55 protein-coding genes are annotated in these 56955 nt (G+C 65.4%); 2 read left to right on the forward strand and 53 right to left on the reverse strand.

Translation table 11 applies throughout. The features are described from left to right. Positions 1–139: 139 nt before the first annotated feature. On the forward strand, positions 140–547 hold the full coding sequence (locus C7T96_RS21565; protein ID WP_106573327.1) for a hypothetical protein: 408 nt from the start codon (positions 140–142) through the stop codon (positions 545–547). Between the two features lie 36 nt (positions 548–583). Here C7T96_RS21565 and C7T96_RS21570 read toward each other — a convergent pair whose 3' ends face one another. From C7T96_RS21570 to C7T96_RS21795, 45 genes are all read right to left on the reverse strand, one after another. Then, positions 584–1342, reverse strand: coding sequence for an FRG domain-containing protein (locus tag C7T96_RS21570; protein ID WP_158264445.1), 759 nt, complete (start codon positions 1340–1342; stop codon positions 584–586). A 60-nt stretch (positions 1343–1402) separates the two neighbouring features. Continuing rightward, positions 1403–5053, reverse strand: a complete 3651-nt coding sequence (locus tag C7T96_RS21575; protein WP_106573329.1) for a tape measure protein — start codon at positions 5051–5053, stop codon at positions 1403–1405. A gap of 11 nt (positions 5054–5064) precedes the next feature. Then, positions 5065–6720, reverse strand: a complete 1656-nt coding sequence (locus C7T96_RS21580) for a terminase TerL endonuclease subunit (protein WP_106573330.1) — start codon at positions 6718–6720, stop codon at positions 5065–5067. A gap of 3 nt (positions 6721–6723) precedes the next feature. Continuing rightward, positions 6724–7044, reverse strand: coding sequence for a phage head closure protein (locus C7T96_RS21585; protein ID WP_106573331.1), 321 nt, complete (start codon positions 7042–7044; stop codon positions 6724–6726). Next, the gene (locus C7T96_RS21590) at positions 7041–7454 is read right to left on the reverse strand and encodes a DUF3168 domain-containing protein (protein ID WP_106573332.1); all 414 of its coding nucleotides are present in this window, start codon (positions 7452–7454) and stop codon (positions 7041–7043) included. The genes C7T96_RS21585 and C7T96_RS21590 overlap by 4 nt, the downstream gene beginning before the upstream one ends. After that, positions 7451–7855, reverse strand: a complete 405-nt coding sequence (locus tag C7T96_RS21595; RefSeq protein WP_106573333.1) for an HK97-gp10 family putative phage morphogenesis protein — start codon at positions 7853–7855, stop codon at positions 7451–7453. Before C7T96_RS21595 ends, C7T96_RS21590 begins: the two co-directional genes overlap by 4 nt. A gap of 1 nt (position 7856) precedes the next feature. Further along, positions 7857–8153, reverse strand: a complete 297-nt coding sequence (locus C7T96_RS21600; protein ID WP_106573334.1) for a head-tail connector protein — start codon at positions 8151–8153, stop codon at positions 7857–7859. Then, positions 8150–8797, reverse strand: coding sequence for a hypothetical protein (locus C7T96_RS21605; protein ID WP_106573335.1), 648 nt, complete (start codon positions 8795–8797; stop codon positions 8150–8152). Before C7T96_RS21605 ends, C7T96_RS21600 begins: the two co-directional genes overlap by 4 nt. 341 nt (positions 8798–9138) lie before the next feature. Beyond that, on the reverse strand, positions 9139–9363 hold the full coding sequence (locus C7T96_RS21615) for a helix-turn-helix transcriptional regulator (RefSeq protein ID WP_106573337.1): 225 nt from the start codon (positions 9361–9363) through the stop codon (positions 9139–9141). A gap of 2 nt (positions 9364–9365) precedes the next feature. Then, positions 9366–9941: a hypothetical protein gene (locus C7T96_RS21620; RefSeq protein WP_106573338.1), complete on the reverse strand. Its 576-nt coding sequence runs from the start codon at positions 9939–9941 to the stop codon at positions 9366–9368. 3 nt (positions 9942–9944) lie between these two features. Beyond that, positions 9945–10682 (reverse strand): Ig domain-containing protein, encoded by a 738-nt coding sequence (locus C7T96_RS21625; protein WP_106573339.1) that lies wholly within the window; start codon positions 10680–10682, stop codon positions 9945–9947. A gap of 32 nt (positions 10683–10714) precedes the next feature. After that, positions 10715–11887 (reverse strand): phage major capsid protein, encoded by a 1173-nt coding sequence (locus C7T96_RS21630; protein WP_106573340.1) that lies wholly within the window; start codon positions 11885–11887, stop codon positions 10715–10717. A 3-nt stretch (positions 11888–11890) separates the two neighbouring features. Continuing rightward, complete coding sequence (locus C7T96_RS21635) at positions 11891–12448, reverse strand: HK97 family phage prohead protease (protein ID WP_158264446.1); 558 nt, start codon at positions 12446–12448, stop codon at positions 11891–11893. Beyond that, positions 12438–12764, reverse strand: a complete 327-nt coding sequence (locus C7T96_RS21640; RefSeq protein ID WP_106573342.1) for a gene transfer agent family protein — start codon at positions 12762–12764, stop codon at positions 12438–12440. The genes C7T96_RS21635 and C7T96_RS21640 overlap by 11 nt, the downstream gene beginning before the upstream one ends. Further along, the gene (locus C7T96_RS21645; protein ID WP_106573343.1) at positions 12757–13980 is read right to left on the reverse strand and encodes a phage portal protein; all 1224 of its coding nucleotides are present in this window, start codon (positions 13978–13980) and stop codon (positions 12757–12759) included. The genes C7T96_RS21640 and C7T96_RS21645 overlap by 8 nt, the downstream gene beginning before the upstream one ends. A 365-nt stretch (positions 13981–14345) precedes the next feature. After that, a complete protein-coding gene (locus tag C7T96_RS21650; RefSeq protein ID WP_106573344.1) occupies positions 14346–14909 on the reverse strand; it encodes a hypothetical protein in 564 nt (187 codons plus the stop codon). A 173-nt stretch (positions 14910–15082) separates the two neighbouring features. Beyond that, complete coding sequence (locus C7T96_RS21655) at positions 15083–15337, reverse strand: hypothetical protein (RefSeq protein WP_106573345.1); 255 nt, start codon at positions 15335–15337, stop codon at positions 15083–15085. 479 nt (positions 15338–15816) lie between these two features. Then, complete coding sequence (locus C7T96_RS21660) at positions 15817–16371, reverse strand: GNAT family N-acetyltransferase (protein ID WP_106573346.1); 555 nt, start codon at positions 16369–16371, stop codon at positions 15817–15819. After that, positions 16368–16676, reverse strand: coding sequence for a DUF1778 domain-containing protein (locus C7T96_RS21665; protein WP_106573347.1), 309 nt, complete (start codon positions 16674–16676; stop codon positions 16368–16370). Before C7T96_RS21665 ends, C7T96_RS21660 begins: the two co-directional genes overlap by 4 nt. Positions 16677–17195: 519 nt before the next feature. Beyond that, positions 17196–18926 carry a hydantoinase B/oxoprolinase family protein gene (locus C7T96_RS21670; protein WP_106573348.1) on the reverse strand — a complete coding sequence of 577 codons (1731 nt, stop codon included), beginning with the start codon at positions 18924–18926 and terminating at the stop codon, positions 17196–17198. A gap of 10 nt (positions 18927–18936) precedes the next feature. Continuing rightward, positions 18937–20976 (reverse strand): hydantoinase/oxoprolinase family protein, encoded by a 2040-nt coding sequence (locus C7T96_RS21675; protein WP_106573349.1) that lies wholly within the window; start codon positions 20974–20976, stop codon positions 18937–18939. Between the two features lie 160 nt (positions 20977–21136). After that, positions 21137–22147 carry a membrane dipeptidase gene (locus C7T96_RS21680; protein ID WP_106573350.1) on the reverse strand — a complete coding sequence of 337 codons (1011 nt, stop codon included), beginning with the start codon at positions 22145–22147 and terminating at the stop codon, positions 21137–21139. Continuing rightward, entirely contained in the window at positions 22148–23254 is a 1107-nt protein-coding gene (locus C7T96_RS21685) for a dipeptide ABC transporter ATP-binding protein (protein ID WP_245414210.1), read from the reverse strand. It lies immediately after the preceding gene. Then, positions 23251–24276: an ABC transporter ATP-binding protein gene (locus C7T96_RS21690; protein ID WP_238719723.1), complete on the reverse strand. Its 1026-nt coding sequence runs from the start codon at positions 24274–24276 to the stop codon at positions 23251–23253. Before C7T96_RS21690 ends, C7T96_RS21685 begins: the two co-directional genes overlap by 4 nt. After that, positions 24273–25115, reverse strand: coding sequence for an ABC transporter permease (locus C7T96_RS21695; protein WP_199190541.1), 843 nt, complete (start codon positions 25113–25115; stop codon positions 24273–24275). The genes C7T96_RS21690 and C7T96_RS21695 overlap by 4 nt, the downstream gene beginning before the upstream one ends. Positions 25116–25168: 53 nt before the next feature. Beyond that, the gene (locus C7T96_RS21700; RefSeq protein WP_106573353.1) at positions 25169–26086 is read right to left on the reverse strand and encodes an ABC transporter permease; all 918 of its coding nucleotides are present in this window, start codon (positions 26084–26086) and stop codon (positions 25169–25171) included. A 75-nt stretch (positions 26087–26161) separates the two neighbouring features. Then, positions 26162–27700: an ABC transporter substrate-binding protein gene (locus C7T96_RS21705; protein WP_106573354.1), complete on the reverse strand. Its 1539-nt coding sequence runs from the start codon at positions 27698–27700 to the stop codon at positions 26162–26164. A gap of 124 nt (positions 27701–27824) precedes the next feature. After that, positions 27825–28589 (reverse strand): IclR family transcriptional regulator, encoded by a 765-nt coding sequence (locus tag C7T96_RS21710; RefSeq protein WP_106573355.1) that lies wholly within the window; start codon positions 28587–28589, stop codon positions 27825–27827. Between the two features lie 397 nt (positions 28590–28986). Then, positions 28987–30417 (reverse strand): FAD-dependent oxidoreductase, encoded by a 1431-nt coding sequence (locus C7T96_RS21715; protein WP_245414211.1) that lies wholly within the window; start codon positions 30415–30417, stop codon positions 28987–28989. Between the two features lie 2 nt (positions 30418–30419). Beyond that, positions 30420–31034: a cysteine hydrolase gene (locus tag C7T96_RS21720; protein ID WP_106573356.1), complete on the reverse strand. Its 615-nt coding sequence runs from the start codon at positions 31032–31034 to the stop codon at positions 30420–30422. Further along, positions 31031–33091: a hydantoinase/oxoprolinase family protein gene (locus C7T96_RS21725; RefSeq protein WP_106573357.1), complete on the reverse strand. Its 2061-nt coding sequence runs from the start codon at positions 33089–33091 to the stop codon at positions 31031–31033. Before C7T96_RS21725 ends, C7T96_RS21720 begins: the two co-directional genes overlap by 4 nt. After that, positions 33088–34836: a hydantoinase B/oxoprolinase family protein gene (locus C7T96_RS21730; RefSeq protein WP_106573358.1), complete on the reverse strand. Its 1749-nt coding sequence runs from the start codon at positions 34834–34836 to the stop codon at positions 33088–33090. The genes C7T96_RS21725 and C7T96_RS21730 overlap by 4 nt, the downstream gene beginning before the upstream one ends. Next, entirely contained in the window at positions 34833–35702 is an 870-nt protein-coding gene (locus C7T96_RS21735; protein WP_106573359.1) for an isocitrate lyase/PEP mutase family protein, read from the reverse strand. The genes C7T96_RS21730 and C7T96_RS21735 overlap by 4 nt, the downstream gene beginning before the upstream one ends. Beyond that, positions 35699–36205 (reverse strand): 3-isopropylmalate dehydratase, encoded by a 507-nt coding sequence (locus tag C7T96_RS21740; RefSeq protein ID WP_106573360.1) that lies wholly within the window; start codon positions 36203–36205, stop codon positions 35699–35701. Before C7T96_RS21740 ends, C7T96_RS21735 begins: the two co-directional genes overlap by 4 nt. Continuing rightward, on the reverse strand, positions 36202–37479 hold the full coding sequence (locus C7T96_RS21745; RefSeq protein ID WP_106573361.1) for an aconitase/3-isopropylmalate dehydratase large subunit family protein: 1278 nt from the start codon (positions 37477–37479) through the stop codon (positions 36202–36204). The genes C7T96_RS21740 and C7T96_RS21745 overlap by 4 nt, the downstream gene beginning before the upstream one ends. Further along, on the reverse strand, positions 37479–38183 hold the full coding sequence (locus C7T96_RS21750; protein ID WP_106573362.1) for an ABC transporter ATP-binding protein: 705 nt from the start codon (positions 38181–38183) through the stop codon (positions 37479–37481). The genes C7T96_RS21745 and C7T96_RS21750 overlap by 1 nt, the downstream gene beginning before the upstream one ends. Further along, positions 38176–38922: an ABC transporter ATP-binding protein gene (locus C7T96_RS21755; protein ID WP_106573363.1), complete on the reverse strand. Its 747-nt coding sequence runs from the start codon at positions 38920–38922 to the stop codon at positions 38176–38178. The genes C7T96_RS21750 and C7T96_RS21755 overlap by 8 nt, the downstream gene beginning before the upstream one ends. Then, on the reverse strand, positions 38915–39895 hold the full coding sequence (locus tag C7T96_RS21760) for a branched-chain amino acid ABC transporter permease (protein WP_106573364.1): 981 nt from the start codon (positions 39893–39895) through the stop codon (positions 38915–38917). The genes C7T96_RS21755 and C7T96_RS21760 overlap by 8 nt, the downstream gene beginning before the upstream one ends. A 2-nt stretch (positions 39896–39897) precedes the next feature. Beyond that, positions 39898–40770 carry a branched-chain amino acid ABC transporter permease gene (locus C7T96_RS21765; protein ID WP_106573365.1) on the reverse strand — a complete coding sequence of 291 codons (873 nt, stop codon included), beginning with the start codon at positions 40768–40770 and terminating at the stop codon, positions 39898–39900. A gap of 64 nt (positions 40771–40834) precedes the next feature. Beyond that, the gene (locus C7T96_RS21770; protein ID WP_106573366.1) at positions 40835–42079 is read right to left on the reverse strand and encodes an ABC transporter substrate-binding protein; all 1245 of its coding nucleotides are present in this window, start codon (positions 42077–42079) and stop codon (positions 40835–40837) included. A 2-nt stretch (positions 42080–42081) separates the two neighbouring features. Continuing rightward, positions 42082–42981, reverse strand: a complete 900-nt coding sequence (locus tag C7T96_RS21775; protein ID WP_106573367.1) for a GntR family transcriptional regulator — start codon at positions 42979–42981, stop codon at positions 42082–42084. Positions 42982–43256: 275 nt separating this feature from the next. Further along, positions 43257–44105 (reverse strand): MaoC family dehydratase N-terminal domain-containing protein, encoded by an 849-nt coding sequence (locus tag C7T96_RS21780; RefSeq protein ID WP_106573368.1) that lies wholly within the window; start codon positions 44103–44105, stop codon positions 43257–43259. After that, the gene (locus C7T96_RS21785; protein ID WP_106573369.1) at positions 44102–45220 is read right to left on the reverse strand and encodes a CaiB/BaiF CoA-transferase family protein; all 1119 of its coding nucleotides are present in this window, start codon (positions 45218–45220) and stop codon (positions 44102–44104) included. The genes C7T96_RS21780 and C7T96_RS21785 overlap by 4 nt, the downstream gene beginning before the upstream one ends. 8 nt (positions 45221–45228) lie before the next feature. After that, entirely contained in the window at positions 45229–46401 is a 1173-nt protein-coding gene (locus C7T96_RS21790; protein WP_106573370.1) for an acyl-CoA dehydrogenase family protein, read from the reverse strand. A gap of 48 nt (positions 46402–46449) precedes the next feature. Further along, on the reverse strand, positions 46450–47838 hold the full coding sequence (locus C7T96_RS21795; protein WP_199190542.1) for an MmgE/PrpD family protein: 1389 nt from the start codon (positions 47836–47838) through the stop codon (positions 46450–46452). Positions 47839–47967: 129 nt separating this feature from the next. Here C7T96_RS21795 and C7T96_RS21800 point away from each other — a divergent pair, with 129 nt between their 5' ends. Next, complete coding sequence (locus C7T96_RS21800) at positions 47968–48873, forward strand: LysR family transcriptional regulator (RefSeq protein ID WP_106573371.1); 906 nt, start codon at positions 47968–47970, stop codon at positions 48871–48873. A gap of 16 nt (positions 48874–48889) precedes the next feature. On the opposite strand, the gene C7T96_RS21805 is transcribed toward C7T96_RS21800, so the two are convergent. The 8 genes from C7T96_RS21805 to C7T96_RS21840 form a co-directional block, all read right to left on the reverse strand. Next, on the reverse strand, positions 48890–49861 hold the full coding sequence (locus C7T96_RS21805; protein WP_106573372.1) for a CobW family GTP-binding protein: 972 nt from the start codon (positions 49859–49861) through the stop codon (positions 48890–48892). Next, the gene (locus C7T96_RS21810; RefSeq protein WP_106573373.1) at positions 49858–50178 is read right to left on the reverse strand and encodes a hypothetical protein; all 321 of its coding nucleotides are present in this window, start codon (positions 50176–50178) and stop codon (positions 49858–49860) included. The genes C7T96_RS21805 and C7T96_RS21810 overlap by 4 nt, the downstream gene beginning before the upstream one ends. A gap of 60 nt (positions 50179–50238) precedes the next feature. Next, positions 50239–51144: a polysaccharide deacetylase gene (locus C7T96_RS21815; RefSeq protein ID WP_127596822.1), complete on the reverse strand. Its 906-nt coding sequence runs from the start codon at positions 51142–51144 to the stop codon at positions 50239–50241. 283 nt (positions 51145–51427) lie between these two features. Further along, on the reverse strand, positions 51428–52885 hold the full coding sequence (gene hydA / locus C7T96_RS21820; protein ID WP_106573375.1) for a dihydropyrimidinase: 1458 nt from the start codon (positions 52883–52885) through the stop codon (positions 51428–51430). 65 nt (positions 52886–52950) lie between these two features. Further along, positions 52951–53889 carry an N-carbamoyl-D-amino-acid hydrolase gene (locus C7T96_RS21825; protein ID WP_106573376.1) on the reverse strand — a complete coding sequence of 313 codons (939 nt, stop codon included), beginning with the start codon at positions 53887–53889 and terminating at the stop codon, positions 52951–52953. A gap of 32 nt (positions 53890–53921) precedes the next feature. Continuing rightward, positions 53922–54836 carry an NAD(P)-dependent oxidoreductase gene (locus C7T96_RS21830; RefSeq protein WP_238719710.1) on the reverse strand — a complete coding sequence of 305 codons (915 nt, stop codon included), beginning with the start codon at positions 54834–54836 and terminating at the stop codon, positions 53922–53924. Then, entirely contained in the window at positions 54833–55225 is a 393-nt protein-coding gene (locus C7T96_RS21835) for a carboxymuconolactone decarboxylase family protein (protein ID WP_106573377.1), read from the reverse strand. Before C7T96_RS21835 ends, C7T96_RS21830 begins: the two co-directional genes overlap by 4 nt. A 28-nt stretch (positions 55226–55253) precedes the next feature. Then, positions 55254–56648: an amidase family protein gene (locus tag C7T96_RS21840; RefSeq protein ID WP_199190544.1), complete on the reverse strand. Its 1395-nt coding sequence runs from the start codon at positions 56646–56648 to the stop codon at positions 55254–55256. Positions 56649–56955 lie beyond the last annotated feature (307 nt).

Genomic DNA, 56955 nt, shown 5'->3' on the forward strand with positions numbered 1-56955 from the left:
CTGATGCTCCTTCAAAACCCCGATGATCTGTTCTTCCGAGAACCGTGATCGCTTCATTGCCTGTCTCCTTTGTCGAGGAACAGGCTAACCCAAAATCGGGAACATCTCAGGGGAGCAGGTCAGTTCCAATGCAGATGGCATGATCGGGTTCAGGCCGAAGAACGTCCGCGTGCGGGAAAGCCTGCCGGATGATATGCGTGACTATCTGATAAAATGTGATCCATGGTTTGAGTATCTGGAGAACTACAGGCACGCGGTGTCGCACCGCATCCCCGTCTATATTCCACCGGCCACGCTGAATGAAAAAGACGCTGAAGAGTATCGGCGCATAGAGGATGAAATCGGCAAAGCCATTCGGGAACGCGACTTTGAACTTTGGGGCGCGTTGATGGCGAAGCAACGGGCGCTCGGGACTTTCAAGCCGGTGATGATGCACTCATATGGTGAGAGTGCCCGCCCGGTGACGGTCCACGGCCAGATGATCTGCGACATGGCGACGGTTGTGGAAATCGGAGAGAATTTGCTGAAGGTTCTCCCCGATCCATAAAATTTTATCGGTGCAATTAATTGCAATTCTGGCAAATTAGTGCGGCATTGAACCGCTTCTTGCTCGTGCCCCAATGTCGGCCCCAACGCCGTCCAGACCCGGAAACAGGTTTCTGCGGTCATAGCCCATACTCAAAAGCGTTCCGTGCAAATGACGCTTGATCCTCATAGGAATAACAATCTTGGCGAAGCCACGTGCAATTCCTGTTGTGGTGGTGATCCGGTTCCCCATATCAGGCCTTTGATCTAACGGAACAAAGGGTGCGGTAGGCTCGCCGTACGGATGGAATGTGAACATGGACTTCTGGGCCGGTATGCGCCGGTCAATGGCGGGCGGCGTTACTGAAATTGCCTTGTGAGGTCCGAGCGTTTTCACCTGTTCGGGAAGATAGTGCGCGTCGGGTAAAATCATGAAGATTGCAGCATCAGCGTCAGATTGATCTTCGGTAGCAAAAAATGCAGCCACCAAGGGGTCACGGCTCCAATCCATGAACCTAGTCGGCACTCCAAAATGCTGCGCCAGTATCCGGTCATTAGAATAGCTTCGGGGTAGCGTAGGCAGATAGGGAAGCCCCTCATCGAAAAAGCGTTGCACCCACGCGGTTTCAAAATAATCGTAGTTTTGCTCCAAGGTTCCGCCGCCAATGGCCGGGTTCTGAACGCGATAGAGTGAAGGAACAAGTCCCCATTCGGCGTTGCACTGCCCCCTAAAAATATGACGATAGTCTCCCGGCTGGCTCTCGATTAGCGAGAAGAGCGCCGACAAAGACCTATCCTTCATTTCCACAATTTGCATGAATGCCCCGTTCTTTATTCGCCCACCATGTTGATGTCGGGGCATCAGGATAGTGTCAAGTCAGCTATTCCGGCCCCCGGCCCCGCGTAGGTCTCCGGCAAGCTGGGCGAGATTCTGGCCTTCGGTGCGCCTGAAGCCGTCCGGCTTCTGAAGGGCGGCGTCCACGGCAGTTGCGACTTGCTGGGCGAACCGGGCGTCCTGTTTCGGGTTGCCGCTGCTGCCCTGCATGTTGATCGCCAGAGACGGCGCATAGGTGCTGGAACTGCTGAAGGCGTTCCGGCTGGCGAAGCCGCCCGCCGCGAAGGCCGGAGCTTTCCCCGCGTTGATTGCTTCGAGCACGGCGCGGTGCTTCCGGGTGGAACGGGCGTTCACGACGAACTCACCATCTGACAGCATGGCGGGGATGCTGTCACTTGTGCTTGTCCCCGGCCCGGAGACGGCCCCGCCATCCGCAAAGCCCAGAAGCCCGCCAAGCAGGCCAGCGCCGCCGCCCATGGACGAAGACAAAAGCTGCGAAAGCAACTGCTGGATTGCCCCTCCGAACTGCCCCAGCCCCGGCACGGCCTGCGATAGCGGACCTATCAGGCCGGTGACGCCCTGCGCCATGCCGCCAATCTGGGGGACGGCCTGCGTTGCCGCCATGCCGATGCCCTGAAGCGGCTGCTGCATCGCGGTCGTGCTGGTGGCGGTCGCCCGCATTTGCTGCTGAAGGCAGCGCTGGGCCTCAATCTGCTGCTGAACAATCTGTTCCTGCTGGGCGGCAAGCTGCTGCTGGGCGATGCTGCCGGTGGTCATGGGGTCAGGTGTCCCGGCAAGCATGGACTGCCCCGGAAGGTTGATCCCGTATTCGCCGGGGCGGAACCGCTGAAGGTCTGCCGTGGTGCCGTGGCGATGCGCCCCCAGCTTCGGCCCGTCCAGCTTGTCAATCCAGCCGAAGTTGTTCGGGGTCGATGCCGCCCGGTTCGCATAGTTCAGATGATCGCCCACGATGGACGGGGTGCCCGCCGCACGCTGGGGCAGGTATTCGTCCACAAGGCGAGATGCACGGGCATAACGCGGATCGTTGACGGACAGGTCATCAACGGACCTGCGGCCATGCTTCCAAGCCGGGGGACCGTTCACGTCGGAGAACTGCTTGCGGGCGTTCACCACGTCCGTCACGCTGTCGCCCCACTTCCCGGAAGCGCGGCGGTTCAAGATGGTGTCAATGATCCCCTTGCCCTGTGCATCGCCCTGCGAAGTCACCCATTCTGTCATGAGGGTCTTCTTGAGGTCGGTGATTTCCTGCGGTGTCAGGGTGATCTGTTTGGCGAAGGTGTTGGCCGCGCTTTCGGTGGCCGTGGCGAACGGATCGTGGGAGCCGCGAAGATCGCCGCCGATGGCGGGAACGGCCTTCGTGCCCAGCCCCAACGTGCCACGAAGCGGGGTATCTGCCACTGTCTTCAACTCGGCGGGCTGGGTGGTGGCAAGCGGCTGGGTGTCGTTTTGTGCAATTAATTGCACGGGCGATGCTGCCGGTGCCGGGGTCGCCAAACCCTTCCCCCAGGACGAAAAGATGTTGTCGCCACGGGACGGCCCGAAAATACGTTCCCAGATGGCATCAAGGGCCATGTCCAAGAGCTTGGAGGACAGCTTGTTCAACGCGCCTAGCAGGGCTTCGGCTGGGGATTTCGCGTTCACAAGATCGGTGATGAAGCCCTTGAAGGCGTCCTTGCTGGCGTTCTCCAGCTCTTCGGCCTTCTGGGCGGCTTCTTGCTGCGATTTGGCAAGATTGCGGGCTTCTTCCGCCGCTGCGCTGTAGGCGTCCGCGATGCTGGCAATCTTGCTGCGCACGTCGTCGGTGATTTCGACGCCCGCTTCCTGCGCACTGTTCAGAAGCTCTTGCACCATGCGGGCGCGTTCGATTGCCGCCCGCTGTTCCTCAAGGGTGCCGGTGACAGTGCGGCGCACGTCGGTTTCAGCCTTCAGCGTAGCGATACGCTTCTGAATGCCCGCGATTTCCTTTTCAAAGGCATTGGCCTTCGTCGCGTCGGCGGACGTGGTTTTGTCGCTGCCGGGGATGGCGGCGTTCTTCCGCTCTTCGGCCTGCCGGTCTTTTTCCGCCTGTTCGGCCTCACGCTGGGCGGCACGTTCGTTCGCCCGGTCGCGCATCGATCCAAGGGCTTCGCCCACGCGGTCCCGCGTCACCTTGCGGAGCGCGTCCAGATAGGCACGGCCTGCCTCTTCGCCAGCCCCGGCATAACCGTTGGCAATCCTGCCAAGGGTGACTTCCCCCACGGCCCCCAGCGTCACGCCGACGCTTTCGCCTACGCTGTTGATGGCGTTGACGGCGGCATTCACGCCCGCCACGACGGTATTCAGGCCGCTTTCCACAAGGCCAATCATGCCGTTGATGGCGTTCAGGACGGCTTCCGCGACGGCCTGCGGGAGCTTCGTAAAGGTCACGACAAGGGTGTCATAGACCAGCACAAAGGCGTTGATGATGTTGTTCGCGGCCTGCTTGGCGAAGTCGGCAAGATCAGCCACGCTGATTTCAGCGCCGCCCAGCGCATCCGCGATGAAGTTCACGGCGGACATGAAGGCATCGCCCGCAATGCTGGCGGCTTCCGATGCCCCGGCCTTGATGTCTTCCCATGCGATGGCGGCATAATCCTGAAGCGTGGCAAGCTCGCCCTGAATAGGGTGGATTTTATCCCCGAAGGCGGACAGGGCAACCGCCGCCCCGCCGATCACGGTGGCGAGCAAAAGCCAAGGGTTCGTTGTGACCACGGCGGCTTGCGCAAGGGCGACACGGGCAAGGCTGGGTACGAACCGGCCAAGCAAAACCGCCGCCGCTGCCGCCGCGCCATCGGTCACGGAACCGATGTTGTCGGCAAGGAAGTTCATGCCGCTGCCCAGCGTGGCCGTGATGCCATGGGCATCGTTCAAGCTGCCGATGTAGGCCGTGAACTCGTTGCGGAGCCGGGTGAAGCTGTCGCCAATCGTGGCATTGGTGGCCGCGAACTGCTTTTCCACATTGGCTTGCGCGTTGAGGATGGCCTGAAACACGCGGTCAGAAGTCAGCTTCCCCTCTTCGCCCAGCTTCTTCAACTGTGCGATGGTCACGCCGAACTCATCCGCGATGGCCTGCGCAAGCACGGGGGCGTTCTCGCGAAGGGAGCGCAATTCATCGCCCTGAAGGACGCCCGAACCTAGCGCCTGTCCAAGCTGAAGGATGCCGGATGCTTGTTCGGCGGCGGATGCGCCCCCGGCCTTGAAGGACTTCGCCACGATGTTGGTGGCGCTGGCAATGTCTTCCTCGGTCTTCGCCACGCCAGCCGCCGAACGGGTCAGGCGGGCGTAAAGATCGGCATAATCTTCAAGAGAGGTCCGGGCATCGTTCGCGCCCCGCTTCAATTCCTGAAGGGACCGGACCTGAACGCCCGTCGATGCCGCTGCGGCCCGGACCTTGTTTCCGGCTTCGGTCCACGCATCCGCAAAGCGGCGGATTTCGTTGAAGCTCACGCCGACGCCTACGGCCCCCAGCATCCTGTTGATGTTGGCGGTGGAAGAGCGAAGGGAGCTTTCAAGCTCACGGGAAGCGCGTTGCGCCCGCCGTTCAATGCCGCTGAACTGACGATCCGCCGTGCGGCTGGCACGTTGGAAATTGCGCTCGAAATCCCGGATACGGGCTTCAAGAGCGACGACAAGCTGTTCTGTTTCACCGGCCATGTCTGGGCCTCCTAGCAATTGATGACGGCGTAATCCGCCCAGTCGTCGTTTTCATAGAATGAGCGTCCGCCGCCTTCGCCGGTCGAAGCACGCGCAACCGCCATCGCGGCGGCAACGGCCCCGTCTATGCGATCGCGGGACTTGCCCTTGTGGAATGCCTTGTTCCCGGCCTTGTCGGTTTCGACGGCGATGTTGTCGAAGTTCCAGCGCAACACGGGATGCCCGCCATGGGTGAACCGGCCCGCCACGATGGCGCGTTCCAGTTCCTTGATGGCCGGTGCCATCGTCACCCAACCTTGCCGCATCTCGATTGCGGGATAGCCATCCTCCCGAAGGGTGTTCATCATGTTGCGGGCAAGATGCGGGTCGAAGGCGATTTCCCGCACGTCGAAGCGTTCGCAAAGATCGCGGATGGTGTCTTCCACGGCGCGGAAGTCCACGACATTGCCGGGGGTCGGTTCGATGTAACCTTCTTCCGCCCAGAGCGGATAAGGCACGCCGTCCCGGTCAGCTTTCCGGTGCAGGTTGTCGCGGGGGCAGAAGAACCACGGGTGAACGATATAGCCGTCTTCGCCGTCCTGCCACGCGGCGATGATCACGGTCAGGTCGCTGTTGCTGGAAAGGTCAACGGCAAGCCAGCACGGTTCGCGTTCAAGGTCGGACAGGTCGAAGGACTTTGCCCCCTGATCGTACACGGCCATGTCAACGAACGGGTCGGACGAATGGTCCTGCCAGATGTTGAGATGATACCGCTGGAAAATGGACCGTTCGGAAGGCTTATGCTCGGCTTCCCGTGCCATCTGGCGTAGTCCTTCAAGATCGGGATAGCCGTGTTTCAGCCCCGGATTGACGGCGTGCCATACGGTCTCATCCTTCCAATCGGCATCGCGGGGAGCCTCAAACAGAATTGGCAATGTCGCCGGGTCGTGGATTTCGCCACGGGCAACCTTGCGGGCATAATCGATCACGTCGAAGGCAAGATTTTCCTGCCCCGCTCCCGCCGTGGTGGTGATGACGGTCAGGGAATTTGCGACCTTCGCCGCACCGGCACGCATCGCGCCCCATAGCTCGCGGGGGTCACGCTTCAGCCAGGCATGGATTTCGTCGGCAATAATCAGGCTGGGCGTGCGGCCCTGCGCCGTCCCCGCATCGCTGGCAAGGGCTTCGTATTCGATCCCGCCCGGAAACATGATCTTGGACACATAGTCCCTGATCTTCGCGCCACGGGCTTCGTCCACGGTCTTGGCGCTGTTGCCGATGTTCGGGGCGAACGCATAATCGCCATCGATCATGCCCGCGACTTCTTTGAAGACGCCCTTGGCCTGTTTCTTGTCCACGGCGACGGACACAAGCTGCGCACCGGGGCGGCGTTCCGGTCCCTTCGCGTGCAAGAGCGTGATGGCCCCCGTGAGCGTGGTTTTCCGATTGCCACGCGGGACCAGAAGCACGGCGGTCTTGACGACGCGGGAACCGTCCGGGTGCCGGGGACCGTAAATCTGCCGGATGATCTTTTCCGCCCACGGGTCGAGCGGGAAGGCATTATCCGGGCGCGTGGAAAGCGGATGCTTCAGGCTGCGGATGAAATCGACGGCCCGTTGCCCGTACCCCAGCGGGTCAGGGATTTCCGGGAAAGGGTTCTTCGGCTTCTTGCGGATGACTATGGGCATGGATCAATCGCCCCCCGTCGCCACGCATCGAAGGTCCAGCCCTTCACGGCGTCCAAGTTCCTTGATCTCCTTCAGGTCGAAGGCGCGGCCCAGATAGGTCACGCGGTCGGCGGGCGTGATGCCGTCCATGTGACGAACGCGGAAGATCGTGGCGGCTTCGGTGGACGCGCCCCAGCCCTTCATGAACTCTTCCGTGGTGGCCTGAATGATCTGGGCGCGGACGGTGGCAAGGTCCGTCCACGTTTCAACGGGCGTCCCGTATTCGTCCACGGTCGTGGTGAACCGCTGAATGGTGATAGTCTTGTCGAGCTTCCCGGCCCTCATGGTGCCACCTCCGAAACCGACGCCTGAAGCGTGACAATGCCGTGACTGCGCAATCCGCCCGGATCACGGATGAACCGGGAAGACGCAATGTGAAGGTCCGCAACGTGCAGGCCAGTGACGTTCCAGAAGGTATCGGCAAGGGCATCGCGGACGGCTCCGGCGATCTGCTTCGAGACGACAAGGCCGGGTTCTGTCGCCCAGATATGCAGGTCCGAGAAGACATGATGACGGCGACGGGCAAGCCCTTCGTCGGGAACCGTCTGCCCTTCGCCTATCAGGATGCACGGAAAGACTTCCGGGGTCTTGTTCCGGTCCATGATGTTCGTTGCCGGGACAAGGGAGGTCACGGCGGACGTTGCCACAAGGCGGGCGCGGATGGCGGCTTGCATGGAAAGGCTGGGTTCGGTCATTTCGCCCCCCTCACGGCCTTGCGGACGGCCCGTTTGATGCGGTTCGCGGCACGCTTTTTCGTGAGCCTGTAGGCAGGCCAGAAATACGGCTGGGCGGCGGCTTCCTCGGTGCCGTATTCGACAAGGTGCGGATAACGCACGTCATCGTTGCCAGCGGTCACCAGCACTTGCGTTTCGCCTGCCGTTCGGGAGCCTCCCGGCTGGGAATACGGTGGCGTGGTGCCGCCCGGTGGCGTCACGGTGATGCTGTCCTTCAGAGCCCCGGTGTCTTCCGGTGCAAGGGTGCGCATGCGGTCGGCAAGCTCATTGCCCGATGTCATGAGGGCAGGCACGACGGCCTGTTTCACGGCGCGGGGGATAGCCTTCAAGCGCTTCTGCAATCTGCGGGTCTGGGCGCTCATGTCAGAAGCTCCATTCCCGGTACTGCGAAACCACGTCCCAAAAGCCCAGCGGAAGCTCTTCGGCGCTGATCCCGACAAGGGACGCCTCCCGGTTTTCATAGAGGTGCCCGACAAGCTGCCGGATGGCTTCCTTCAGGTCGCCGGGAACCGTCGTCATGTCCGCCAGCTTCCCGTCTTCCGGCAACCATCCGTCAATGAAGGCTTCGGCGGCTTCGATCTTCCCTTCAAGCAAGGTGTCGTCGGCGTCGGTGGTGATGTTCAGATGCGCCTTGGCGTCGGCAACGGTGATGATGCTCATGCCGATGTCCCTTCAAATTGAGTTTCGTGCCTCCCCACGCCGGTCCCCGTGGCATCGGTGAAATTCTCGACATACCCCCCGGTGGTCTTGGCGATGGTGGCGGTGCCTGTCCGGGCTGGGGCGTGGATGCCTGCCAGCATCCGGGCGATGATCTCGGCATTGCGCTGGTAGCGTTTGCGGGCATTGGGAGGCATGACGGGTTCAGACAGGGCACGCTTGACGGACCAGCCATAGGTCAACCGCCATTGCAGGGTTGCCACGGGGATGCCCAGCTTCCTTGCCCATGCGCTGATGCTCATGGTCTCGCCGCGATGGAACACGGGCACGCTGTTCGTTGCGAAGTCATAGAGGGGGCGAGCGTCATCATGCTCAAGGAAGGTGTCCCCGCACATGCGTCCATAGACCGTAGGCACGGCAAGGCCGGTGATTGCTGCGATCTCCTTCACCGTCCGCATCTCGCCCCGGAACTGGTATCGCTTGGCCGTGCCGTCGCGTCGGTGGTTCCTCGGCACAAACGGGCGATCTTCGATCACTTCGCCATTGATGCGAAGCGTGATGGCGCTGGGCGACAATCCCGTAAGCATGGCCACGTCCGCACGGGTCATGCGCTTGCCTCTGAAGTAGTAGAGCCTTGCGTTGCTCATCGGCGCTTCTCCATGGATTGCAACGGCCCGTCGTGACAGGGTTTGCAGACGGGGGACCAATTGGACCGCTGCCAGAAGAGCTTGCGGTCGCCACGGTGCGGGGTCTTGTGGTGAACGATGGTCGCGGGAGCGCCGCACATGACGCAACGGGGGTGCGCCTTCAGGTAGGCCGCACGTTCCTTGTCCCACTTGCTGTCATAGCCGCGTTCGCGTGCGGTCGGTCGCTGGGCGTCATGGCGTGCTTTGCGCTCACGATCCCGCTGGGTCATGTGCGGGCAACGGTCGCCGGATGCAACGATGCAACCACATGCGCGGATGGACGGTGCGGCGTAGGGCATGGTTCATGCCCCCTTGTCCCGGCCAACGATCATCATCGCGTCCAGTTCATAGCCAAGCACGCCAAGCAGGCGCTCAAGCTGTGCGATTGTAAGGCGGGCGGAACCGCGCCTGAAACGGCGATAGGTGCCGCGCCAGATGTTCGCCCCCTCGCAGAGAGCGCGTTGGGAAATCCCATGCTCTTGCCGGAGGTCTTCAAGCAACTTGGCCCAATCGGTGGAACCGGCCATGCCTATGCCCTCCTTTGCACGATTTTGGTGCCAAAGCCGCCGAAAACGCCCCTGAATTTTTCGTCCAGGCTGATGTCGGATTGCGGTTTGTCGGTCTTGTCGTCGGTGCCGCCGAAGATGGCTTTGAGCATGGACATGCGGCCATCGTGGGCGAGCATGATTTCGGCGGGGGTGGCGTTGAGTGTGTCTTGCGGCGTCCAGCCCAGCCAGCCGGTGCCGATCTTGTAGAGACCGGACAGGTATTCGCTGAACGGCTGGGATTTGCCCTTGGCCTTGCTGCCGTTGTCATTGGCGGCTTCGGGTTCGTCCATGCCCGTGAGGGCGAGCACATACCGGACAAGGGGTTCGCGAAGGGCATCAAGCCCATTGTCGAGAATGCGCGTTTCCAGCATGGGAATGTCGGCGTGATCGCGGATGATCTCGCACGTCGCCGTCAAGCTGCCGTCCATGATCTCCCGGAGAAGACCGGCGAAGGAACCGGGGCGACGTTCTATGCGGATGGCAAAGCGAAGAGAGGGGCGAAGCTCGATAGCCTCGCCCCCGATGCTGACAGTGATCGCGTCTGCCAGCTTCGCCATGGATTACGCCGATACGGTGATGCTGTATTCGGCGGACGCGGTGCCCGAACCGGTATAGGTCGCCGTGATCGTGAAATTCGACGTGCCAGCCGTGGGCGGCGTGCCGCTGATTTCACCGGTCGTTTCGTTCAGGGACAGGCCGTCCGGAAGGTCGCCAGCCGTGACCGCATAGGACACGGTGCCGATGCCGCCCGATGCCGTGACGGACGCGGTGTATTCCTCGCCTTCGGTGCCTGCCGTGAGCATGCCCGCTGCCGGGGACATGGTGACGGTCGGTGCTGCCGGGATTTCGAGAATTTCGCCGTCGATGGACAGGGCGAAGGTGGTGCGCACGATGTTGTCGGCGTTGCCGTAATTCGACTTCGCGGACATGACCGGGGCGCGGAAGTAATAGACCGTGTTTTCGCCGGTCGGCGTCGGGCGGTCGTTCAGCTCCACCTTGAACGGATACTTGAACCAGTCGCCCGCCGCTGCACGGGCGCGGTTCTGTCCTTCGTCGCTGGGGTCACGGCCCACGACAACCTCAAGAGCGCCGGAATTGAGCGATCCCTTGAGCTTGCGGACATAGCCGTCTGCCAGCGAAATGAAGGTCTGTTCGGAGCCTTCAACGCCGAACTCCCCGATGTCTTCGACTTCCTTGATTTCCAGCCACGTTTCGGCCTCGTACTGGTCGATGGTGGAAATCGTGTTGTTCGCCGCTCCGATGAAAAGGCGGCTCTTCGCATTGGTATGGATTGCCATGATCTGGGTTCCTTGTTCAGGGGCTGGGTTGCTTAGGTCAGGTCAACCTTGAGAAGGCGAAGAGCTTCGGCCTTCGTCACGCCGCCGCCGACACGACGACGGGCATGGAAGCGGACAAGGCCGTTCACCTGCTGGCTGTAGGGGTCGCGAAGAACGGACAGGTTCACGCGGTCGAAGATGCGGAAGGCGCTCTTGAAGTCCCCGAAGACAATCGGGAGGGCTTCGGCGTCCGCTGCCGGGTAATCCGGCATGTCGGGAAGCTCCACGACGGGACGGCCCATGATGGTCGGCGGGTTGCCAGCCGTAAGCGCGTCCTGCCAGAGATAATCGCCGTTGGCGTTCTTCAGCTTGCGGACGGTGCCGATGACGGAACGGTTCATGCCCCAGACGGCGCGGGAAGCATAAGCGCCGGGAAGGTCGTGGAACACGTCAATAAGGTTGTCGGCGGTGAGGTCGGCCCCGGTCGTGTCCAGCGTTTCGATGCCCGCCGTGTTCAGAAGGCCGTTCGGCTTGCCGGTGCCGTCGCCGTTGATGAAGGCGGCACCTTCCGCACGCCCGAACTCTTCCGCGAAATCGAAGGCAAGTTCGGCTTCGAGGTTGAACGCGGCATCTTCCAGAAGGGTGTTCGACACGTCCACGTAGCACTTCAGTTCGTAGACGTTGATTTTCTGCTGACCATAGGCGGGCTGGGTGGCCGTCGCCGGGGTGGTCTCGCCGCCCCAGCTTGCCGTCATGGTGCCGGTGCGCTTCGGGAGAACGATTTCGCCCGCCGATGCCGGGGTTACGCGGGCAACGGAACGGATCGGGGAGAAGAGGACCAGATTGCGGTCCAGCTCGGCCACGAACTGTTCCGGCGCGAGATAGCCGCCCGCCGTGTCGGTCGAAACCGTGAGGGCGCGGACTTCTTCCGCTTCCATGCGCTCCACGCCGGTACGGGCGAAGTTGATGAACGCCCGCTGTTCGATGGCCGGTTCGTTGCGCTGTTCATGCTGGGTGCCGGGGCGGTTCAGCCGGGTTTCCAGCGCGGCGATGCGATCATTCGCGGCGCGAAGCTCGTTCTGGTGCTGGGTGCGGAACTCGTCCGCTGCGGAGCGGATTTCCTCCACGGCGGCGGTGGCCGCTGCCATCGGGTCGCTGTTGTCAGGGTCGCTGCGGGTTTCGAGGGGAAGGACTTCAACGTCCTCAAGGGTGATGCGCGTGTTCATGGGTTAGCCTTTCAGGGTTGCGGATGCGGCACGGGAAGCGGAAAGGAAGGCGGACAGGTCCGGCCCGGAAGAGCGAACGGACGTGACACGGGAGCCGGGGACGGCGGGGATGGCGACAATGCTCACCTCCCGAAGCGCGGCCTTCGTGATATGGCGGACGCCCCCAGAACGGGCTTCGTCCTTCAGGCGCTGAAAGCCGATGGACAGGCCGGATATGTCGCCATTGGCGAGCATGGAACGGACTTCGCGGGCGCGGGCCACGTCGAGGTTCAGGCGGGCCTTGATGCGCAAGCCTTCGCCGTCCGTCGTGATGCTGCGCACGCTGCCAAGCACCTGCGAGCGGTCATGAGACCAGAGAAGCGGAAGGGACCGGCCTTCCCATGCGAAGGCGTTGCGGTCGAAGCTGGTCCGGTAGCTGTCCACGACGCCAAAGCGAACGGCCAGCCCTTCAATGCTGCCGTCGTCGGCGCTGTCAAAGCGCACTTCCATGCAATCCAGCGTGTCGCCGTGGGCGGCTTCGCGGGTTTCGTGTGCAATTAATTGCACAAGATCATTCGTCATCGGATTGGACCTTTCCAAAGAGCCGCATTTCAAGCGTCCCCAGAGCGAAGGGCAGAACCTCCATGATTGGACGCGGGGTGACATAGGCGGCGACAAGATCGGCGGCGGTCTGGGGCGTCTCTCCCCCGCCGATAAGCCCCAGCCGGATCACGGCCAAAAGCTCGGCATGGCGGAAGTCGAGGGAGGCGAAACGACGATAAAGACCGGCGATGCCCGCCCCGGTGACGCGCTCAAGCTCAAGCACAAGCTCGGCGGGCAAGCGGAAGTCGCGTTCGGCGTCCCCGAAGAACGTGCGGAAGGCGGGAGCCTCATTCATTGGTGCCGCCCCCGGATTGCACATAGGGGTTTGCCAGCGTGTCGCCGCCTGCCATCGGGGGCAGGTTCTCAAGGCGGCGAAGTTCGTTCGCGGTGTAGACGCCCGCTGCCCTGAACTGGCTGTAGGCCGTCGCACGGGCGGACGTGTCGGCGGCGGTGATGTCGTCGGTGTCGTGTTCGATGAAGTATTCGGCCCGCTCTTCGTCGGTCAGGAGCTTCAGGGCGAACTCGCCTTCGATCCGGGTCAACCACGGATCAAGGCTGTAGGACAGGAACATGCGGCCCATTTCGGAAGAGTTGGACCATGTGGCCCGCCCGAAGTCCTGAATGAAGATCGGCGGGACGCGGAAGGCGCGTGCGATCTCGGCAACCGCGAACTGGCGAAGCTCCAGGAACTGGCTGTCCACGCTGTTCAGGGTCAGGGCTTGAAACTTGCCGTCATCGTCAATGATCGCCACGCCGCCGCTGTTGCCGCCGCTATGGGCGGACGTGAACGCCTTATTGACGCGCTGGGCGGCTTCGGGCTTCAGGGGGCGCGGGAAGGTCAGGATGCCGGAAGGACGTGCGCCCTTGCCGAAGAGGCGGGAGGCGTGGCCTTCAAGCTGAAGGGCGAGCGCGATGGCTTCGCGGGCTTCATGGACCGGGGACACGCCCCGGATGCCATCGGCGGCAAGCGGTCCCCGCAAATGGATGATGTTGGTGCGAGGAACGATGCCGTTGATTGCGCCGTTCTGGGCGCTGACACGGTAGACGGGTTCCGCCGTGGTCATGTCTTCGGAGAGAGACACGGAACCGGGCTTGAGCCGGTGAAGCTCGCGGGGCGTCCCGTTGCCATCGCGGACGATGTATCCAAAGCCGTCGCCATGAAGCAGGGCATCGCGGACAAGCTGTTCCCGGAACTGCTGGGCGGTGGTCCACGGGTTTGCCGCCCCGGACAGAAGGCGGGCGACGGGATGGTTCAGGTCTGGCTCATGAGCGCCGTTCGCCCCGCGCCGGTAAACGCCTAGCGGAAGATGGCCGCACGGCTCTGACAGGGCAGCGACGGCGGCACGTACTGCGGTGCAGCGGGTGGCCGATGCCGGGGAGACGTTGACGCCTGCGGCGGTCGGCATGACGCCGAAGATGCCGAAGTCCTCAAATGTCGGCTCGGCAAGGCTGCGCGTTTCCTGCGCGGCGTCCGCCGTCGTCTCTGTCTTCGATCTGCTGAAAGGCCACATGCCACGATCCCGGTGTTTCGTGGCTATGCAATCTACTCACATTTTCTGGGCTGTCATCAAGGTGCGCGGTCTGTGGTATGCGGTTTGAACCGGGGCACGGGAGGGGGCTATGGGGGTGGGTTCCCTTCCAGGGGAAAGACGAGCGAAGCGAGTATCCCCGGCCCCGACCGAAGGGAGGTCCGGGAGCGTAGCGACCTTCTTCCCGGAAACGGGAAAGTATCGCGCACGCGATGGATGATGGATGGCGAAGCCGGATAGATGCTTTTGATTATGAACGAAGTGAATAATCATAAGTATCTGTGTATGCATTAGCTCACCCATTAGCTCACCCATTGGCTCACCGACTAGCTCAAAACGCCAGCTTTTCAGCCCTTCAGGATTGCCATCAATTCGGCCAGTGATTGCGGGCTGGCGTCCTCCGGTTTTGCTGGGGGCGGCATCGTGGCAATCGCGTTGGTGAGGGGCTTCACCGGCTTCTCTTCCTTGCCCGCTTCCTTCAGACCAAGGTGATACCTGTCGCCGGGGCGACCATCGGACAGGGCGAGCGCAAGAGCGGTGGGCCGGATATAGGCCAGCGGGCGTGTTCCGCCATGCTGTCCCCGCTGCCGTTCAATAAGCCCATAGCTCTCAAGCAGGTTCAGTTGCCGCTTCAGGGTCGCGATAGGAAGACCGGTCTTTTCGCTCCACCATGAATACGGATATGCGGCCCAGCATCCGGCTACGCCGGGGCGGCGGGCGGTCGAACCGCGCCACGTAATCATGATCTGCCCGAATAGGTCGCGGGCCTTCGGGTACTGTCGCCAGAAGCCTTTCAGGTCTTCCCGCGTCTTCAGGGGGCTGTCATCCTGAAGCGCCTTCGCCGCCTTCTCTTTGGCGAGTGCTGCCTTGATCTCGGCTTTTGCCTTCTTGCTGTTCAGGTCGTGGGTCATTCTGCGGTCCACTTCGGAATGTCTGAATTGCGGAGCCGGGGCGCGGTGGTAGGGTGTCGCCGCTGCAAAGAGCGTGCTCCTTCGCGCTTGGATGGCCGCGCACCCGGCTATTCACTTTGTCTGCCTTCCGTGATGCCCCCGGCTGGTCTGGTCACTGTCGGGGGCATTTCGTTTCAGCCGACTATGCGGGCAGTCTCCAAGATCACGATGCGCTCAAGGAAGGCGTCCGCCATCGCGGCGGCGGCAACGTCCATGGCCGCGTCTTCCTCCCCATGCTCAAGCATAAGCTCGGCAAGGCCGGTGCAGATGGACGTGAGGATGGATTTCACGCGGGCGTCGGATGGTCTGCCGTCAAGCTGGAATAGCTTGTCAGCGGCTCGCCTGCCGGATTGCGCGGCGGCGGTTTTCCAAGGGATAGTGATCGTCATGGTTCACGCCGCCCTCACGACATAAGCCCATGTGGGGGGTGTCATCGGGTGAAGCGGTCTCCCGCTACCATCGATCTCACCCCCATTTTCTTTCGGGGGGTGCGACCGGCGAAGACGCGCCTCCGCTACCATTTTTCCTTTTATTCTAGATAGTTAAGACAACGTCACACCCCACAAGTGTTAGGATCTCGTTGGAAGATCACGCCTCTGAGTACGGCGCGTGGATACACTCCAGACGCTCTTGCTGGCTGATCGAACGCGCTGCGGCCAATGGCCGTGCACCGGCCCTGCCACGCACACTCACGCCGTTCGCGCGTTTTTGCGTCCCTATCGATGAACTGCGGGATGATGTCGCCGAGCGTCGGCGTCGGCGCCTCGGGCGAGCCAGGAACGGTGACGTCCCCAGACGCGGTGTAGCTGGTTAGCGCGATGGTCTGTCGCGATCCGGACCAGTGCCGACCTGCAACGAATTGACACCACTACGCAGATGATGCGCCCAGTATCTCTTGAATGGTTGCTACAGGAAGGAACATTCTGAGCGGATCGGATTTGAAGGGTATAAAGCCGTAGCCCTCGTAGAGTTTCTTGCGGCGGGCGGTCAGACCGGGATTTCCATCGTCAAGAACATCAAGCACGACTACGGCGATCCCCAAGCTTTCAGCGGCGAACGCGATGCGCTGCAACGCATCCACGAGCAGATCACCTCCATAGCCACGTCCTGTATATCTTTGATCAACGCCGATCATGGACATGTATGCGGCTGGGATCGACCCATGGCGCGGACGGGATCGGGCATAGGGCTTCGGCAGTTCCTGATAGTCGACCGCATGGGCATTGATCGCATAGAAGCCAATGACCTCGCCAGCTGCGCCAACCATGATATGGACGCGCAGATTGCCGGCCTTGGCCAGCTTGTTCGCGGTCTTTTTGAAGAAATTGTCGACCTGCTCAACACCACAGGAAAAAGCCGCCCGATCATGTTTTTTAGGATCGAACGGCTCTATGATCAGCCCTGCATCGTCGGGCGAGGTCACTTGGAAGCGATACGCGATCGATGGCGCGCAAAGGCATCCCGCAACTTCGCAGTCGGGGCCGGCGGGTTGTCGAGTGCCAAGAAGAACGCGGCATGATCTGCCGGATCAAGCATGGTACGCTCATGCGTGGCAATCGTCTCCAACGCCGAGCTATAAGCGGCGTTCATCGTGAAGACAGAATCGTCCACTCCGCTCAGCGCCGCCGCTTGCTGGATCGCCTTCTTGATATGAGGCTTGGTACGGAAATTCATCCGTTCGCTCGCCCGCTCATCAATGGTTTTCGTGTGATCATGGAAAGCGCGCATCGTCGCCTCCTCAATGTTAGCTCAAAGATTATGTACGTCACCATGGCGTACATGTCAACTTGAAGACGGCTTTTCTCTCTTGCCGATATGCCCGCCTCGCAGCACTCCATCACCAGTTCGCGAGGCCAAGCCACCATAATGTTCGAGAAGCGGACACGGCGAGGAAAGCGCCCCAATTCCTCCCATCGCAAAAGCCAAGAGCCGGATACTCCAATACCTATTGGCTTCAGGTCGCACCGGGTCAAAGAGATGCGTTGAGGTCCAGTTTGCGTCTGCATCACAACAAGTGCCCGCACCGAAGACATGGGTGACGGTACGCATCCATCACACTGGCTGACGGCTCGTCCTCAAGACACGCCCTTCAGCCGGCTTCCGCGGCGCCGTGCTGCATGCGGCCGGCCTGACATTGGTGGTTCGGCGCGGATGTTCCGGGGCTGTGATGCGCGATCCCGCTTGCGGCTGTCCGCTCCTAATCCCGCTCCGGCTTCCGAGGATATCGCCGCTGTTCGGCCTGGCCCGCTACCGCGCCGCACGCAGCCGCTGCGTGACGGCGCCGTCGACCCGGTCGCCGTCGATCTTCACCCCGTAGATCGTCTCGGCATCCTCCCGGCTCAGCAGTTCGTCGAGCACGTCGCGCAGCACCCGGTCGGGCTCGCGCTCGAACGGATCGCCGAAACCGCCGCCGGAGGAGGATCTCATGCGCAACACGTCGCCGGCGCGCAGATGCAGCACCTTGATGCGCCCGACGGTGCGGCTTGCCTGCCCGGGCGCGTCGATTTCGGCCAGGCTGTTGCCACCGGGCGTGCCGCCGGCCACGCCCCACGGGCGGCAGCGGAACCGGTCGAGCCCGCGCACCGTGATCGCGGCGTCCGGGGCCCGGTTCTCGAGCGCGATCGCCACCGACGCGCCGCCGCGAAACCGGCCATGGCCGAAACTGCCGGCAACCAGGTCGTGGCGGCGTACGATGAGCGGCATCTCGCTTTCGACATGCTCGACCGGCGCGCTTTTCAAAACGGCGATCATGGTGTCGCTCGCGTCCACCCCGTCGCCGCGCACGCGTCCGCCGGAGCCGCCCGAAAACGGCTCGACGACAGCGACGCGCTGCCGCCCGTCGCCCGACGGGCTCCAGGCATAGCTGATGATCCCGGCCTGGCCCGCGCCGCAGGCGACGATGCCGCCGGGCACCGCCTGGTTGAGACAGCCCATCAAGGTGTCGTAGCTGCGCATCACCGCCACGAAGCGGTTGCCCATGGCGGCGGGAAAGGTGGCGTTCATCACGCTGCCGCGCGGCGCGCGGGCGCGGATGGGGCGCATGATTCCGCCATTGACGGGAATGTCCGGCTCAACGGTGTGGATATAGTGGGTCAGCGCGAGGCACAGAAACGGGTGGGTGCGGTCTCCGGTGGTGAAGTTGAAGGCTGCGCGCACCTGCGGCGAGCTCCCGTCATAGTCGATTTCGGCCTCGTCGCCGCGAATGGTGAGCCTGCAGCGGAACTCGATATCGGCGCCGTTCTGGTCGCCCTCGATCCGGTCGGCAAAGCTGTACTGCCCGTCCGTCAGCCCCGAAATCGCGCGGCGCGCCTTCATCTCCGCGTAGGCCATCACATCCGCCACGCCCTGCTCGAAACCGGCGCGGCCGACCTTTTCGCACAGTTCGTTGATGCGCCGGTCGAGCAGGCGCATTGCCGCCATCATCGCCTCGAGATCGCCCCAGATCGTTTCGCCGATGCGCGAATTGTCATGCAGGATATCGACGATGTCCTGGTTCAGCCGCCCGGCCTCGACCAGTTTTTTCGGCCGAATCCGCAAGCCCTCCTGAAAACACTCATAGAGATCGGGGGAGATGCTTCCGGGCACCGCGCCGCCAATGTCGGAGGCGTGGATGAAAGACCAGGCGAAACAGGCGAGCCGGCCGTCGACGAAGATCGGCCGCGCCATGTGGATATCCATCATGTGGGTGACGACGCCGTCGGTGCGGAACGGGTCGTTCGAGATCAGCACGTCGCCGGGCCGCAGCTGCTCGGCGCAAAAATGCTTCAGCAGGCCGGCGATCGTCTGCCCGCTTCCCGTCACGACGCCGGTCTGCATCGGATAGGCAAAGAAATACCCGTCCAGATCGGCCACGGCGACCTGGAAATCCTGGGTCTGCTTGACGAAGGTCGTATGCGCCGTCCGGTAGGCCAGCGTGGCCGCCTCCTCGGCCATCGCGGAAAACCGGTTCTTCATGATTTCGGTCTGGACGGGATCCATCGCTTGCTCCCTACCGTCGTTCCATCTCGAGATTGCCGAGGCCGTCGACGCGCGCCCGAAACCCGTCGGGAACCAGGATCGTGGCGATCGACTGCTGCACGATGGCCGGGCCGTCGCAGTGCCAGCCCGTTCCAAGGTCGTGCCAATTCCACACCGCCACACGCCGCCAGGCGCCGTTCAGCCGGATGTCGCGCTCGCCGGCCGGAACAGCCGCGCCGCCGCGTTCGGCAAGCGCGCCCGCCGCCGGCCGCGCGCGCGGCCCGATCGTACGCACGCGCAGCGCGTCGATGCTGACGGGAGCCTCGCGGTCACAATAATCGAACAATCTTTGATGCTGGTCGTGGAACGCCGCCTCGGCGGCCGCGATCGACATCGCGCCGGCCTGCGGCGCGGACACGTCGACGGATATGGTGAAAGACTGGGCGGCGTAGCGCATATCGGCCAGATAGACGTGACGCACCGCGGCCAGCTCCGTCACCTTTTGGGCGGCAAGCCACCGCCTGCCCTCCTGCGCGAGGGCGGCAAAACCGACGACGAGCTCGTCAGTGCCGAGCCGCTGACCGTGCACGGAGCGGACCGCGTCGTGCATCATGTCGGACACGAGGCCGCCGAAGGCACAAAAGACGGAGGGAATGCGCGGCACCACGACGCGGCGAATGCCGACCTCCTCGGCGAGCAAAGGGCCGTGGATGCCGCCGGCGCCGCCGAATATCATCATGGTCAGGTCGCCGGCGCTGACGCCGAGCCTGGCCAGGAACGGCGTGATCTTGGCAAGCATTTCGGAGGTGGCGACCGCCACGGCGCTTTCGGCGACCTGCACGCTGTCGAGACCGAGCCGCTCGCACAGCGGCTGCAGGGCCCGCACCGCCAGGTCCCGGTCTAGCCCCAAACGACCGCCCAAAAGCCCTTCGCCGGGCAGATAGCCAAGCAGGAGATAGGCATCCGACAGTGCCGGCTCGTCGCTGCCGAGACCGTAACAGGCGGGCCCCGGCGACGAACCGACGCTGCGCGGACCGACTTTCAAAACGCGGTCGTCGAGCCCGATGACGGAGCCCCCGCCCGCCCCCATCGCCTCGACCGCCGTCACCGGCATCATCAGCGGAAAATCGCCGACTTCCGCCTGCCCGGTGGTGGTCGGTCGCCCGCTCTCCACCAGCGACACGTCCACCGACGTGCCGCCCATGTCGAAGGTAAGCACATGATCGATACCGACATGCTCGGCGAGCACCTGGGCCGCGGTCACGCCGGCGGCCGGGCCCGAAAGCAGCGTGTGGATCGGCAGCCTGCGCGCCTCGTCGACCGACATGATGCCGCCGTTCGACTTGGTCAGATAGAGGCGCGCCTCGGGGTAGCGGGAACGCAAAAAACCGTCGATCTCGTGCAGATAGTCCTGCATGAGCGGCTTCACATAGACGTTAAGCAGGGTCAGCACGGCACGTTCGTATTCGGCCTGTTGCGGCCACACCTCGTGCGAGGCCATCACCTCGAGCCGGGGGAACTCGCCGCGCGCGATCTCCAGCGCTCTCACCTCGTGCTGTTGATACCGGTAGGCGTTCACAAAGCAGATCGCGGCGCCGGCCAGGCCGCGATCGAGCATGGTGCGCAACGCCCCGCGCAGGCCGTCCTCGTCGAGCGGCCGGTCCTCGGTGCCATCCGCAAGGATGCGGCCGGCAACGGCGAAGACGTTTTGGCGCGGGACAAGCGGCCTGGCTCTCCGGTTAAAGAGGTCGACCGGCTTGTCGAGACGCAGCCGCGCCAGGCCGAGAATGTCGCGAAACCCTTCCGTGGTGATCAGTCCGACCGGAGGCTGCGAGCGCTCTATCACCGCATTGGTGCTGACGGTCGTGCTGTGCACCACGGTCAGGGGCGCCCGATTAGAATAGCCGAGCTCGGCGACGATCTCGTCAATACCCCGCTTGACCGCCTCGGCGAAATTCGGCCGCGAGGTGGGAATCTTGCGGCTTTCGATCTGCGCGTAGCCGTCGCCGTCATCCTTCCAGACGGCGAAATCGGTGAACGTGCCGCCGATGTCGATGCCGATCCTGAGCATACCGCGCTCCCAAAACGCCGGTCACGATCTCGTATCCGCCCCGGCGAGCGGCTTGCGGGATCGCGGCGGCGGCTGCGCCAACGATTGGCGATGTTTCGGACTGGATTGTCGACCGCCCGCAACGACCGCAAGGCCTTTGCGGGCGGGATCGACCGCGCCGTCAGTTCTTCCAGACGTCGCCGAGAACGCGCAGCCAGTTGCCCGACATCACTTTCTCGATATCGCTCTCGTGGTAGCCGCGGGCGCGCATCTTGTCCCAGACCAGCGGCGTCTTGGAGATCGTCTCCATGCCCTGGGTCGAGCGGTCCTCATAGGTATACCAATCGCCGAGCACACCGGTGACGTTGGGATAGAGACCGTTCGGCCCCCACATTTTCTGCCAGGCGTCCTTGGTCTGGCCGATGTCCTCCGGCAGGTCGCTGGCAAACGCCACATGCTCGATACCGCCGACCTTGACCAGGTGATCGAGGTGATCCAGGTAATCGTCGAGCGTCGGGCGCTGGTCCCAACGCACGACGGGCGCCCAGGTGACGGCGCCGATCAGGCCGCCTGTCTCGGCGACGCCGCGGATCATTTCGTCGGTCTTGTTTCGCGGGCTGGGGCACACGGCATAGGCGTTGGCATGGCTGAAGACCAGCGGACGCTTGGCCGCCGCCAGATAGTCGAGGCTCGTGCGGTGGCCGCAATGCGACAGGTCGACCAGAATGCCGAATTCCTCCATCGCCTCGAGCCACATGCGTCCGGCCTCGGTGATGCCGCGGTCGCCCATATCCGTGAAGGACGCGCCGTAGCCGAATGCGTTGCGCTCGTTGTAGGTGGGCTGGATGATGCGCATGCCCAAGGCATGAAAGCTCGCCAGCAGCTTGACGTCGGGCTCCGCCATCAAGGTGTTCTGCGCGCCGAGAATGACGCCGACCACGCCCTTGTCATGGGCGGCGACGATCTGGTCCACGGTCGTGACGACGGTCGCCAGTTCGGGCATGCCCTCGATCGCGCGGCGCGCCTCTTCGAGTTGCAGCAACGCGTCGTGAAGATGCGCGCCCGGCCTGATCGCCGTCAGGTTCATCGCCGAGATGCCCCCTTCCAGCGTCCGCTTGAGCTGCCCCGGGGTGACCCCGGCGCAATTCAGCCCATCGATAACGATCGGGCGCGCTTTGGTTTCGGCACTCATCTATACCTCACTTGCATCTTGACTGTTGTGGGTGGTTGGGAGCTGCTGGCGGGTGCGCGCGGCATAGGCTGCAACGCGCCGCCGCGCGGCGGGTGAGAGAATGTCCAGCGGATCGGGCGAGCCTTCCCAATCCGGCAGGTCGGCGGCCCTGTGACAGGCGACCGCGGCATCCGTGCCGATCTCGGCAAGGGTCGGCTCTTCCTTGCGGCAGCGGTCGACGGCAAACGGGCAGCGGGGATGGAAACGGCAGCCCTGGGGCAGGTCGATCGGGTTGGGGATTTCGCCCGACAACGCCATCCGGTTCAGCCTTTCGCGAGGATTGGGCTGCGGTATCGCCGACAGGAGCGCCCGCGAGTAGGGATGGCGCGGCATGGCAAAGAAATCCCGCTTCGGCGCGGTTTCGATGATCTTGCCCAGATACATCACCGCGACCCGGTCGGAGATGTGTTTGACCACCGCCAGATCGTGCGAAATGAAAAGATAGGACAGGCCGAGCTGCGCCTGCAGATCGCCCAAGAGATTGATCACCTGAGCCTGGATCGAGACGTCCAGGGCCGAGACCGGTTCGTCGCACACCACAAGCTGCGGTCGAACGATCAATGCCCTGGCGATCCCTATCCTTTGCCGCTGCCCGCCCGAAAATTCGTGCGGGTACCGACCGGCATATTCGGGGGCGAGCCCAACCTGCCGCATCACCTCGTCGATGCGCGCCCGGCGTGTCGCCTGGTTTCCGAGATCGTTGACGATCAGCGGCTCCTCCAGCGTCTGCCAGACCGTCATCCCGGGATTGAGCGAGGCGAACGGGTCCTGAAAGATGATCTGCATATGCCGCCGGAAACGCCGCAAAGGCGACCCGCGCAGTCCGCCGATGTCGCTGCCGTCGAAGCGGACGGTTCCCGCCGACGGTTCGATCAGGCGCATGGCGAGCCGCGCGGTGGTCGACTTTCCGCATCCGCTTTCGCCCACCAGCGCCAGCGTCTCCCCGCGTTTCAGCGAGAAGGACACGCCGTCGACGGCCCGCAACACCTGCTTGCGCCGGGTAATCAGCGATTGGGAGATCGTATAGGTCTTGGACAGGTCGCGTACTTCCAGAAGCCCTTCGGTCACGATTGGCCCTCCTCGATTGGCGCCTTCAGGCAGGCAACGGCGTGCCCGTCGGCCACGGCCGTCAATTCGGGCCGCTGCCGGGTGCATTCCTGACCGCTGAAGACGCATCTGGGATGGAACCGGCACCCCGGAGGCATCGACGCAACCGGCGGCACCACCCCGTCGATGGCCAGCAGCCGCGTGGCGGCCTGGTCCATGCGCGGGATGCTGCCGAGCAGACCGAGCGTGTAGGGGTGCTGCGGGTCGGCGAACAGCGCGTCGCAGCTCGCCTTCTCCGCGATGCGCCCGGCATACATGACGGCGACCTCGTCGGCGACCTGCGCCACCACACCCAGGTCGTGGGTGATCAGAACGATCGCCATATTGGTCTCCTGCTGGAGATCGCGCAGAAGATCGAGGATCTCGGCCTGGACGGTCACGTCGAGCGCCGTCGTCGGCTCGTCGGCGATCAGCACCTCCGGCTTGCAGGACAACGCCATGGCGATGGCCGCGCGCTGGCGCATGCCGCCCGACAATTGGTGCGGATATTCGTCGAAACGTCTCTCCGCCGCCGGCATGCGCACCTGCACCAGCGCCTCGATGGCACGGCGGCGCAGCACCTCGTAGGACGACTTGCGGTCGTGCGCGCGCATCGCCTCGACGATCTGGAAGCCGACGGTCAGAACCGGATTGAGGCTCGTCATCGGTTCCTGGAAAATCATCGCGATACGATTGCCGCGGATCCGTCGCATCTCGGCCGGCGACACGTCGAGCAGGTTTCGTCCGGAAAACTCGATCCGTCCCTCCAGCCGACAGGGCGGCGGCACCAGCCCCATCACCGACAGCGACAGCATCGACTTGCCGCAACCGCTTTCGCCGACGATGCCGAGCGTCTTGCCGCGCCGTACCGACAGGTCGACGCCGTCAACCACCGTCACGCCGCCGGGTCGCGAGCCGAGCGTCGTGCGAAGCTGCTTGATCGACAGGATCTCGTCGTGCCGTTCGACACCGGCGCTCGGCCTGCTGGTCATGGTCAAGCTCATCGGCCGTCCTCCCCGGACAGGCGGGGATCGAGAGCATCGCGCAGAACGTCGCCGATCATGTTGATCGCCAGAATGGTGGACGCGATGGCGATGCCCGGAAACACCGAGGCGGCCCAGGCCAGGCTGATATATTTCTGGCCCTCGCTGATCATGCCGCCCCATGTGGGCGTTGGAGGCTGGATGCCGAGCCCCAGAAAGCTCAGCGTCGCCTCGATAAGGATCATGCGCGACAGCTCGTAGGTGGCGAACACGATGGTCGCCGACAGCACGTTGGGGCCGATATGCCGGAAGATGACACGCATTGCCGGCGCGCCGATCGCCCGGGCGGCCTCGACATACTCCATTTCCCTGACCGAGATCACCGCCGCGCGAACGATGCGGGCGAATTGCGGCCAGCCGGAAACGCCGAGCACCACGATCAGGGTTAGCACGGACGAGCCGACGACGGCGACCACCGCGATCACCAGCAGGATCACCGGAAAGGCGAGCTGCATGTCGATCAGGCGCAAGACGAGCGCATCCGTCCTGCCGCCGTTATAGCCTGCGACCAGACCGACCGTCGTGCCGATGCTGCAGGAGATGACGACCGCGGCGATGCTGATCAAAAGCGTCGCGCGCGCGCCGTAGATGATGCGCGACAGGATATCGCGACCAAGCTGGTCGGTTCCCAGAAAATGCCCCTCCGGTCCACCCAGGAAGGACGGCGGCGCGAGCCTTGCCAAAAGGCTCTGCTCGGCGGGATCGTGCGGCGCCAAGAGGCCCGGCGCGAGCGTGGCCAAGAGGGCCAGCCCGACCACGATCAGGCTGGTGACGGCCACCGGCGAGCGCAGATGGCGCATAAGCGAGCCCAAGCGCCTGTGCCGACGAGCCGGCATGGATACAGGTGCAGCGGTCATTTGTAACGGACCCTTGGATCCAGCACCGCCGAGAGGATGTCGGCGAGCAGGTTGGAGAGGACGAAGATCAGGGCGAAGAAAAACACCACCGCCTGGACGACCGGATAGTCGCGCGCATAGATCGCCTGGATGACGAGGCGGCCAACGCCCGGCCAGGAAAAGACCGTTTCGGTGACGATCACGCCGCCCATCAAGACGCCGAACTGCAGCGCGATCACCGTCAGCACGGGAATGAACGCGTTGCGCGCGACATGGCGCATGACGACGGTGAATTCGCCCAGCCCCTTGGCCCTCGCGGTGCGAACGAAATCCTGCCGCATCACGTCCAGCATCGTCGAGCGCATCACCCGCGCCAGCAGCGCGACGAGCGTGGAGGCCAACGTGGTGGCGGGCAAGATCAGGTGAACGAGCCCGCCGCTGCCACCGGTCGGCAGCCATTTCAGCCACACCGAGAAGATGAGGATGCACAAAACGCCCCAGTAGAAGGTCGGCACGGCCTGACCGAATGCAGCCAGGCTGCGCACCGCCACGTCGAGAAGCGAGTTGCGGTAATAGGCGGACACGATGCCGGCCGGAATGCCGACGCCGACGGCGATAAAAAGCGTCGCCAGGGCGAGCTGAATCGTTGCTCCGAGCCTCTCTGCGAGCAGGCTTATGGCCGGCTCTCCGAAGCGCAGGGAATTGCCGAAATCGCCCTGCAAGGCCTTGTAGAAGAACGCGACGAACTGCTCCATGAGCGGCTTGTCGAGCCCATACTGGACCCGAAACGCGTCCCGCGCCTCCTCCGAGGCATCGATCGGCAGAAACAGGTCCGTCGGATCACCGCTCAGACGCGTGAGGAAGAAACACACCACCACAATGCCGAGCAGCGACGGAATTGTGTAAAGAAGGCGGCGCAACACATAATCGACCATTGGACACCTGTGGTCGCGGGAGTGCGTGAAATCGGGCGGTAGGGCTTCGCGCCGGTCGGCGCGAAGCCCGCAACGTTAGTTCAAGGACATTCCGTAGATGACCCAGCGCTGGTCGCCGCGCGGCGCGAAGCCGTCCACACGCTCCGAAACGCCGTAGAGATCGACACCCTGGTACAGGAACAGCACATGCGCCTGATCGTGCATGATGCGCATGGCTTTACTGTAGATCTCCTGCCTCTTGGCGCGATCCAACTCGCTGCCGCCGGCGTCGATAAGTGTGTCGAGCTCGGGATTGTTGACGTAGGAATACCGCCAGTCCGAGCGGTATTGCGAGAGCTGCAGATCGGGATCGTCGGCGGGAGCCAGCCCGACATAGCCCATCGGCTGCAGTTCGCGTCCGCTGAGCTGACGCAGGAACTCGCCTGGTTCGAGCGATACCATCTGGGTTCTCACGCCGACGGCGCCCAGCATGCCGGCAACCGCTTCGGCCACTTCCCTGTCCTGCGCATAGCGGCCGGTGGGGAATTTGAACGTGATGTCGAAACCGTCGGGATAGCCGGCTTCGGCGAGCAACGCCTTCGCCTTTTCGGGATCATAGGGGTAGTCGCTGATGTCGGGATTGAAACCGACCTGCTCCTTGCGCAACAACTGTCCGTTGAGCGATCTCGCCTGCCCCTGAAACAGCCCTTTGATAATGCCTTCCTTGTCGACCGCATAGTTGATCGCCTGGCGAACGCGGACGTCATGCAGGGGGCTCTCCTGGCCGGGTAGATTGGACAGGGAGACCGTGAAGATCCGATAGCTGGGGATGGACAGCACCTCCAGGCCGGACTGGCCGCCGATCTGCGCCGAAGCCGCGATCGGGACGTTGGTGGCAATGTCGAATTCACCGGCCATGAGCGCGGAGGCACGCACCATGTCGTCGGGGATCGGGCGCAGCACGACGCGCTCGATTCCTTCGGGAGCCTGCCCCCAGTAATCGGGATTCGCTTCCATCACCAGTTCGCTGTCGCGCACCCAGTCGGCCAGCTTGAAAGGTCCGGTGCCGATCGGCTTGCTGCCAAACCCGTCGGGCCCGCCGACTTCCTGCCAATAGGCCGGCGGGACGATGAAGACCTGGCTCAGCACGAGGTTAAGCGCGGGATAACGCTGGTTGAGATAAAGCATGACCGTGTGGTCATCGACCTTTTCGGCCCTGTCGATGACCACGGAGTAGCGCCCATAGGCCGGCGTGGTCTTTATGTCGGTGAAGATGTCGAACGAATGGACGACCGCATCGGCGTTGAAGGGCTCCCCGTTCGTAAATTGGATATTTTTGCGCAGCGAGATACGGACCGTCTTGTCGTCGACCAGTTCGTAGCCCTCGGCCAGGATCGGCTGCGCCTCATCGGAATCCGGCGGCACCCAGAACAGCGGCTCGACGATCAGGCTGCCGACATTGATCTGCTCCTGGGTGGTCGAATAGTTCGGCCACAGCGAAACGGGATCGAAGCCCTGGGCAATCGACAACACGCCCTCTTCCGTCGCCGAAGCCGGAACGACACCCACAAACTGCGAAGCCAGCAGCGACACCGACATCAAGCCGGAGAGAAACGTTCTTCTGATTATCGTCATGGATTTTACCCCTCTTTCCTTTTTGCGATAAGTTGATTTCACCCTGCGGCAGACCGAAGCCCCGCAGAGCGGCGCCAGGTGACCGGGCCGGCTTTCTCCTTGGCCGGACCCGAGAATTTCGTGTTCAGAGCGTCTCCGTTGCACGCGCCGGGTCCGACCAGAACGGATCGCCCACGCTCTTTCCGATACGCAGCGCCTCCTCGCGCACCCGCGCCCGCATGCGCTTCAGCAACTGCTCGTCGACGGCGTCCGACGGATAGGAGATCGAAAACGAAATGTTTTCGTGACGCGCCGGGTCGCAAACGGCGGCGCCGACCGCCGACACGCCCGACCGCATGCCGTCGTACAGGTTGAAGACACCCGTGCGACGGGTCTCCTCGATCCTGGCCATGGCGTTTTCGCGCGTCTCTTCGCTATCCAGGCTGCCTGCGAGCGTGGCCAGGATCTGATCGTCCGCCTGCCTGGCCAAGAGCGTGACGCCGAGCGCCGTCGGCAATGCGGGCATGCGTCGTCCCACCGCATGCACGAGACGCAACGGATAGGAGCCCGACTTGGCCCGCAGGATGATGATGTCGGCGCCGGACAAGACGGCGACGTAGCCAACGAACTGGAACTCCGAGATCAGGTCGTCGATGCTGGTGTTGACCATCGACAAGAGCGACCGCGCCGCGACGAAGCAATCCGCCAAAGCGAGCGCCTCCACCCCGAGAACATAGCCCGCATCGCCCGCTTCGCGCTCGACAAGCCCGAACTCGCTCAACGTCTTCAGCAGACGCGACACCGAGCTTTTGGGGATGTCCAACTCCCGACACACCTCGCCGACCCGCAGCACCGGGCGCTCCTTGCTGAAGTGGGTGAGGATTTTGAGACCGTTTTCGAGCGAGCTCATGTTGTTCCATATACAGCAACAGTGTTGTTCTATATAGTTCAATCTCTATCCACCTTTTTGTCAACCCGGAATCTCCGCAAGCGCCCTTGCGGCACGCATTCCGGCTGTGAAGATTCTCCATCGGCTTGATTGGAAAGGGATCTTTTTCCTCGAAAATCCGGGCGGGGCGGTCTCGATCACCGCGCCGCGTCCGGCCTCGGACAAAGCGGCAACCGACATGCGCCGACGCGCGCCGTCATGGCCGGACGCGTTGCAGCCGTCTCCGAGCGTCGAAAATGCGACGTGCCCTTCGCCGCGGCTGGTCAGTCGCGCAGTTGACGGGTTGCGGCCGCGCGCCGGCCGCGCGCAAGGGTGGTCCCGCCGCCGCTCGCTCCGCCAAACGAGAGCCGTTGCGATGTTATCCGGCCGGCTCCAGCGCCGCCCGCACCGCCGCGCGGCCGGCGAGGAAGCCAAAGGCGATCGCCGTCAAAAGCCCATTGCCGGACAGATAACCCGACACGTCTGGGCCCGACACGCCGCAGGCCGCGCCGCCGCCGGCGAAAAGATTGGCAAACGGCCGGTCCTGCCGGTCAAGGACGCGGGCGCAACCGTCGATCCGCAATCCGCCCTGGGTATGGAACAGCGCGCCGGTCACCTTGACCGCGTAAAACGGCGGCAACAACGGCGCCAGACCGGAAAAATCGCGCCCGAACGGGTCCGGCCTGGTGCCGGCGCAAATCCGGGCCACCTCAGTCAGGCTGGCGGCGAGCCGCAATTGCGGCAGCCCGGTCATGGCGGCGAGCGCACCGACGGTCGGCGCCGTGCGCACGGCGCCGGCGGCAACCGCCTCGCGATAGTCGGGAAAGGCGAGGCCGAAGCGGTGGACCGTTTCGTCGTAGATGTTCCAAGCAAAACCGCCCGGCTGGGCCAGCACCTTGACCGCCTGCTCGGAATAGCCGCCGCTTTCGTCGGAAAACCGGTCGCCCCGCTCGTTGAGCTGGATCGCGCCTTTCATCATCAGCGCCCAGGAAATCAGGATCGCATGCGGATGGGCCAGCGAGCCGTGCCCCTGGTAGCCGGACATGTGCGCGAGCCCGGCGCCGAGCGCCTCGCCCCAACGCACGGCATCGCCGGTATTGCCGGCATGGCCGTAATAAAGCGCCCCGCCGAGTTCGGGAATGTGGGCTTTCACCAGGTCCGGATCGCCGCCGAAACCGCTCGAGGCCAGAACCAGCGCGCCGCAGCCGAGCGTCTCGCGCCCGCCGCCCGGCCGCTCGATCCCGACCGCCACGATCCGGTCCCCGGCATCGGCATCGGCATCGGCATAGAGCTGGGTGGCGCGCGCCTGGGTGGCGATCGCGATCTCCATCGTCTCGGCGGCGGCCAGCAGGCGCGCATGCAGCGCGGCTCCGGTGCGCTCGTCCACGCAATGCATGCGGTGGCGGCTGTGACCGGGGTAAAGAAAATCATCGAGAACCCGCCAGTCGACGCCGGCGTGATCGGCGAGCCATTCCAGCGCCGGGCCGATGGTTTCGGCGGCCAGGGTCGCCAGTTCCGCGTCGCAACGCCCGTTCGCCTTGGCCAGGATGTCGGCCGCGAAGCGGGCCGGCGTATCGTCCGCAACGCCGATCTCGCGTTGGAAGCGGGTGGCCGGCGCCGGCACGAAACCGGACGACATCGCGGTCGAGCCCGAGGGCGTGGCGTCGCGTTCGACAACCAGCACCTGCGCCCCCGCCGCACGGGCGCGCAGCGCCGCCATCAGCCCGCAGGCGCCGGCGCCGATAACCACGACATCGGCCGCCGCGTCGATCCGTTCGGGCGCGCCGCGCAAGACGGGGGCGGCCGTCACCGTCAAGCCCCTTCGACAAGGTCGCGCGCGTCGGCGCAGCGCATGACGCGCGCCACCGTGGCCAGATCCGCCACGGCGCGCTCGTGGGTGTCGCGCGAGAACGTCGCGCAGCCGTCCGACACGACGATGGTGGCGAAGTCGCGCACGTGCGCGTCGCGTACCGTGGAGGCGACGCCGCCATTGGTGACGATGCCGCAAAAGATCAGCGTGTCGATGCCGGCCTTGCGCAGCAGCCATTCGAGCCGGGTCATGTAGAAGGCCGAATAGGCGATTTTTTCCACCGTCAGATCGGCCGGCTTGAGACGGTCGACCAGATCGTGGCCCCACGAACCGGGAGCGAAATCGCCCTTGCCGAGAAAGGGTCGCATCGCCTTGAGATGCGGCGCGATGAAAGGCTCGCCGCCCTTGCCTGGAACCAGGGTAAAATGCGTCGAGACGACCCAGCCGCCCCGCGCGCGCAGCGCTTCGGCCAGAGGCAGCACGCGTTGCGGCAGGGCGGCGATGTCGTCATTGGCCTGACCGCCGCGGGCATAGGCGCCGTCGGGATGCAGGAAATCGTTTTGCAGATCGACGATGACCAGCGCGGTGCGCGCGGCATCGATTGCGGCATGCGTCATTTTTCATCCTTTTTCGGCGTGATCACCAGATTGCCGAAACGGTCGACGGCGGCGACGAGCCCCGGGTCGACGAAGATCGTGGTATCGGGTTGCTCGAGTAACGCCGGCCCCTCGATCACCGCGCCGACGGCGAGGCCGAGCCGCTCGTAGACACCGGCCTCGTGATGGGCACCATCGGCATAGACTTGCCGGGTCGCGGTCCGGCACGCTTCGGCCGGCCGGCCGTCGACGGGCGCGAAGACCTGCATGTCAAGCGCCGGCCGCCGGCCGATCACCGCGACGCGGTGGTTCATTATCCGTTTGGGGATGCCGTCCAGAAGCCGCCCGAAGGCCTCGCGATAGGCATCGTCGAAGGCGCCGGCAACCGTTTCGGCGTCGAGCCCGCCGGGGCCGATCGCGATCGGCACGGCGACGGAATGGGTCTGGCCGAGATAAAGCATGTCGAGCTCGAACACCCGATCGACGCGCTCGAAGGCGACGCCGGCACGCGCCAGCACCGTCTCGGTTTCCTCCGCGACGGCCAGCATCGCGCGGCCCAGCGCTTCGGCGTCGACATCGTCCAGGAGCCGATTGACCGTCTGGACCCGGTCGTGACGCATATCGGCCACGACGCAGCCGAGCGCGGAGGTGACGCCGGGAAAGCGCGGCACCAAAGCCGAGCCGAGGCCGACCTCCTTGATCAACGCGCCGGTGTGCAACGCGCCGCCGCCGCCGAAGGGCATGGCCGCGAACTCGGCCGGATCGTGCCCCTTCTCGATCGAGACCAGGCGGATGGCGCCGGCCATCTTGGCATTGGCGAGCCGCAGAACGGCTTCGGCCGCGTCCTCGACCGAAAGTCCGAGCGGCTGTGCGATCCGGGCTTCGATCGCCGCACGCGCGGCTTCGATGTCGAGCCGTACCAGCTTGCCGCCGATCGGGCGATCGGGATTGATGCGGCCGAGCACGAGATTGGCGTCGGTGACCGTCGGGCGGGTGTTGCCGAGACCGTAACAGACCGGGCCGGGATCGGAACCGGCCGATTCGGGACCGACCTGCAGCAGGCCGCTCTTGTCGAGCCCGGCAATCGAGCCGCCGCCGGCCCCGATCGTGGTGATCTCGATCATCGGGGTGCGCACCACCAGGCCGAAATCGATCGCCGTCTGGGCGGCGAGCGCGGCCTGGCCGTCGGCCACCAACGAGACGTCGAAAGAGGTGCCGCCCATGTCGCAGGTGATGATGTTGGCAAACCCGGCCGCCCGCGCGATGGCGGTTGCCGCGATCACGCCGGCCGCCGGTCCCGACAGCGCCGTGCGCACGGGATAGCGGCGCGCGGTCTCGGCCGACATCACCCCGCCGTTCGACTGAACGATCAAAAGCTCGCCGGCGAAGCCGCGCCCGTCCAGCCCCTGTTGCAGCCGCTCCAGATAGGACGAGACCACCGGCTGCAGATAGGCGTTGAGCGTGGCGGTGGAGGCGCGCTCGAATTCGCGGATTTCCGGCAGGATCTCGGTGGCTGCGGTGACGAAGGCGTTGGGCCAGACCGAGCGCACCGCTTCGACGGCGCGTCGCTCATTGTCGTCGTTGGCGTAGCCGTTGATGAAGAAAACGCACACCGCCTCGCAGCCGGCCGCGGCAAGAACGCCGGCCCGCGCACGCACCGCGTCCGCATCGACCGGGGTGAGCACGGTGCCGTCGGCCAGCACCCGCTCGGCGACCTCGAGCCGGTCGCCACGTTCGACCACCGGCGTGAAGCCGCCCTTCAGGCCCCAGGTGGTCGGACGGTCGCGCCGGCGCATTTCGATCACATCGCGAAACCCCTCGGTGGTGATGATGCCGGTGCGCGCGCCCTTGCGCTCCAACAGCGCGTTGGTGCCGACGGTGGTGCCGTGGACGAGCGTGCGAATGTCGGCGAAATCGGCGACGATCTCGGCGATGCCCTGGACGAAGCCGCGCGACTGGTCGCCGCGCGTGGAGGGAACCTTGGTGGTGATGACGGCGCCCGCGGTCTCGTCGAGCACGAAAACATCGGTGAAAGTGCCGCCGACATCGACACCGACAATATAGGCTTTGTCGCTCACGTGGCGGCCTCCCGGCTGCGCAGTTGGCGGGTGGCCTCGTCGTCAACGGTGCCGTCCGTCGAAAACGCCACGCCATAGCTGGCGGCCGCCTGTTCGACGCTGACGAAACCGAGCCGCAGGTCGCGCGCGACCTCCTCGATCGGGCGTGAAAAGGCCGGACCGTAGCCGCCGCCGCCCGGCGTTTCGAGCCGCAGGCGCTGGCCGCGGGCAAGCTGGACGCCGACCGTCTTGGACACCATCGGCGGCCGGTGCTCGCCATCGTTCTGCTGGTAGGCGAAGCGGTTTTTTGCCCCGTCGCCGCCACCGACGACGCCGCGCGGGGCGAAACGGCCGCGCTCGCCGAACAAGAACACGTCGGCCCGCTCTTCCAGAAGCTCGACCTCGTAGATGGCGCCGAGCCCGCCGCGATAGCGTCCGGGGCCGCCCGAATCCGGGCGCAGCGCCCATTGCGTGAAGCGTACCGGATAGGCCGCTTCCAGGATTTCGAGCGGAGGGATGGTGGCGGTCGAGATCGGCGCGTTGCCGTGGTTGAGGCCGTCGCCGCCGCCATGGGCGCCGTGGCCGCCGCCGAAGAAGGAAAACATCACCCAACGTTGGCCGGTACCGCGATGGCCGGCCAGAGACAGCGCGTTGATGGTGCCGTAGGCACAGGCCATCGCCGGCTCCGGCGCGATCCGGGCGACCGCCTGGAAGACGACGTCGATCAGGCGCAGGATGGTTTCGGTATACCCGCCGACCGGTTTCGGTGCGGTGACGGAAAGCAGCGAGCCGGGATCGATGCGGAACTCGACCGGCTCGAGTACCCCGGCATTGGCCGGCACGTCGCCGAAAATATGTTTCAGCGCGACATAACAAGCCGCCACCGTGGTGGCGCGCGAGATGTTGACCGGGCCGGCACAGGCCGGCGATGAGCGCGAAAAATCCATCACCATGCGGCCGTCGCCGACCGTCAAATCGAGCGCGATCTTCAGCGGCTCGTCGACGATGCCGTCATTGTCGAGAAAATCCTCCGCCGACACGGTTCCGGCCGGCAATTCGGCGATCTGGGCGCGCATCATCTCCGCCGCACGCGCCTTCAGGGCAGCAAGTGCTGCGGAAATCGTCGGCGCGCCATAATCGTCGATCAGCGCGTGCACGCGTTTTTCGCCGAGTTCGAGCGCGTTGATCTGGCCGTTCAGGTCACCGTAGAGCGACATCGGCAGGCGCGAATTGGCCGACAGGATGTCGACCACGTCCTGGCGGAACGCGCCGCCATCATAGAGCTTGACCGGCGGGATCAGCATGCCTTCCTGAAAACACTCGGTGGCGGCGGGATTGTAATTGCCCGGCACATTGCCGCCGACATCGTGCCAATGGCCGACCGAAGCGAGAAAGCAGAACACCGCGCCGTCGCGGAAGACCGGCTTGACTAGCCGGAAGTCGGACAGATGGGTGCCGCCGTCATAGGGATCGTTGAAGATCCAGACATCCCCCTCGTGGATGCCGCCCCGGTGCCTGGCCTTCTCGATGACCGCCTGCACGGCGAAGGCCATCACGCCGACGAAGATCGGCAGGCCGGACTTGCCCTGGACCAGGGTCTCGCCGGTCGCCGCGTCGTAGATGCCGTGCGAGGCGTCATGCGCCTCGGCGATGATCGGGTTGAAGGCGGAGCGGAACAAGGTGGCATCCATCTCGTCGGCGATCTGCTCCAGCCGCCCCTTCAGGATCGCCAGCGTCACGGCGTCGACGGTCGCGGTGCCGCTCATTGATCGTCCTCCGCGTCATAGCGCTTGCCTTCGGCGAGCAGCTCCGGCGTGCCGATGACCCCGTTCAGCCCCGCGAAATCGAACATGCGGTCGCGAAAGGCCTGGTTCGAGCCGGTGCCCAACAGGTTGGCGTAATAGGCGCGCGCCGTCGCCGCGACCGCACGCACCACCCCACCCGGAAAGATGACCAGGTCGAAGCCGAGCGCCTCCAGGCCCGCGGCATCCATCGCCGGGGTCTTGCCGCCCTCCACCATATTGGCCATCAGCGGCACGCGCCCCTTGAAGCGCTGGACGATCTCGCCGATCTCGGCCAGCGATTGCGGGGCCTCGACAAAAAGCATGTCGGCGCCGGCCTCGACATAGGTCTCGGCCCGGTCGAGGGCGGCCTCGAAACCTTCGACCGCGATCGCGTCGGTGCGGCCGATGATCAGGGTTTCCTCGCTGGCGCGGGCATCGCAGGCGGCGCGGATCTTGCCCGCCATCTCCGCCGTCGAAATCAGCGATTTGCCGTCGAGATGCCCGCAGCGCTTGGGCATCGTCTGATCTTCGAGCTGGAGGGCGCCGGCACCCATGCGCTCGAACACGCGCACGGTGCGTTGTACGTTGAGCGCGTTGCCGAAACCGTTATCGGCGTCGACCACGATCGGCAGGCTCACCCGGTCGCGCAGCGCGGCGATGGTGTCGGCGACCTCGCTCATCGAGACCAGCCCGATATCGGGCCGGCCGAAGCGCGTATAGGCGATCGAGGCGCCCGACAGGTAGACGGCCTCCGCTCCGGCCTGCTCGGCGATCAGGCCCGACAGGGCGTCGTAGACGCCCGGCGCGAGCAGGATCGGTGGCGTCTGCAATCGTTTCTTGAGGCTCATCGGCCCGTCTCCCGCGCGCGCTCCGCGGCGAAGCGCTTCTTGAGATGCGGCACCAGGCCGCCGTCACGCAGCATGCGCCTGAGATTGTCGGGCAAGGGCTCAAGACGCACGCAGACGTCGCGGTCGGGCAGCCGCAACCGGCTTGCGTCCAGGTCGAGCACCGCCCGCTCCCCATCCGCGACCGCGTCCAGATCCGCGCCGACCAGAACCGGCAGGCCGAGATTGATGGCGTTGCGATAGAAAATGCCGGCGAAGGAGCGCGCCACCACCCCGGCGACGCCGAGATGTTTCAAGGCCTCGGCGGCCTGCTCGCGCGAGGAGCCCATGCCGAAATTCCGGCCCGCCACCACGACATCGCCGGGCTGCACGGTGGCGGCGAAATCCGGCCGCGCCGTTTCCAGGCAATGGGCGGCCAGCGCCTCGATGCCGCCCTTCATATAGGCGCCCGGCGCGAGCTGGTCGGTGTCGATGTCGTCGCCGAACAGGAAAACGCGCCCGCTCATGCCGTGTCTCCGCCGGCCAGCAGGTCGCGCGGATCGACGATGCGGCCGGCGACCGCCGCGGCCGCCACGGTATAGGGAGAGCCAAGCCACACTTTCGCCGACGCCGCCCCCATGCGCCCGCGGAAATTGCGCGCGGTCGAGGAGATGCAGGTGACGTCCTCGCCGAGCCGGTCGGCGCCATAGCCGGCGCAGATGCCGCAGGCATTGTGCAGGATGCGCGCGCCGGCGCCTTCGAACACGGCCATGATGCCGTCGGCGGCCGCGCGCTCCTGGTCGCGGCGCGAGGACGGCGCCACCATCAGCGCGACGCCAGCGGCCAGGCGCCGGCCTTTCAGGATCGCCGCGGCGTTTTTGAGATCGTCATATTTGGCGCCGGTGCAGGCGCCGATATAGGCGACGTCGATGCTCGTCGGCGGCGCCTCGCCGACCGGACCGGCATTGGCCGGCGAATGCGGCGCGGCCACTTGCGGGGCGAGTGCGGCGGCGTCGAAGACATGATGTTCGAGCAGCGCCGCGCCGGGATCGGTGTTGAGCCGGCCCCAGTCGCCGGCATCGCCGCCATGCGCGGCAAGCCAGGCCGCCGTCGTGGCGTCGGGCGCGATCAGGCCCGCCTGCGCGCCCAGTTCGGCGGCCATGTTGGACAGGGTCATGCGCTCCTGCATCGACAGCGCCGCGACCGCCTCGCCGGCATATTCGACCGCCTGGTAGCGCCCGCCATCCATGCCCAGCCGTGCGCACAGCGCCAGCATCATGTCCTTGGCGACGACCCCGGGCCCGAGCCGGTTTTGCCATTCGATCAAGATCGTTTCGGGAACCTTGAGCCAGATCTCGCCGGTCGCCAGCACGCCCGCCATCTCGGTCGCGCCGACCCCGAACATATAGGCGCCGAAGGCGCCGCCGGTCGGGGAATGGCTGTCGCCCCCGACCACGAACATGCCGGGCCTGAGATGGCCGCGCTCGGGCAGGACGACGTGACAGATGCCCTCGCCGTCATGGAAGGCGACCTTGCGCTGGCGCGCCCACTGCCGGGTGAGTTCGAGAATGCGGGCGCCCTCGTCTGTGTCGCCGGGCACGAAATGATCGGAGATCAGCACCACTTTTTGCGCATCGAACAGCCCGACGCCCAGTTCGCGCAGGATCGGCTCGACCCGGCGCGGGCCGCCCGAATCGTGGATCATGGCGAGATCGACGGCGGCGGTGACGACCTCTCCGGGCGCGACCGTGTCGCGGCCGGCCGCGCTTGCGATGATCTTCTGCGCCAAGGTGTGCGCCATCACACCAGCCCGAGATAGGAGCGTTGCAATTCGGGATCGTCGAGCATGGCGGCGGCCTTGCCGGACAGGCGGATTTCGCCGTTCTCCATGACAAAGGCGCGGTCGGCGATCTCCAGCGACTGCAGAACGTTCTGTTCGACCAGCAGGATCGTCAGTCCGGCCTCGTTGAGTTGCCGGATCAGGGCGAACATTTCTTCCACCAAAAGCGGCGACAGGCCGATCGACGGCTCGTCGAGGATCAGCAATTCGGGTTCCGCCATCATGCCGCGCCCGATCGCCAGCATCTGCTGTTCGCCGCCCGACAAGGTGCCGGCCTTCTGATCGAACCGCTCGGCGAGCCGGGGAAACGTCTCGCCGACGCGGGCGATGTTGGCGGCACGGTTGGGCTTGCCGCGCCGATAGGCGCCGAGCTCGAGATTTTCGCGCACCGTGAGATTGGGAAAGATGTGCCGGCCTTCCGGCACCTGGATCAGGCCGAGCTCGACGATGCGCCGCGCGCCGAGCCGGGTGATGTCGTGGCCGGCAAAGCGGATGGTGCCGCCGCGGCAGGGCAGAAGCCCGGACAGAAGCGCGGCGAAAGTCGTCTTGCCGACGCCGTTGGAGCCAAGCAGCGCGACGATCTCGCCACGGGCAATGTCGATGTCGACGCCGCGCAGCACCTCGACCGCGCCATAACCGCCGCGCAGACCCGCTACCTCAAGCATTGGCCGCCTCCCTGGCGCGCATGCGCTCGGCCATGCCCTTGCCCAGATAGGCTTCGATCACGCGCGGATCGGCGACCACGTCCGACGCCGTGCCCTCGGCGATGATTGCGCCCTGATTGAGCACCCAGGTATGTTCCGACAGGCTCATCACCGCCTGCATGACGTGCTCGATCAAAAGCACGGTCACGCCCGCGTCGCGGATCGCGCGAATGACCGGGATCACCGCCTCGATCTCGGACGGGTTGAGCCCGGCCATGACCTCGTCGAGCAGGATCAGCTTCGGCCGGGTGGCGAGCGCGCGGGCGACTTCGAGCCGTTTGCGCCCGGCGACGGTCAGCGCGGCCGCGTCGATGTCGAGCCGGTCGCCGAGCCCGACCTTGCGCGCCACCTCGCCGGCATAGGCGAGCGCGCCGGCCCGCGAGGCGATGTGAAGATGGGCGCCGACGGCGATGTTGTCGCGCACCGTCTGGCCGGCGAAGGGCTGGACGATCTGAAAGGTGCGGACCATGCCGCGCCGGGCGATCGCCTCGGGCGAAAGGCCGGTGATGTCCTCGCCGCAAAACCGCACCGTGCCGCGGTCGGGGCGATGAAAGCCGGTGATCATCGCAAACAGGGTCGTCTTGCCGGCGCCGTTGGGACCGATCAGCGAGGCGATCACGCCTTGCGGCACGGTGAAACCGACATCACGGGCGGCCTGAACGCCGCCGAAATTCTTGGACAGGCCGGCGACCTCAAGCATGGCGGCGCTCCACGGCGAGGGCGCGCGCGCCGCGCCGGGCGCCGAGACGGCTGACGAGGCCGGCCAGGCCGCGCGGCATGAAGGTGACCATGACAACCAGCAGCGCGCCGTAAACGGCCAGGCTGATGCCCGGCGCGTCGCCGGTCACCTCGTTGGTGAACTCGGAAACGGCGTGGATTGCGGCGGCACCGAGCAGGGGACCGAACAGCGTGCCCATGCCGCCGATAATCGGCACCAGCAGGCTTTCGATGGAGACCGCCGGACCGTAGGCGATCGACGGGTCGAGATAGAGCAGATATTGCGCGTAAAAGACCCCGGCCAGGCCGGAAAAGACACCCGACAGCACGATCGCGCCCATCTTGACGCGAAACGCATCGACGCCGAGCGCGCGGGCGGCCTCCTCATTGTCGCGCACCGCCATCAGCCTGGCGCCGAACCGCGAATTCCCGATCCACCACACGACGAGGAAGGCCGCCAGCGTCATCGTCCAGATCAGCCAGAAATAGGATGTCTTGGAAGCGAATTGCAGATTGGCCAGGCTGCGCTCCAGCGGGATCAGGATACCAACGCCGGCGCCGGTGATCTCGACCGAGTTCGACAGGATGCGCAGGACCTCGGCGAAGGCGAGCGTGACCAGCGCGAAATAAGAACCGCGCAGGCCGTAGCGGAAGGTGGAAAAGCCGATGAAGGCGGCGACCGCTCCCGCCGTCAGCGCGCCGGCGACAAGCCCGATCCAGGGATTGACGCCGAACTGCACCTGCAGCACCGCGACCGTATAGGCGCCGGTACCGAAATAGGCGGCATGGCCGAAGGAGAACTGGCCGCCATAGCCGCCAAGAATGTTCCAGGCCTGGCCCAGCAGCGCGGCGTAAAGCGTCATGATGATGACGTCGAGCCAGAATTCCGAAACGACCAGCACCGGGGCTGCCCCGATGACAAGGAAGACCGCGAACAGGAGCAGCAGCGAACGCATCCCTAGACCCTGTGCCCCAGGAGGCCGGTCGGCCGGAAGATCAGCACCAGGATGAAGATCGCGAAAATGCCGATCTGGCCCAGGCTCTCGCCGAGGAACAACCCGCCCATCGCCTCGACCACGCCGATGACGAAGCCGCCGATCAACGCGCCGACGAACGATCCCATGCCCCCCAGTACGACGATGGTGAACGCGATCAGCACGAAGCCGTGGCCGACCTGCGGATTGACGTAATAGCTCGGCAGAAGCAGGCAGGCGGCAACGCCCAGACAAGCAATGCCGAGCCCGTAGCTCATCGCGTAGACATGATCGGTGTCGATGCCGACCAGGGCCGTGCCCTTCTTTTCCTTGGCCACGGCGCGGATGGCCCGGCCGAGATCGGTGCGCGCCATGACCAGCCACAAAAGCGCGGCGGTGACGATGGCGCCGGCGAACGCCACCACTTTGGGCAGTGGCAGGAAGGCGCCGAGGATCTCGACCGTCTCGAAGGAATAGGGCGTGTCGATGATGCGGGTGTCGGAGCGGAAGAAAAACAACGACAGGTTCTCGATGACGATCGCCAGACCGAGCGTGACGAGCAGGATGTTCTCGTCGCGACCGTGGCTGGCGCGGCCGATAATGCCGCGCTGCAGCGCATAGCCGAGGGCAAACATCGCCGGCGGCACGATCAGCAGCGCCAGGTAGGGATCGATGCCGAAGCGCGCCTTGAGATAATAGACGGCGTAAAGGCCGAGCATCAAAAGCGCGCCATGGGCGAAATTGATGATGTGCAGAACGCCGTAGATCAGCGTCAGCCCGAGCGCCACCAGCGCGTAGAGCGCGCCGGTGGTGATGCCGTTGAGAACCGAGGGGATGATGATGGCGAGATCGGGCATGTCGGTGTCCGCATTGCTGTCGCTCCGCCGGGCCGGGGCGCGGCGGAGCGCGTCGCGACTGCGATCAGCCCATCGGGAAGACCGCTTCGGCGGAAGCGAACTCCTCAGGGAAGATCACCTCGATGGCGCCATTCTGGACTTGCGTGTTGACCGGCTGGGCGCCCATGTTCTGGCCGTTTTCCATCTTGGTGGGGCCGTAGGGCATGCCGTGCTTGTCCCAGGTCGAGCCGGTGAGCGCCGCGATCACGGCCTCCTTGTCGGTCGAGCCGGCGCGCTCGATGGCGTCGGCCAGGAAGGCGACGGCGTTGTAGGCCAGGAACACCTCGTAGGTGTAGATCACGCCTTTGGCCTCGGCCGCCTTCTTGCGCTCCATCGCGACCTCCGATTTCGGATCGAACCAGTGATTGCAGTCCATGATCTGCTCGGCGGCCTGCGGATACTCATTGACGAACTGATAGCTGGACGCCGCGCCGCCGAGCACCGAATAGATGCCCTTTGCCGCGACCTGCTGCTGTTGCAGCGTGCGCGCCAGCAGTACGTATTCGTTGTAGTAATTGGCCGGAATGATCAGGTCCGGCTGCTTCGACTTGATCTGCAGGGCGATATTGGTGAAGTCGCGCGTCGGGTTGGCGTGCTTGATGACATCCATGACCTCGATACCGATGCCCGGCAGTTTTTCGGTCAACAGGTTGGCGGTGCCGGTGCCGAACAGCGATTCCTCGTGCACGATCATCGCGCTCTTGGCGGGCGAACCGGCGGCCTTGTTGATGGTGTCGAGATTGGAGACCGCGATCTCGGCCACCTTGCCGTAGCCCGGCGCGAAGCGGAACGTATTGGCCAGGCCGCGGCTGGTGATCTGGTCGGACACGCCGACATCGACCACGTGGGGCGTGTTCGTTTTGGCCGCTTCCTGCGAGGTGGCCAGGGAGATCGCGGAGGAATAGCCCGCGACAATGCCGGCAACGCCGGCCTCCACCATCTTGCTTACTTCCTGCGCACCGATTTCGGGCTTGCCCTGGCTGTCGCCCAGAACGGCTTCGAGCATGGCACCGCCCATCGACTTGATGCCGCCGGCGGCGTTGATGTCGTCGATCGCCATCTGCGCGCCGGTCCGGCACTGGGTGCCGGAAAAGGAGATGAATCCGGTCACCGGGTGGATCAGCCCGATCTTGACGGTGTCGCTCTGCGCCCGCAGCACGGCCGGAAAGCCTGCCGAAGCCACGCCGAGCGCGGCGGCGCCGGCCAGAAAGTCGCGTCTTGCGATGCGGGGCTGCGATCGAACGAGCCTGTCGGTCGTCTTGGTCTTCATGACTATCCTCCTGTCGTCATCCGGCCTGGATTCCCCGAGGGTCCCTTCTCTTCCTCATCGCCGGCCGGAATCGGCGATGACGGCATTGTCGCCCAATGCGCTCCGTCCTTGGCGCGGACCCGGCGCATGGACATTTCGAAGCGGTAGAGATCGGGCCGGTAGACCACGCGGATATATTCCACCGGCCGGTCCTTGCTATCGCGTACCACGCGCCTGACCTCGATCAGCGGCGCACCGGCATCAATGCCGAGCGCGGCGGCGACGGCGGCGTCGGCGAGCGTGGCCGAAACCGTCTGGCGGGCGGAGGCGACCTCGACGCCGGCCTTTTCGAGAAGATGCAGCAGCGGCCTCGCCTCCAGGTCCTCGCGCTCGTATCTGCGCCCGACGCGGCTCGGCACATAGGTGACCAGAAACGACATCGGCTCGCCCTCGAGACTGCGCACGCGCACGGCGCGCTGCACCTCGTCGCCGGGCGCCACCTCCAGTGCCGCGGCGATATCGGCGGAAGCGGCCACATAGCCGAATTCCAGCACCCGCGCCTGCGTGGCGATGCCCATCAAGGACACGTTTTCCAGCCAGCCCTCAATCGAGGCCATCACCGCCGGAGCCGGCGGCTGCGCGACGACACGCGTGCCCCTGCCCCGCTCGCGCACGACCAGACCGGCATCGGCAAGCTCGTTGAGCGCCCGCTTGGCGGTGATGCGCGAGACGCCGAACTCCTGGCACAGTTCCTGCTCGCTCGGCACGAGATCGCCGGCCGACAGGCCCCCGCCATAGATGCGGCTGCGCAGGATGACGAAAAGCTGGTGATAAAGCGGAACGCGGGAGGCTTCGTGGAGTTGGCGAGCCGGACGCGGCTTGTCGCGACGGGCGGTGCTCGCCGACTCGTCCAACCTGTCCATCACACCCTCCCGATGCGCTGCCTATATGGCATGTAGGTATATCATTATATCAATTGAATGGTTGCCGCAAGCGGCAATCCTCGACCGCTCTTGCGGCGTCGGTGGCACGCGGCAGCGCGTCGTGCGGCAACCGCCCGGTCGTCGCGGGCGACCCGGTTCGCAAGCTTGTCAAAAAACCCGGCGCGTCACGCGGCGCCGGGCTTTGGCAGGGGGTTGTCGAAGACGAAGATGTTGGAAGGCGGCGGTCTCTGGCCAAGCCGGCCCGCCGGCGCGCTTCAGAAAACCAGTGTGGCGCTCATCGTCCTGGCCGCCTGGCCATCGGCGCACCAAAGGTCCAGCCCCTCGCCGGAACGGACCGCGTTGACGGTGAACGGACCGCCGTGGAAGAGCGGCGACAGGCCCCGATAAGAAAAGCCGCGTGGCGGACGACCGCCGAGCCGCGCGCCGAGATGCAGCATAAGCGTCGCCTGCAGCGGACCGTGCACGACAAGGCCCGGATAGCCCTCCTCATCGCGCGCATAGTCGACGTCGTAATGGATGCGATGGCCGTTGAAGGTCAGCGCCGAATATCGAAACAAAAGCGTCGTGGTCGCCTCGACCGTCTCGGTGTGGTCGGCGGCCGGCATCGGCGCGAGCGATCCGGGTTGCGCGGGCGTGGCGGGCGCGGTGGACGGCGCGCCGCGATAGACGATGTCCTGGCGCTCGCTGATCACCGTGCGGCCGTCGCAGTCGAAATCGTGCTCGACCGTCACGAAGACCAGTTCGCCGCTGCGGCCGGTCTTGTGAACGATGTCGGCGATGCGCGAAACCCTCTTCACCTCGGCCCCGATCGGAAGCGGCGCGTGAAAGGAAAGCGCGCCGCCGGCCCACATCCGGCGCGGCAGCGGAACGGGCGGCAGAAACCCGCCGCGCGCGGGATGCCCGTCCGGGCCCAGTTCGCCGGGTTGCACGGCCGGCGGCGCCAGGCACCAATGGATGGCGAGTGGGGCGGCGACGGCGTCGCGATAGGCCGAGCGGCCGAGCGTGGCCTCGAAACGCTCGGCCAGGCCCGGCGTGACGATGTCGCCTGCCCGCTGCTCGCGTCCGATCCAGCGCTTGAGATCGTCGATGTCGACCGCGCTCATGACGACGCCTCGGCGAATTCGCGCCGCACGGCGTCGGTGTGGGCGCCCAGCGCCGGCACGGGCCCGCCCTTGACGGCGCGGCGCAACGGCGAGGCGACCCCGTCGAAGACGCCACCCGGCGTCTCGATCGGGATGCGCCGCAGAGCCGCGTGGCCGGAAAGATCGGCCACCGTGGAGACATTGGACCAGGCGAGCCGGTTGGCCTCGAGCTTGGCGATCGCCTCGGCCCGGCTCATGCCGCCGAAAATTTCCGCCATGATCCCACCCAGCCGTTCGCGGTTTTCGACCCGGCTCGGATTGTCGTGATAGAGCGGATCGTCGACCAGATCCGGCCGCTCGAAAACGCCTTCGCACAGGCGCCGCCATTCGCCCGGATTCTGCACCACGATCACGATCTCGCCGTCGCGGCAGGCGACCGAGCAATAGGGGTAGATCGCGGCGTGGGCGAGCCCGGTGCGCGGCGTCGGCTTGCCGCCATAGTCGTGATGCAGCAAAGGCACGCTCATCATGTCGGCCATGGTGTCGAACATGGCGATCTCGATGGCCGCGCCGCGTCCGGTCGCCGCCCGGCCGACCAGCGCCTCCAGGATCGCGGCATGGGCGTTCATGCCGGTCATGACGTCGGCGATCGACACGCCGACCTTGACCGGCGTGTCGGGCGTGCCGGTGACCGCGCAGACGCCGCTCTCGGCCTGGATCAGCATATCGTAGGCGCGCATGGCGCGCGCGGGACTGTCCTGACGGTAGCCGACGATGTCGACGGCGATCAGGCGCGGATAGCGCGCGACCACGTCGGCGGCCCCGAGACCCAGCCGGGCGGCGGCGCCCGGCGCCAGGTTCTGCACGAAGACGTCGGCGCGCGCCACCATGCGCTCGACCAGCGCCCGGTCGTCATCGTCTTTGATATCGAGCACGGTGCTTTCCTTGCCCCGGTTCAGCCAGGCGAAATAGGCGCTGGTGCCGTGAACGGCCTTGTCGTAATGGCGCGCCGTCTCGCCCTCGGCGCGCTCGATCTTGATGACACGGGCACCGGCATCGGCGAGCCGCAGCGTGCAGGTCGGCGCGGCGACGGCCTGTTCGATGGAGACGACCAGAAGACCTTCAAGCGGCAGCATGGCTTTCCTCAATAGGAGCGCGGCAGGCCGAGCACGTGCTCGGACAGATAGCTCAGGATCAGATTGGTCGAGATCGGCGCGACCTGGTAGAGCCGGGTTTCGCGGAACTTGCGCTCGACGTCGTATTCCTCGGCGAAACCGAATCCGCCATGGGTCTGCACGCAGGCTTCCGCCGCCGCCCAGGAAGCCTCGGCCGCAAGCATCTTGGCCATGTTGGCCTGTTCGCCGCAGTCCTCGCCGGCCTCGAACATTCTGGCTGCCTGGTGGACCATCAGTTCGGCCGCGCGCATCTGCGCATAGGCGCGCGCGATCGGGAACTGCACGCCCTGGTTCTGGCCGATAGGACGGCCGAAAACCCGCCGCTCGCCGGCATAGGCGCTCGCCTTCTCGATGAACCATTTGGCGTCCCCGATACATTCGGCCGCGATCAGGATGCGCTCGGCGTTCATGCCCGACAGGATGTAGCGAAAGCCCCTGCCCTCCTCGCCGATCAGGTTGTCGGCCGGCACGCGCACGGAATCGAAAAACACCTCGGTGGTGGCGTGGTTCATCATCGTGCGGATCGGCTTGATCGTCATGCCGTCCTTCAACGCCTCGCGCATGTCGACGATGAACACCGACATGCCGGCGGTGCGCTTTTCGGCCTCCTCCTTCGGTGTCGTGCGCGCCAGAAGCAGCATCAGGTCGGAGTGCTCGGCGCGCGAGGTCCACACTTTCTGCCCGTTGACGACATAATGGTCGCCCTCGCGCCGGGCGAAGGTTTTGATGGACGTGGTGTCGGTGCCGCTGGTCGGCTCGGTGACCCCGAAAGCCTGGAGCCGCAATTCGCCGGCGGCGATGCCGGGCAGATATTTTTGTTTCTGCGCCTCGCTGCCGTGCCGCAGCAGCGCGCCCATGATGTACATCTGCGCGTGGCAGGCCGCGCCGTTGGCGCCGGCGCGCTGCACCTCTTCCAGGATCGCGGCCGCGGCCGACAGCGGCAGGCCGGAGCCGCCATATTCCTCCGGGATGAGCACGGACAGATAACCGGCATCGGACAGCGCCTTGACGAAGTCGCTCGGATAGGCGTTGTCGCGGTCGAGCCGGCGCCAGTAGTCGGGAGCGAAGTCCGCGCACAGCCTTCTGACGCTTTGCCTGATCTGCGCGATGTCCTCGCCTTCCGGAAGATCCTTGATGGTCATGAAGTTTTCCGATTTTGGTCTGGTTGATCTGTGTCGGCGGGGCCGGGTTCAGGAGAGGCCGGCACCGCGCGCGGGCATCAGCGCCCCGATATGGTTGGCGCGTTCGATCGTCCACAGGCGCGGCAGCACCACGTCCATCTCGGTCGCGTCGGCGGCCCGGCTGAAGGCGGCGAGGCCGCGCACCTTGGCGTCGATCTCCTCGCGGCTGAGCGTGTTGCCGGGATCGCCCTTGGGCTCGTCGACCCGGGCCTCGATGTGGCGGCCGTCGCGCGTCTCCAGCGCGATCTTGCCGATCCAGCGCGCCGGATAGGCGGCATTGACCTCGTCGTCGAGCCGCATGACGACGCGCGCGCGGAAGGCGGCGACCTCGGGACTGTCGAACCCGTTCTGGAACTCGCTCATGCCCGCGCGGCCATGGGCGGCGATCAGGCCGAGCGTGGTGCCCATGGAGAATTTCGCCTGGTGCACGCTCGCCGGCGCCGTCACCGGCCCGAGCACGTCGATGGCGGCCTGGTGGACCAGCGCCGTGACGCTGCCGATATCGTCGATCGTGAGATCGTTGTCCTGCATGGCCTTCAACAGCGCGTCGGCGGCGGGATGGGTGTGGCGGCAGGAGGCGTGAAACTTGAACGAGGTTTCGGCCAGCGCCCAGCGCACGCCCAGCCGGTCGGTCAGCCTTTGCGGGTCGGCGTCGCTCGACATGCCGGCGCCCATGCCCTGCGCGCCTTCCAGAATGCGTTTGGCGCCGGTGAAGCCGTCGGCGGCGAGATAGGCCGCGATCAGCCCATTGGCGGCCGCCTTGCCGGTGTGCAGCGGCTTTGAATCGGCCGCGTCGCGCAGGAATTCCCAAAGACCCGCGGCCTGCGTGCCGGCCGAGCCGAACGCGTCGAGCATGGCGGCGGGCGTCAGTCCCAGCAACCGGCCGGCGGCCGCGGCGGCGGCCAGCGCACCGGCGGTGCCCGTGGTGTGGAAGATACGGTAATGCGAACGGCCGAGAAATTCGCCGATGCGGATGCCGGCCTCGTAGCCGGCCACCACCGCGGCGATGAAATCGCGACCGGAGGCGCGGTTGGCCTGGGCGACGGCGAGCGCTGCGGGAAACACCACCGCGGCCGGATGGAAGACCGAGCCGTTGTGGACATCGTCCTGCTCGGCCACGTGCGAGGCGGCGCCGTTGACCAGCGCGGCAAACAGCGGCGAGCTGGAGCCGCGGCTTGCAAGCAGTTCGCTCGGCCCGTCCGCCGGCCCCATGCGCGCGGCGAAGGCGGCGACGATCTCGACCGGGCGCACGCCCTTGCCCGCGAGGGCGGAACCGACCCAGTCGACGAACAGATCGACGGCGCGCTCCACCACCGGCTGCGGAATATCCTCATAACGCAGCCCGGCGGCAAAGGCGGCCAGCCGGGCGCTCGGTGTCTCGTCCAGGTGCTCGTGCATGGGCGCGCTCCTTCACGGCCGGCGGGAGTGACCGGCCCGCCTCATCGTGCATGTAGCGCCTTGTCGCGCAATTCGTTATTCAGGAAACACGCCTTCAGCACAGGCGAACGCTCCCGGAGAAAAGGCTCGATGTCCGGCCTTCGTTACGACCTCGTGGATCTGCGGCTTTTCGTCAGCATCGCGGAAGCCGGCAGCCTGACCAAAGGCGCCGAACGCGCGCATCTGTCGGTCGGCGCGGCATCGATGCGGGTCAAGAACCTCGAAGAGGCGCTCGGCGCGCCGCTGTTGGTGCGCACCAGCCAGGGGGTCAACCTGACCCCCGCCGGAGAGGCGCTGCTGACGCACGCACGCCGGGTTTTCCGCGATCTCGAACGGCTGCACGGCGACCTGCAGGCCTTCTCGCGCGGCCTGCGGGGACGGGTGCGCGTGTTCGCCAACACGACCGCGATGACCGAAATCCTGCCGGCAGCGCTCGGCTCCTTCCTGGCCGCCCACCCGCATGTGGACATAGACCTGGAGGAGCGGCTCAGCCCGGAAATCGCCCGCGCCGTGGCCGACGGCAGCGCCGATATCGGCATCCTGGCCGGCACCGTGCGTACCGACGGGCTGGAGGTGCTCGCCTACCAGGAGGACACGCTGGTGCTTGCCGTGCCCGCCGGCCACCCGCTTGCCGGCGCCGACACGGTGGATTTCGCCGAGGTGGCCGCGCTCAGCCTGGTTTCGCTGCAGCGCGGCAGCGCCATACACGGCTTCATGGAGAACATTTTTGCCGAAATGGGCGTCGCGCCCGACATCCGCATCCGGGTGTCCAGCTTCGAATCGCTGTGCCGCATGGTCGAGGCCGGCGTCGGCATCGGCATGCTGCCCGGCTCGGTGGCGAACCGGCTCAAGCACAACCACGCCATTGCGGTCGTGCCGCTTTCCAACCGCTGGGCGGTCCGCGAACTCAAGATCTGCGTGCAGAAGCTCGACGAGTTGCCGGCATTCGGCCATGCGCTGGTCGAACACCTGGTGTCCGGCGCCCGCGCGGCGTGATGGGCGCGCCGCCCGCTCAGCGTCCCTCGCCGGTGAAATAGGCCAACGATCTGCGCAGATCCTCGGCCCGAAAGCCGCGGCCGATCACCACCACGGAATTGTCGTCGTCGGTCGCCTTCGCGCCGGCTTCGGGCACGATTTCGGGCTGCTGGACGACCTTGCGCACGCTTTGCAGGAGCAGCCGCCCGGCTGGCGTACGCACCACGCCCTTGACCCGCATGATGTCGTCGCCGCGCGCGTGAAGCAGCGCGCTCAGCCAGATCGAAAAGGCCGGCCAGTCGGTGGCCTCGGAAAGGTCGAGCCGCGTGGCGGCGATCGGGGCGGCCGCGCCCTCGCCTTGGGCCGGCGGGATCGCGACCGGCTCGATGCCGGCATGGTCGGGCAGGCCGGCGCCGCTGCCCATGGCCGCCCCCGCTATCGCCGCACCGGGATTGAGCGCGTGCAGAGTGGCGACGAGCCGGGCGAGATCGGGCCCAGCGGCGGCGTCGACCTTGGTCACCAGCAGCCGGTCGGCGGTCTCGATCTGGCGCAGGGTCAGCGGCTCGTTGCGCATCTGGTCGAGCCCGTAGAGCGCATCGATGGCGATGATGATCTCGTCGACCATCAGATGGTGGATCAGGACCGGGTCCGTGCGGATTGTGTCGACGATCGGGCCTGGATCGGCCAGCCCGCTGGTTTCAAGCACGACACGGTCGAGCGAGGCCAGCGCGTCGTCGCCGCCGACGCGCGCGTCGCAGATGGCGCGTAATAGCGTGACCAGCGCCTCGCGCCCATCGCAGCACGCACAGCCGCCCGCCAGCACCCGCAGTTCGGCCGATCGCGCCAGCAGCGCGTCGTCGACCGGCACCTCGGCCGCCTCGTTGACGATCACGAGCGCGTCCTTCATCTGCCCGTGATGCAACTGGTGGCGCAGCCAGGTCGTCTTGCCCGAGCCGAGAAACCCGCCGAGCACGGTCAGCCGCATGCGCCCGTCGCGGGCCTCGCTCATGTGTCCTCGCGCCCCTCCGCGTCACACGCTTCGGCGAGGAAACGCGGGTCGAGCGGATCGATGACGTGTCCGCTCATGCGTTCGGCCGCCTGCCAAACCTCGTTGACGTCGCCGACCATTTCGTGGCGGCCGGTGCGATCGGACAGGGTGAGGCCGGGTGTGACGCCGTCGTCATGCACGCTCAGGCCGAATGCCGGCAACACCGTTTGCAGCAACTGGGCGCGGCGGAAGCGCGCGCGTATGCGGTCGGTCGGCGTCGAGGCGCCGGCTTCGGTCCAGTGGCCGGGGACGGACGGAAACCCGCAATTGGCGCACATTTGTCTGCTCCTTCGATCGCGGCGGACGGCGCCGAACGCCGCCCGCCCTTGTCCGACCGGTCAGATGACCGGCGGGCGCTGCTTGCCCTCGAACGGGTAGCGCGCGCGGAAATCCTCGGCGATTTCCTCGAACGGGACCCAGCGCACGCCGTCGTGGCCGTTAATATAATCGATCAGCCTCTCGAGCATCAAAAGCACCTGCGGCCGGCCGCTGACGTCGGGATGGATGGTAAAGCAAAACGCGGCGTAATCCATCTCGCGATAGACCCAGTCGAACTGGTCGCGCCACAATTCCTCGATGTCACGCGGGTTCACGAAGCCGTGGCTGTTGGGCGACTTCTTGATGAACATCATCGGCGGCAGGTCGTCGACATACCAGTTGGCGCCGATCTCGACCAGGTCGATCTCCTTGCCATGCTCGAGCGGTTTCATCCACTCCTCCGCCTTCTTGGAGTAGTCGATCACCGTCCACTTGTCGCCGACGCGGGCATAAAACGGCTGGAAGTCGCGATAGCCCTGACTGTGGTCGTATTTGAAGCCGTATTTCTGCAACAAGGCGGCGGTGCTGTTCGACATTTCCCACCACGGCGCGACATAGCCACGCGGCGCCTTGCCGCTCATCTTCTCGATCAGCTCGACCGACTTGGCCAGCACGGCCTCCTCCTGGGTCGGCGTCATGGCGACCGGATTTTCGTGGGTGTAGCCGTGGGCGCCGATCTCGTGGCCCTCGTCGACGATCTGCCGGCACTGGTCGGGAAAGGTCTCCAGCGAGTGGCCGGGAATGAAGAAACTGGTGCGCAGATCGTATTTCTTAAACAGACGCAACAGCCGCGGAACGCCGACCTCGGAGGCGAACACGCCACGCTGGATGTCGGACGGAGAATCCGCGCCGCCATAAGAACCGATCCAGCCGGCGACCGAATCGATGTCGGTGCCGAACGAACAGAAAATCTCTTTCTTTGCCACTTCGAGTCCTCCTTCCAAGTGTAAACCGAACGTCTTCCGCGCCACGCCCGCCCATGCGGCGCGGGCGGTGGTGGGCGGCATCGCCGGGCCTCGGTCCCGGAGCCGATGCCAAGCCGATCCCGCAAACGGGATCGAGCGGACGAAGCACTTTCCGGGATGCTATACAAGCGCTACGATATTGGCAATTCTCCTTTCATTTTATTGCTTTAGCCAAACGCTTCCGTTCATTGATACATACTTTGATATCAATTAATCCGATTCCGGTATCGTCGACCGCTCGGCCTCAAACCCCGATCGGCATATGCTCGGCCGACCGTTGCACGGCGCGCGGGGCGGTCAGTTCCTTCCAGGTCGACAGCGCCCGGTTGACGGCGGGAAACGGCGGACGTTCGACAAAGCGGCCCCGGCCGGGCCGCGGCTCGTTGGATCCCTCCTCGCCCCACACCACCTCGCCGCGCGACAACGTGTAGCGCGGCATGCCGCGCACCTCGTGCCCCTCGAACACGTTGTAGTCGATGATCGATTTCTGGGTGGCGGCGCTGATCGTCTTGGTCTTTTTCGGATCCCAGACGACGATGTCGGCGTCGGCGCCGACCATGACGGCGCCCTTGCGCGGATAGACATTGAGGATCTGGGCTATATTGGTGGAGGTGACGGCGACGAACTCGTTCATGGTCAGCCGGCCGGTCTCCACCCCATGCGTCCACAACAGCGACAGCCGGTCTTCCAGACCGCCGGTGCCGTTGGGAATCTTGGTGAAATCGGTGCGTCCGAACTGCTTCTGCTCGGTGGTGAAGGCGCAGTGGTCGGTGGCGACCACTTGCAGCGAGCCGGCCGACAGCCCGGCCCACAGCGAATCCTGGTGCTGCCTGTCGCGGAAGGGCGGGCTCATCACCCGCCGCGCGGCGTGGTCCCAGTCGGCGTTGGCGTATTCGCCCTCGTCGAGCAAAAGATGCTGGATGAGCGGCTCGCCATAGACGCGCATGCCCTTCTGGCGCGCCCGGCGGATCGCCTCGTGCGCCTGTTCGCAGGAGGTGTGGACGATATAGACCGGCACGCCGGCGGCGTCGGCGATCATGATGGCGCGGTTGGTCGCCTCACCCTCGACCTCGGGCGGACGCGAATAGGCGTGCGCCTCGGGTCCGGAAATGCCCATCTCGAGACATTTCTGCTGCAGGGCGGCGACCAAATCGCCATTCTCGGCGTGCACCAGCGGCAGGGCGCCCAGCGAAGCGCAACGGCTGAACGAGGCGAACATCTCATCGTCGTTGACCATCAGCGCGCCCTTATAGGCCATGAAATGCTTGAAGGTGTTGACGCCGCGCCCGACCACGGTGGCCATGTCGTCGAAAATCTGCTTCGACCAACCGGTCACCGCGACATGGAAGGAATAGTCGGACGAGGCCTGGCGCGCGGCGCGCTCCTCCCAGGCGTCGAGCGCCTTTATCATGCCGTCCTCGCCGGGGACGACGAAATCGACCACCATGGTGGTACCGCCCGACAAGGCGGCGAAGGTGCCGCTTTCCCAGGTCTCGGCTGTGGTGGTGCCCATGAACGGCATTTCCAGATGGGTATGCGGGTCGATGCCGCCCGGCATGATGTAGGCGCCCTCGGCGTCGATGACCTTGTCACCGGCGAGATTGTCCCCGATCGCGGCGATGGTTTCGCCCTCGATCAATATATCGGCCTCGTAGCTGCGGTCGGCAGCCACCACGGTTCCACCCTTGATCACGGTCGACATCGTGTCCTCCTAGCGTTGTTCAAAACCGTCGGGCCGGCGCAGCGGTCGCGCCGGTACTGTCTTCGTCACATCGGCGGCGGCACCGCACCCTTGCGCTCGACGATCAGCCGATAGGCATCCGGCTCGCGATGGCGCGCGAAATCGAAGATGGTCTCGCGATAGCGCTTGCCGATATCGAGATCGCAGCGCGCGGTGATGACCTCGTCGCCGATGGTCGAGGCCATGGCGACGATCTCGCCGGACGGAGAGATAATCACGCTCTGGCCGACCATGTTGGAGCCTTCCTCCACGCCGCATTTGGCCGTGCCCACCACCCAGGTGGCGTTCTGATAGGCGCCGGCCTGCATCGACAGATGGTTGTGGAACTGCGTCAGGCTGTCGATGTCGGGGTGCTGGGTGTGGTCGTAGGGCGTGTTGTAGCCGAGCACGACCATCTCCACCCCCTGCAGGCCCATGACGCGGTAGGTTTCGGGCCAGCGGCGATCGTTGCAGATGCACATGCCCATCACGCCGCCATAGGCGCGCCAGACCCCGAAACCGAGATTGCCGGGTTCGAAATAGCGCTTTTCCAGATGCTGGTGGGTGCGGCCGGGCTGCGGCTCGTCATGGCCGGGCAGGTGCACCTTGCGGTACTTGCCGACGATCTCGCCCCTGGGGTCGACCAGGATCGCGGTGTTGAAGCGGCGCTTCTTGCCGTCTTCGTGGACGAGTTCGGCATAACCGACATTAAAGCCGATGCCGAGTTTCTTGGCCTCCTCGAAGAGCGGCGCGGTCTCCGGGCCGGGCATCTCGGTCTCGTAGAAACTGTCGAGCTCGGCCTCGTCCTCGATCAGCCAGCGCGGAAAGAAGGTGGTGAAGGCGAGTTCGGGAAACACCACCAGTTCCGCGCCGCGCGCCTTGGCCTCGCGCATCATCTCGATCAGCCGGCGCACCGTGTCGCGGCGGGTCTCCGAACGGCTGATCGGCCCCATCTGGGCCGAGGCGGTGTTGATCAATCTTGCCATGATGCGTCTCCTTCGTTCGGCGGCCGGCCGCCTCACACGGGTTTGCGGGCCCGCGCCCGCTTCTTCAAAAATGCGTGGATCAAGGTGTGGTCGGCACCCTGGCCGAGATCGGCCAGGGCAGCCGACCACAGGGCAGCCGCCTGCTCGGCCCCGCATGCGGTCATGCCCAGCTCTGTCGCCAGATCGCTGGCGGTATGAAGGTCCTTGGCCATCAGGGCCATGGCGAAACCGGAGGCGAAGCTGCCCGAAAGGATGTGCGGCTTCAGCTTCACCTCGGTGGAATTGTTGCGGCCGGTCGAGGCGTTGAGAATGTCGACCAGCGTGCCGGGATCGACGCCGAAAGCCTCGCCGATCAGCGTCGCCTCGCAGGCCGCCGCCAGGCCGGCCGCCGATACGTAATTGTTGAGCGCCTTGGCGGCATGGCCCGAGCCGAGCGGCCCGGCATGGATGACCGTCGTGCCCATGGCATCGAGAAGCGGCCTGGCGCGGGCGATATCGACCTCGCGGCCGCCGGCCATGATGCACAGCGAACCGTCGCGCGCCCGGGCCACCCCGCCCGACACCGGCGCGTCCACGAGCGCGATGCCCTTCTCCAAAAGGCCGGCGCCGAGCAGACGCGTGCCCATCGGCGCCGACGAGCTCATGTCGACGACGAGGGTTCCTTCCTTGAGGAATCCCGCGACGCCGCCCGCGCCCAAGAGCGCGTCGCGCACCACCGCACCGTCGGGCAGCATGGTCACGACGATGTCGCAATCCGCGACCGCCGTGCGCGCGTTCTCGAACACACGGGCGCCGGCGGCGGCGAGCGCCTGGCGCGCGGCGGCGTCCGTGTCTACGCCGCGCAGGTCGAAGCCGGCCGCAACCAGGCGCTCGGCCATCGGCCGCCCCATCATGCCGAGCCCGATGAAGGCGACGGGGCCCGTGCCGTCGGACGCTGCCGCCGTCACACATCCATCTCCTTGAACACGTCCCTGGCGATGCGGAAACAGTCGAGCGCCGCCGGTACGCCGCAATAGACCCCGATTTGCAGAAACACTTCCTTCAGTTCGTCCTTGGTCAGGCCGTTGTTGAGCGCGCCGCGCAGATGCAGCTTGAACTCCTGCGGCCGGTTGAGCGCCGCCGTCATGCCGAGATTGAGCAGGCTGCGGTCGCGGCGCTCAAGTCCCGGGCGGTTCCAGATCTCGTCCCAGCACCATTCGGTGGTGAGCTGCTGCATGGCCCAGTTGAACTCGTCGGCCTGTTCGAGCGACGTATCCACATAGTCCGCGCCCAGCACGGCACGGCGGGTTTTGAGCCCGCGCTCGAACTTGTCCGATCTCGGTTTTTGTCCGTTCATCCTATCCGTCCTTGCCGCCTCGTCGTGTTCACGTCCGTATCCAGGTCGGTTCGAACAGGCCGCCAAGCAGGCGCTCGATCTCCAGTCCGGCGCTCATCAGCCGCGTGTCGTGGCCGTAAAGCCCCGAAATCAGGATGCTGGTCGGAAGCCCGTCGCCGTCGCGCCCGGTCGGCAATGCAAGACCGCACAGACGCAGAATGTTGCCGAACATGGTGTTGCGCAGCGTGCGCAGATTGACCCGGTGAAAGAGCTCGTCGTCGGCCTCCAGCGGCGCGACTTCCGGCGCCGTCGTCGCCGTCGTCGGCATCAACAAGAACGCATCCTCCAGCTCCGCTTCGATATGCGCGATCGCCGCGGCGCGTTCCGACTGCAGCGACTGCAGATCGTGGGCCGACATCGCCTTGCCCTGCAGGATGCGGTGGGTTACCCGGCGGTCGATCCTGCCGCCGTCGGGTCCGTCCACCAATTCGTGATATTCGTGATAGGCTTCGGCCGCCGCCAGCGAGCCGTGGCTGGCCGTCATGCGGCTGGCCATCTCCAGCGCCTCGACGGGGCGCCTTTCCACCGTGGCTCCAGCCTTTTCCAATCGCCCGATCGCGGCTTCGTAATTGTCCAAAACCGCCTGCTCGGCCTCGTCCAGAACGATGTTCGTGGCGGCGACGAAGCGGGTCGCGGACAGATCGGCGCGCCGGGCCTCGGTCGCCGGCGCGCCGCGCAACACCATGTCGAGCATCACGCAATCGGCCACGCTGCGGCCCAGGGGCCCGATCGTGTCGAGCGTGCGGGCGAGCGGCACCATGCCGGTCTTGTCGATCCGCCCCTCGCTGGTCTTCAGCCCCACGACCCCGTTGAGCGATGCGGGAATGCGCACCGACCCGCCGGTGTCGGTTCCGACCGAACACGGCACCAGCCCGGCCGCGACCGCCGCCCCCGAGCCCGAGGACGACCCGCCCGGCGAGCGGGCGACCCGGCGGTCGTTGGGATTGACGGGCGTGCCGTAATGCGGATTGAGGCCAAGACCGGAATAGGCGAATTCCGTCAGGTTGACCTTGCCGAGCGTCACCATGCCCGCCGCCGCGGCGTTGGCCACGCAAAAGGCGTCGCGCCGTTTGGGCGCGGCGTCTCGATAGAGCGCCGAACCGGCCGTCGTCGCCACCCCGGCCGTGTCGAAAAGGTCCTTCCAGGCGATCGGCACCCCGTCGAGCGGCGACAGCGGCAGGCCTTTGCGGAAACGCTCGGCCGCCGCGCGCGCCTCCTTGCGCGCCCGTTCGTGCATGGTCGCGATGAAGATGCGGTCCGCCTTCGCAGCGTCGATGCGTTCCAGGAAATATTCGGTCACGGCGACCGGATCGGTCTCGCCGTTGCGATAGGCCAATGCGATTTCGCCGGCCGTGCGACGGGCAATCGCCTCGATATCTTTCACTCTTTCGCTCCTTCGCGATCGTCACCCGCCGGGGCTTCTCAAGCCGTGCGCGGTGGAGTAGGGTCAAAGGATTGCTGCCTGCCCGCGCGCAGTCATCGCGCCGTCTCCGGGCGCAATGCGGCCGCTGCGATTTCCGCCAAGCGTGTCGGGATCTGCCCTTGCAGCGTGGCGAAACACGCGATTTCCGGACAAAATCCTCCCTTGCGGCACGCCAACAAGCGCGCCACATCGTGTCGGACGACACCGCCAAGCGGTTATGCGGATGGGATCAGCCGTTCAGTCGGTCCATCTCCTCCCGTTCCCGTTG

The sequence above is a fragment of the Nitratireductor sp. StC3 genome (genome assembly GCF_003015025.1).
Classification (GTDB): domain Bacteria; phylum Pseudomonadota; class Alphaproteobacteria; order Rhizobiales; family Rhizobiaceae; genus Mangrovimarina; species Mangrovimarina alexandrii.

Excerpts from the sequence above, each read along its gene's own strand:
- C7T96_RS21565 (WP_106573327.1), top strand. The coding sequence starts at position 140 with ATGATCGGGTTCAGGCCGAAGAACGTCCGCGTGCGGGAAAGCCTGCCG.
- C7T96_RS21570 (WP_158264445.1), bottom strand. The coding sequence starts at position 1,342 with ATGCAAATTGTGGAAATGAAGGATAGGTCTTTGTCGGCGCTCTTCTCG.
- C7T96_RS21575 (WP_106573329.1), bottom strand. The coding sequence starts at position 5,053 with ATGGCCGGTGAAACAGAACAGCTTGTCGTCGCTCTTGAAGCCCGTATC.
- C7T96_RS21580 (WP_106573330.1), bottom strand. The coding sequence starts at position 6,720 with ATGCCCATAGTCATCCGCAAGAAGCCGAAGAACCCTTTCCCGGAAATC.
- C7T96_RS21585 (WP_106573331.1), bottom strand. The coding sequence starts at position 7,044 with ATGAGGGCCGGGAAGCTCGACAAGACTATCACCATTCAGCGGTTCACC.
- C7T96_RS21590 (WP_106573332.1), bottom strand. The coding sequence starts at position 7,454 with ATGACCGAACCCAGCCTTTCCATGCAAGCCGCCATCCGCGCCCGCCTT.
- C7T96_RS21595 (WP_106573333.1), bottom strand. The coding sequence starts at position 7,855 with ATGAGCGCCCAGACCCGCAGATTGCAGAAGCGCTTGAAGGCTATCCCC.
- C7T96_RS21600 (WP_106573334.1), bottom strand. The coding sequence starts at position 8,153 with ATGAGCATCATCACCGTTGCCGACGCCAAGGCGCATCTGAACATCACC.
- C7T96_RS21605 (WP_106573335.1), bottom strand. The coding sequence starts at position 8,797 with ATGAGCAACGCAAGGCTCTACTACTTCAGAGGCAAGCGCATGACCCGT.
- C7T96_RS21615 (WP_106573337.1), bottom strand. The coding sequence starts at position 9,363 with ATGGCCGGTTCCACCGATTGGGCCAAGTTGCTTGAAGACCTCCGGCAA.
- C7T96_RS21620 (WP_106573338.1), bottom strand. The coding sequence starts at position 9,941 with ATGGCGAAGCTGGCAGACGCGATCACTGTCAGCATCGGGGGCGAGGCT.
- C7T96_RS21625 (WP_106573339.1), bottom strand. The coding sequence starts at position 10,682 with ATGGCAATCCATACCAATGCGAAGAGCCGCCTTTTCATCGGAGCGGCG.
- C7T96_RS21630 (WP_106573340.1), bottom strand. The coding sequence starts at position 11,887 with ATGAACACGCGCATCACCCTTGAGGACGTTGAAGTCCTTCCCCTCGAA.
- C7T96_RS21635 (WP_158264446.1), bottom strand. The coding sequence starts at position 12,448 with ATGACGAATGATCTTGTGCAATTAATTGCACACGAAACCCGCGAAGCC.
- C7T96_RS21640 (WP_106573342.1), bottom strand. The coding sequence starts at position 12,764 with ATGAATGAGGCTCCCGCCTTCCGCACGTTCTTCGGGGACGCCGAACGC.
- C7T96_RS21645 (WP_106573343.1), bottom strand. The coding sequence starts at position 13,980 with ATGTGGCCTTTCAGCAGATCGAAGACAGAGACGACGGCGGACGCCGCG.
- C7T96_RS21650 (WP_106573344.1), bottom strand. The coding sequence starts at position 14,909 with ATGACCCACGACCTGAACAGCAAGAAGGCAAAAGCCGAGATCAAGGCA.
- C7T96_RS21655 (WP_106573345.1), bottom strand. The coding sequence starts at position 15,337 with ATGACGATCACTATCCCTTGGAAAACCGCCGCCGCGCAATCCGGCAGG.
- C7T96_RS21665 (WP_106573347.1), bottom strand. The coding sequence starts at position 16,676 with ATGCGCGCTTTCCATGATCACACGAAAACCATTGATGAGCGGGCGAGC.
- C7T96_RS21670 (WP_106573348.1), bottom strand. The coding sequence starts at position 18,926 with ATGGATCCCGTCCAGACCGAAATCATGAAGAACCGGTTTTCCGCGATG.
- C7T96_RS21675 (WP_106573349.1), bottom strand. The coding sequence starts at position 20,976 with ATGCTCAGGATCGGCATCGACATCGGCGGCACGTTCACCGATTTCGCC.
- C7T96_RS21680 (WP_106573350.1), bottom strand. The coding sequence starts at position 22,147 with ATGAGTGCCGAAACCAAAGCGCGCCCGATCGTTATCGATGGGCTGAAT.
- C7T96_RS21690 (WP_238719723.1), bottom strand. The coding sequence starts at position 24,276 with ATGAGCTTGACCATGACCAGCAGGCCGAGCGCCGGTGTCGAACGGCAC.
- C7T96_RS21695 (WP_199190541.1), bottom strand. The coding sequence starts at position 25,115 with ATGCGCCATCTGCGCTCGCCGGTGGCCGTCACCAGCCTGATCGTGGTC.
- C7T96_RS21700 (WP_106573353.1), bottom strand. The coding sequence starts at position 26,086 with ATGGTCGATTATGTGTTGCGCCGCCTTCTTTACACAATTCCGTCGCTG.
- C7T96_RS21705 (WP_106573354.1), bottom strand. The coding sequence starts at position 27,700 with ATGACGATAATCAGAAGAACGTTTCTCTCCGGCTTGATGTCGGTGTCG.
- C7T96_RS21710 (WP_106573355.1), bottom strand. The coding sequence starts at position 28,589 with ATGAGCTCGCTCGAAAACGGTCTCAAAATCCTCACCCACTTCAGCAAG.
- C7T96_RS21720 (WP_106573356.1), bottom strand. The coding sequence starts at position 31,034 with ATGACGCATGCCGCAATCGATGCCGCGCGCACCGCGCTGGTCATCGTC.
- C7T96_RS21730 (WP_106573358.1), bottom strand. The coding sequence starts at position 34,836 with ATGAGCGGCACCGCGACCGTCGACGCCGTGACGCTGGCGATCCTGAAG.
- C7T96_RS21735 (WP_106573359.1), bottom strand. The coding sequence starts at position 35,702 with ATGAGCCTCAAGAAACGATTGCAGACGCCACCGATCCTGCTCGCGCCG.
- C7T96_RS21740 (WP_106573360.1), bottom strand. The coding sequence starts at position 36,205 with ATGAGCGGGCGCGTTTTCCTGTTCGGCGACGACATCGACACCGACCAG.
- C7T96_RS21745 (WP_106573361.1), bottom strand. The coding sequence starts at position 37,479 with ATGGCGCACACCTTGGCGCAGAAGATCATCGCAAGCGCGGCCGGCCGC.
- C7T96_RS21750 (WP_106573362.1), bottom strand. The coding sequence starts at position 38,183 with ATGCTTGAGGTAGCGGGTCTGCGCGGCGGTTATGGCGCGGTCGAGGTG.
- C7T96_RS21755 (WP_106573363.1), bottom strand. The coding sequence starts at position 38,922 with ATGCTTGAGGTCGCCGGCCTGTCCAAGAATTTCGGCGGCGTTCAGGCC.
- C7T96_RS21760 (WP_106573364.1), bottom strand. The coding sequence starts at position 39,895 with ATGCGTTCGCTGCTGCTCCTGTTCGCGGTCTTCCTTGTCATCGGGGCA.
- C7T96_RS21765 (WP_106573365.1), bottom strand. The coding sequence starts at position 40,770 with ATGCCCGATCTCGCCATCATCATCCCCTCGGTTCTCAACGGCATCACC.
- C7T96_RS21770 (WP_106573366.1), bottom strand. The coding sequence starts at position 42,079 with ATGAAGACCAAGACGACCGACAGGCTCGTTCGATCGCAGCCCCGCATC.
- C7T96_RS21775 (WP_106573367.1), bottom strand. The coding sequence starts at position 42,981 with ATGGACAGGTTGGACGAGTCGGCGAGCACCGCCCGTCGCGACAAGCCG.
- C7T96_RS21780 (WP_106573368.1), bottom strand. The coding sequence starts at position 44,105 with ATGAGCGCGGTCGACATCGACGATCTCAAGCGCTGGATCGGACGCGAG.
- C7T96_RS21785 (WP_106573369.1), bottom strand. The coding sequence starts at position 45,220 with ATGCTGCCGCTTGAAGGTCTTCTGGTCGTCTCCATCGAACAGGCCGTC.
- C7T96_RS21790 (WP_106573370.1), bottom strand. The coding sequence starts at position 46,401 with ATGACCATCAAGGATCTTCCGGAAGGCGAGGACATCGCGCAGATCAGG.
- C7T96_RS21795 (WP_199190542.1), bottom strand. The coding sequence starts at position 47,838 with ATGCACGAGCACCTGGACGAGACACCGAGCGCCCGGCTGGCCGCCTTT.
- C7T96_RS21800 (WP_106573371.1), top strand. The coding sequence starts at position 47,968 with ATGTCCGGCCTTCGTTACGACCTCGTGGATCTGCGGCTTTTCGTCAGC.
- C7T96_RS21805 (WP_106573372.1), bottom strand. The coding sequence starts at position 49,861 with ATGAGCGAGGCCCGCGACGGGCGCATGCGGCTGACCGTGCTCGGCGGG.
- C7T96_RS21810 (WP_106573373.1), bottom strand. The coding sequence starts at position 50,178 with ATGTGCGCCAATTGCGGGTTTCCGTCCGTCCCCGGCCACTGGACCGAA.
- hydA (WP_106573375.1), bottom strand. The coding sequence starts at position 52,885 with ATGTCGACCGTGATCAAGGGTGGAACCGTGGTGGCTGCCGACCGCAGC.
- C7T96_RS21825 (WP_106573376.1), bottom strand. The coding sequence starts at position 53,889 with ATGGCAAGATTGATCAACACCGCCTCGGCCCAGATGGGGCCGATCAGC.
- C7T96_RS21835 (WP_106573377.1), bottom strand. The coding sequence starts at position 55,225 with ATGAACGGACAAAAACCGAGATCGGACAAGTTCGAGCGCGGGCTCAAA.